General features: G+C 66.8%; 50 protein-coding genes (2 of these 50 only partly in view). 23 read left to right on the forward strand and 27 right to left on the reverse strand.

Annotation, left to right across the window (positions count from 1 at the left end; translation table 11 throughout):
- The 3 genes from AC5P6S_RS09720 to AC5P6S_RS09730 form a co-directional block, all read left to right on the forward strand.
- Positions 1–113: the final stretch of an HvfB family MNIO-type RiPP peptide maturase gene (locus AC5P6S_RS09720; protein WP_111174195.1), read on the forward strand. The gene continues 733 nt to the left of window position 1, outside the view; only the last 113 of its 846 coding nucleotides appear in the window; the start codon falls outside the window, past its left edge; its stop codon occupies positions 111–113.
- Positions 106–840: an HvfC family RiPP maturation protein gene (locus AC5P6S_RS09725; RefSeq protein WP_088431566.1), complete on the forward strand. Its 735-nt coding sequence runs from the start codon at positions 106–108 to the stop codon at positions 838–840. The genes AC5P6S_RS09720 and AC5P6S_RS09725 overlap by 8 nt, the downstream gene beginning before the upstream one ends.
- 83 nt (positions 841–923) lie before the next feature.
- Positions 924–1,562, forward strand: coding sequence for a ferric reductase-like transmembrane domain-containing protein (locus AC5P6S_RS09730; RefSeq protein ID WP_049403232.1), 639 nt, complete (start codon positions 924–926; stop codon positions 1,560–1,562).
- A gap of 56 nt (positions 1,563–1,618) precedes the next feature.
- On the opposite strand, the gene AC5P6S_RS09735 is transcribed toward AC5P6S_RS09730, so the two are convergent.
- The 5 genes from AC5P6S_RS09735 to AC5P6S_RS09755 form a co-directional block, all read right to left on the reverse strand.
- Complete coding sequence (locus AC5P6S_RS09735; protein ID WP_188246375.1) at positions 1,619–2,755, reverse strand: metallophosphoesterase; 1,137 nt, start codon at positions 2,753–2,755, stop codon at positions 1,619–1,621.
- A gap of 134 nt (positions 2,756–2,889) precedes the next feature.
- Positions 2,890–4,428 carry a TerC family protein gene (locus tag AC5P6S_RS09740; protein ID WP_005408495.1) on the reverse strand — a complete coding sequence of 513 codons (1,539 nt, stop codon included), beginning with the start codon at positions 4,426–4,428 and terminating at the stop codon, positions 2,890–2,892.
- A gap of 43 nt (positions 4,429–4,471) precedes the next feature.
- Positions 4,472–4,696, reverse strand: a complete 225-nt coding sequence (locus tag AC5P6S_RS09745) for a helix-turn-helix domain-containing protein (protein ID WP_005408494.1) — start codon at positions 4,694–4,696, stop codon at positions 4,472–4,474.
- Positions 4,696–5,163 (reverse strand): DUF2975 domain-containing protein, encoded by a 468-nt coding sequence (locus AC5P6S_RS09750; protein WP_005412578.1) that lies wholly within the window; start codon positions 5,161–5,163, stop codon positions 4,696–4,698. Before AC5P6S_RS09750 ends, AC5P6S_RS09745 begins: the two co-directional genes overlap by 1 nt.
- 184 nt (positions 5,164–5,347) lie before the next feature.
- Entirely contained in the window at positions 5,348–5,929 is a 582-nt protein-coding gene (locus AC5P6S_RS09755) for an NMCC_0638 family (lipo)protein (RefSeq protein ID WP_005412577.1), read from the reverse strand.
- Positions 5,930–6,058: 129 nt separating this feature from the next.
- Here AC5P6S_RS09755 and AC5P6S_RS09760 point away from each other — a divergent pair, with 129 nt between their 5' ends.
- Both AC5P6S_RS09760 and AC5P6S_RS09765 read left to right on the forward strand, forming a co-directional pair.
- Positions 6,059–6,370, forward strand: a complete 312-nt coding sequence (locus AC5P6S_RS09760) for a metalloregulator ArsR/SmtB family transcription factor (protein ID WP_004147836.1) — start codon at positions 6,059–6,061, stop codon at positions 6,368–6,370.
- Between the two features lie 24 nt (positions 6,371–6,394).
- The gene (locus tag AC5P6S_RS09765; RefSeq protein WP_154267742.1) at positions 6,395–7,789 is read left to right on the forward strand and encodes a DUF2867 domain-containing protein; all 1,395 of its coding nucleotides are present in this window, start codon (positions 6,395–6,397) and stop codon (positions 7,787–7,789) included.
- 38 nt (positions 7,790–7,827) lie between these two features.
- On the opposite strand, the gene AC5P6S_RS09770 is transcribed toward AC5P6S_RS09765, so the two are convergent.
- Complete coding sequence (locus tag AC5P6S_RS09770) at positions 7,828–8,259, reverse strand: pyridoxamine 5'-phosphate oxidase family protein (RefSeq protein ID WP_005412573.1); 432 nt, start codon at positions 8,257–8,259, stop codon at positions 7,828–7,830.
- 284 nt (positions 8,260–8,543) lie between these two features.
- Here AC5P6S_RS09770 and AC5P6S_RS09775 point away from each other — a divergent pair, with 284 nt between their 5' ends.
- Positions 8,544–8,978: a hypothetical protein gene (locus AC5P6S_RS09775; RefSeq protein WP_495204583.1), complete on the forward strand. Its 435-nt coding sequence runs from the start codon at positions 8,544–8,546 to the stop codon at positions 8,976–8,978.
- A 35-nt stretch (positions 8,979–9,013) separates the two neighbouring features.
- On the forward strand, positions 9,014–9,520 hold the full coding sequence (locus AC5P6S_RS09780; protein WP_049450220.1) for a PaaI family thioesterase: 507 nt from the start codon (positions 9,014–9,016) through the stop codon (positions 9,518–9,520).
- Between the two features lie 9 nt (positions 9,521–9,529).
- On the opposite strand, the gene AC5P6S_RS09785 is transcribed toward AC5P6S_RS09780, so the two are convergent.
- The 4 genes from AC5P6S_RS09785 to AC5P6S_RS09800 form a co-directional block, all read right to left on the reverse strand.
- Positions 9,530–11,272: a GGDEF domain-containing protein gene (locus AC5P6S_RS09785; protein ID WP_495204584.1), complete on the reverse strand. Its 1,743-nt coding sequence runs from the start codon at positions 11,270–11,272 to the stop codon at positions 9,530–9,532.
- Between the two features lie 162 nt (positions 11,273–11,434).
- The gene (locus AC5P6S_RS09790; RefSeq protein ID WP_049448666.1) at positions 11,435–12,460 is read right to left on the reverse strand and encodes an AI-2E family transporter; all 1,026 of its coding nucleotides are present in this window, start codon (positions 12,458–12,460) and stop codon (positions 11,435–11,437) included.
- A gap of 107 nt (positions 12,461–12,567) precedes the next feature.
- On the reverse strand, positions 12,568–13,620 hold the full coding sequence (locus tag AC5P6S_RS09795; protein ID WP_005408484.1) for a sensor domain-containing diguanylate cyclase: 1,053 nt from the start codon (positions 13,618–13,620) through the stop codon (positions 12,568–12,570).
- Positions 13,621–13,766: 146 nt separating this feature from the next.
- Positions 13,767–14,774 (reverse strand): LacI family DNA-binding transcriptional regulator, encoded by a 1,008-nt coding sequence (locus tag AC5P6S_RS09800; RefSeq protein ID WP_024956977.1) that lies wholly within the window; start codon positions 14,772–14,774, stop codon positions 13,767–13,769.
- A gap of 95 nt (positions 14,775–14,869) precedes the next feature.
- Between AC5P6S_RS09800 and AC5P6S_RS09805 the strand changes: the two genes are divergently transcribed.
- Genes AC5P6S_RS09805 through AC5P6S_RS09825 form a run of 5 tightly spaced genes read left to right on the forward strand, consistent with a single transcriptional unit; the run spans position 14,870 to position 19,502 of the window.
- The gene (locus AC5P6S_RS09805) at positions 14,870–15,922 is read left to right on the forward strand and encodes a sugar phosphate isomerase/epimerase family protein (RefSeq protein ID WP_087802943.1); all 1,053 of its coding nucleotides are present in this window, start codon (positions 14,870–14,872) and stop codon (positions 15,920–15,922) included.
- A 27-nt stretch (positions 15,923–15,949) separates the two neighbouring features.
- On the forward strand, positions 15,950–17,167 hold the full coding sequence (locus AC5P6S_RS09810; RefSeq protein ID WP_087802945.1) for a nucleoside permease: 1,218 nt from the start codon (positions 15,950–15,952) through the stop codon (positions 17,165–17,167).
- A gap of 12 nt (positions 17,168–17,179) precedes the next feature.
- The gene (locus AC5P6S_RS09815; RefSeq protein WP_087802947.1) at positions 17,180–18,304 is read left to right on the forward strand and encodes a Gfo/Idh/MocA family protein; all 1,125 of its coding nucleotides are present in this window, start codon (positions 17,180–17,182) and stop codon (positions 18,302–18,304) included.
- Between the two features lie 19 nt (positions 18,305–18,323).
- Entirely contained in the window at positions 18,324–19,187 is an 864-nt protein-coding gene (locus AC5P6S_RS09820; RefSeq protein WP_012479398.1) for a sugar phosphate isomerase/epimerase family protein, read from the forward strand.
- Positions 19,188–19,205: 18 nt separating this feature from the next.
- The gene (locus AC5P6S_RS09825) at positions 19,206–19,502 is read left to right on the forward strand and encodes a c-type cytochrome (protein ID WP_005412561.1); all 297 of its coding nucleotides are present in this window, start codon (positions 19,206–19,208) and stop codon (positions 19,500–19,502) included.
- A gap of 30 nt (positions 19,503–19,532) precedes the next feature.
- On the opposite strand, the gene AC5P6S_RS09830 is transcribed toward AC5P6S_RS09825, so the two are convergent.
- The 5 genes from AC5P6S_RS09830 to AC5P6S_RS09850 all read right to left on the reverse strand — a co-directional run bounded on the left by AC5P6S_RS09830 (position 19,533) and on the right by AC5P6S_RS09850 (position 24,259).
- A complete protein-coding gene (locus tag AC5P6S_RS09830; protein WP_099524225.1) occupies positions 19,533–20,291 on the reverse strand; it encodes a 3-keto-disaccharide hydrolase in 759 nt (252 codons plus the stop codon).
- The gene (locus AC5P6S_RS09835; RefSeq protein WP_005412559.1) at positions 20,291–20,866 is read right to left on the reverse strand and encodes a gluconate 2-dehydrogenase subunit 3 family protein; all 576 of its coding nucleotides are present in this window, start codon (positions 20,864–20,866) and stop codon (positions 20,291–20,293) included. Before AC5P6S_RS09835 ends, AC5P6S_RS09830 begins: the two co-directional genes overlap by 1 nt.
- Positions 20,866–22,551, reverse strand: coding sequence for a GMC oxidoreductase (locus AC5P6S_RS09840; RefSeq protein WP_087802951.1), 1,686 nt, complete (start codon positions 22,549–22,551; stop codon positions 20,866–20,868). Before AC5P6S_RS09840 ends, AC5P6S_RS09835 begins: the two co-directional genes overlap by 1 nt.
- A gap of 27 nt (positions 22,552–22,578) precedes the next feature.
- A complete protein-coding gene (locus tag AC5P6S_RS09845) occupies positions 22,579–23,484 on the reverse strand; it encodes a hydroxypyruvate isomerase family protein (protein ID WP_414498312.1) in 906 nt (301 codons plus the stop codon).
- A 202-nt stretch (positions 23,485–23,686) separates the two neighbouring features.
- The gene (locus AC5P6S_RS09850) at positions 23,687–24,259 is read right to left on the reverse strand and encodes a single-stranded DNA-binding protein (protein ID WP_012479392.1); all 573 of its coding nucleotides are present in this window, start codon (positions 24,257–24,259) and stop codon (positions 23,687–23,689) included.
- A 292-nt stretch (positions 24,260–24,551) separates the two neighbouring features.
- On the opposite strand from AC5P6S_RS09850, the gene AC5P6S_RS09855 reads away from it, so the two are divergent.
- From AC5P6S_RS09855 to AC5P6S_RS09870, 4 genes are all read left to right on the forward strand, one after another.
- Positions 24,552–25,583 carry a LacI family DNA-binding transcriptional regulator gene (locus tag AC5P6S_RS09855; protein ID WP_049397657.1) on the forward strand — a complete coding sequence of 344 codons (1,032 nt, stop codon included), beginning with the start codon at positions 24,552–24,554 and terminating at the stop codon, positions 25,581–25,583.
- Positions 25,584–25,714: 131 nt separating this feature from the next.
- Positions 25,715–26,617, forward strand: a complete 903-nt coding sequence (locus tag AC5P6S_RS09860) for an ABC transporter ATP-binding protein (RefSeq protein ID WP_049397658.1) — start codon at positions 25,715–25,717, stop codon at positions 26,615–26,617.
- Positions 26,618–26,629: 12 nt separating this feature from the next.
- On the forward strand, positions 26,630–30,214 hold the full coding sequence (locus AC5P6S_RS09865) for an ABC transporter permease/M1 family aminopeptidase (RefSeq protein WP_495204585.1): 3,585 nt from the start codon (positions 26,630–26,632) through the stop codon (positions 30,212–30,214).
- 146 nt (positions 30,215–30,360) lie between these two features.
- Positions 30,361–30,762: a hypothetical protein gene (locus tag AC5P6S_RS09870; RefSeq protein ID WP_227860021.1), complete on the forward strand. Its 402-nt coding sequence runs from the start codon at positions 30,361–30,363 to the stop codon at positions 30,760–30,762.
- Here AC5P6S_RS09870 and AC5P6S_RS09875 read toward each other — a convergent pair.
- The 6 genes from AC5P6S_RS09875 to AC5P6S_RS09900 all read right to left on the reverse strand — a co-directional run bounded on the left by AC5P6S_RS09875 (position 30,752) and on the right by AC5P6S_RS09900 (position 37,571).
- A complete protein-coding gene (locus tag AC5P6S_RS09875; protein ID WP_005412552.1) occupies positions 30,752–31,060 on the reverse strand; it encodes a hypothetical protein in 309 nt (102 codons plus the stop codon). The two genes, AC5P6S_RS09870 and AC5P6S_RS09875, sit on opposite strands and share 11 nt — an antisense overlap.
- Positions 31,057–31,521, reverse strand: a complete 465-nt coding sequence (locus tag AC5P6S_RS09880) for a GNAT family N-acetyltransferase (protein WP_088431546.1) — start codon at positions 31,519–31,521, stop codon at positions 31,057–31,059. The genes AC5P6S_RS09875 and AC5P6S_RS09880 overlap by 4 nt, the downstream gene beginning before the upstream one ends.
- A 150-nt stretch (positions 31,522–31,671) precedes the next feature.
- Entirely contained in the window at positions 31,672–32,058 is a 387-nt protein-coding gene (locus AC5P6S_RS09885) for an SseB family protein (protein WP_043034169.1), read from the reverse strand.
- 121 nt (positions 32,059–32,179) lie between these two features.
- On the reverse strand, positions 32,180–33,895 hold the full coding sequence (locus AC5P6S_RS09890) for an alpha-amylase family glycosyl hydrolase (protein ID WP_044569633.1): 1,716 nt from the start codon (positions 33,893–33,895) through the stop codon (positions 32,180–32,182).
- Positions 33,895–35,382, reverse strand: a complete 1,488-nt coding sequence (locus tag AC5P6S_RS09895; RefSeq protein ID WP_012479383.1) for an MFS transporter — start codon at positions 35,380–35,382, stop codon at positions 33,895–33,897. Before AC5P6S_RS09895 ends, AC5P6S_RS09890 begins: the two co-directional genes overlap by 1 nt.
- Positions 35,379–37,571 (reverse strand): glucosidase family protein, encoded by a 2,193-nt coding sequence (locus AC5P6S_RS09900; protein ID WP_495204586.1) that lies wholly within the window; start codon positions 37,569–37,571, stop codon positions 35,379–35,381. The genes AC5P6S_RS09895 and AC5P6S_RS09900 overlap by 4 nt, the downstream gene beginning before the upstream one ends.
- Before the next feature lie 237 nt (positions 37,572–37,808).
- On the opposite strand from AC5P6S_RS09900, the gene AC5P6S_RS09905 reads away from it, so the two are divergent.
- On the forward strand, positions 37,809–39,860 hold the full coding sequence (locus AC5P6S_RS09905; RefSeq protein WP_099524223.1) for a glycoside hydrolase family 97 protein: 2,052 nt from the start codon (positions 37,809–37,811) through the stop codon (positions 39,858–39,860).
- 216 nt (positions 39,861–40,076) lie between these two features.
- Positions 40,077–42,830: a TonB-dependent receptor gene (locus AC5P6S_RS09910; protein WP_495204587.1), complete on the forward strand. Its 2,754-nt coding sequence runs from the start codon at positions 40,077–40,079 to the stop codon at positions 42,828–42,830.
- A gap of 205 nt (positions 42,831–43,035) precedes the next feature.
- Here the strand turns inward: AC5P6S_RS09910 and AC5P6S_RS09915 are convergent, their stop codons facing one another.
- Positions 43,036–44,649: an alpha-glucosidase family protein gene (locus AC5P6S_RS09915; RefSeq protein ID WP_495204588.1), complete on the reverse strand. Its 1,614-nt coding sequence runs from the start codon at positions 44,647–44,649 to the stop codon at positions 43,036–43,038.
- A gap of 215 nt (positions 44,650–44,864) precedes the next feature.
- On the opposite strand from AC5P6S_RS09915, the gene AC5P6S_RS09920 reads away from it, so the two are divergent.
- Positions 44,865–45,863, forward strand: coding sequence for a polyprenyl synthetase family protein (locus AC5P6S_RS09920; RefSeq protein WP_100443170.1), 999 nt, complete (start codon positions 44,865–44,867; stop codon positions 45,861–45,863).
- 188 nt (positions 45,864–46,051) lie between these two features.
- Here AC5P6S_RS09920 and AC5P6S_RS09925 read toward each other — a convergent pair whose 3' ends face one another.
- The gene (locus tag AC5P6S_RS09925) at positions 46,052–46,843 is read right to left on the reverse strand and encodes a dienelactone hydrolase family protein (protein WP_100437970.1); all 792 of its coding nucleotides are present in this window, start codon (positions 46,841–46,843) and stop codon (positions 46,052–46,054) included.
- Positions 46,844–46,975: 132 nt separating this feature from the next.
- Here AC5P6S_RS09925 and AC5P6S_RS09930 point away from each other — a divergent pair, with 132 nt between their 5' ends.
- Positions 46,976–47,569 (forward strand): SMI1/KNR4 family protein, encoded by a 594-nt coding sequence (locus tag AC5P6S_RS09930; protein WP_464049617.1) that lies wholly within the window; start codon positions 46,976–46,978, stop codon positions 47,567–47,569.
- Positions 47,570–47,624: 55 nt separating this feature from the next.
- On the opposite strand, the gene murD is transcribed toward AC5P6S_RS09930, so the two are convergent.
- The 3 genes from murD to AC5P6S_RS09945 all read right to left on the reverse strand — a co-directional run bounded on the left by murD (position 47,625) and on the right by AC5P6S_RS09945 (position 53,038).
- Positions 47,625–49,034: a UDP-N-acetylmuramoyl-L-alanine--D-glutamate ligase gene (gene murD, locus AC5P6S_RS09935; RefSeq protein WP_495204589.1), complete on the reverse strand. Its 1,410-nt coding sequence runs from the start codon at positions 49,032–49,034 to the stop codon at positions 47,625–47,627.
- Positions 49,015–50,367: a UDP-N-acetyl-alpha-D-muramoyl-L-alanyl-L-glutamate epimerase gene (murL, locus tag AC5P6S_RS09940; protein WP_043034178.1), complete on the reverse strand. Its 1,353-nt coding sequence runs from the start codon at positions 50,365–50,367 to the stop codon at positions 49,015–49,017. The genes murD and murL overlap by 20 nt, the downstream gene beginning before the upstream one ends.
- A 76-nt stretch (positions 50,368–50,443) precedes the next feature.
- Complete coding sequence (locus tag AC5P6S_RS09945) at positions 50,444–53,038, reverse strand: bifunctional aspartate kinase/diaminopimelate decarboxylase (RefSeq protein ID WP_024956952.1); 2,595 nt, start codon at positions 53,036–53,038, stop codon at positions 50,444–50,446.
- 75 nt (positions 53,039–53,113) lie between these two features.
- Here AC5P6S_RS09945 and AC5P6S_RS09950 point away from each other — a divergent pair, with 75 nt between their 5' ends.
- Positions 53,114–53,986: a PhzF family phenazine biosynthesis protein gene (locus tag AC5P6S_RS09950; protein ID WP_060380765.1), complete on the forward strand. Its 873-nt coding sequence runs from the start codon at positions 53,114–53,116 to the stop codon at positions 53,984–53,986.
- 140 nt (positions 53,987–54,126) lie between these two features.
- A complete protein-coding gene (locus AC5P6S_RS09955) occupies positions 54,127–55,005 on the forward strand; it encodes a PhzF family phenazine biosynthesis protein (protein WP_099480374.1) in 879 nt (292 codons plus the stop codon).
- 158 nt (positions 55,006–55,163) lie between these two features.
- On the opposite strand, the gene AC5P6S_RS09960 is transcribed toward AC5P6S_RS09955, so the two are convergent.
- Complete coding sequence (locus AC5P6S_RS09960) at positions 55,164–55,595, reverse strand: OsmC family protein (RefSeq protein WP_005408443.1); 432 nt, start codon at positions 55,593–55,595, stop codon at positions 55,164–55,166.
- Positions 55,596–55,967: 372 nt separating this feature from the next.
- On the opposite strand from AC5P6S_RS09960, the gene AC5P6S_RS09965 reads away from it, so the two are divergent.
- Positions 55,968–56,322, forward strand: the 5' portion of a protein-coding gene (locus tag AC5P6S_RS09965; RefSeq protein ID WP_005408442.1) for an HU family DNA-binding protein. The gene runs 44 nt beyond the window's last position; only the first 355 of its 399 coding nucleotides appear in the window; the start codon lies at positions 55,968–55,970; the stop codon falls past the right edge of the window.

Here is a 56,322-nt window from a genome sequence, read left to right on the forward strand (position 1 = left end):
CGCTGCTCGAACGCGACTTCAACTTCCCCCCGCTTGCCGAATTGCTGGCCGAGGTCGGGCAGATCCGCCAGGCGCAGGCCGAGGCACGTTGGCCCGAGGTGACCCATGGCTGAGTCGCTGGCTACCCTGCAACGGCGCTGGGCCGATCATGTGCGCGACCCTGCAAAGACCGCACCCGATGACATCGAGGCGCGGCGGATGGCGGTCTACCGCCGCCTGTGCATCGACAGCTTGGACAGCCTGCTGGCGGGCAGCCTGCCGCGACTGCAGCAACAGTTGGGCACGTCGCGCTGGCGCGACATCGTGGAGCACTACTATGCCAGCCACATCTGTCACACCCCGTTGTTCCCACGGATCGCCGGCGAGTTCGCGGCCTGGCTGGCGGTGCAGGACACGCTGGCGCTGCCGGGCTGGGCAGCGGAACTGGCGCACTACGAGAGCACGCAGCAGTCGCTGCACATTGAAGCGCGTGACGGCGGGCGGCCGCTGCAGCGCGCTCCCGTAGGCAATGATGTGCTGGCGGTTTCGCCATTGGTGCGGGTGCTTGGCTACCAGTGGCCAGTACATGAGGACGGGGCGCTGGAGCCGGTGTTGAGCACGGCTCCCACGCTGCTGGTGATCCAGCGCCTCGCCGATTTCAGCCTGCAGACCGAGGAACTGTCACCGCTGGCCTACGCGCTGCTGTCGGTGTTCGGTGACGACAGCGCGTCGGTGGATGAAGCACTGCAGCTGCTGTCCGAAACACATGGCGTGGCAGCGGACGCATTGCGCATGGCCTGCGTGCCTGTTCTGGGCGAGCTGTGCGCGGCGGGCGTGCTGGTTGCATTGCCCGCTTTCTGAGGTTGCCGGCCAGCGGCCGGCACTACCCGTTCCTTGGCCGGCCAGCGGCCGGCACTACCGTCCCCCTACTTCGAGATCTCATCATGGCTCCTTCCAACACGTCCTTCCTGCATGGCTGGCGCCTGTTCGTGGCCGTAGCGGTGGTCCTGATCGCCTTCGCGCTGGCGGCCTTCGCCCTGTATCCCGATGCAGCCGAAGGCAGCCGAGCCGCGATCCGGGTCACTGCGCGCACATCGTTCCTGCTGTTCCTGGCAGCGTTCACGGCATCGTCGTTCGCCAGCCTTCTGCCAGGCCCGTTCACCCGCTTCCTGCTGCGCGAACGGCGCATCATCGGCCTGTCCTTCGCGTTCTCGCACCTGTTGCATGCAGTCGCGATCACCAGTTTCGGCATCCTCAACCCGGCGTTCTGGCCAGCACGATCCGCGCTGGCCAACCTCCCGGGCACGGTGGGCTACATTGCCATCCTGGCGATGGCCATCACCTCGCACCGGGGGCTCGCCCGGCGCATGGGACCCACCGCCTGGCGTCGCCTGCACGTCACCGGTATGTGGATCATTGCGGCGGTGTTTACCTACTCGTACTTCAAGCGCGTTCCGGGCAACTTCTGGTATGCGGTGCCGTCGGCGCTGCTGTTCACCGCCTTCGTGGTGCGCTGGATCGCCAAGCGGGCGCAGGCGCTGCGCCGAAGTGCGCATGTGCGGCCGCCGCTGCGGGCGGCCTGAGGGGCTGGCGCCAGATGCCTTTACCTGCGGGAATGGGATCTGACCCCCACTTCAGGTCAAGGCGCGCGGCGCAGCGTGATCAGGGTGATCTCCGACGGCACGCCGATGCGCGCCGGGAAACCTGCCCAGAGGCCCGCACCGTTGCTCACGTACAGTGTCATCCCGTCCACGTCGTAGCGGCCGGAGACATAGCCGCCGTTGGCTCGTTTCACCAGCTGGTCCATACCAAAGATCTGCCCGCCGTGGGTATGCCCGGACAATTGCAGCTTCACACCGCGCGCGGCAGCTTCACGCGCATTGCGCGGGCGGTGATCGAGCAGGATCACCGGTGCAGAGGGATCGGCGCCGGCCAGCGCGGTTTCCAGATCCGGCAGCGGCAGGCCATAGCGTGCCGCCACCGGATCGGTGACGCCGGCGATGGTCAGCGCCGCGTCATCACGGCGTACCTGCAGATGGCTGTTCTCCAGCACCTGCATGTGCAGCGCGCGGAACGCCTGCATCCACGCCTGGTACTGCGCGTAGTACTCGTGGTTGCCGGTGATGGCGACGACGCCGTCCGGCGCCCGCAGGTCCGCGAGCGGGCGCGCGTCGTCACGGCGGGCCTCGACACTGCCGTCGATCAGATCGCCAGTGATCACGATCAGGTCCGGTGTCAGTGCGTTGCTCTTGTCCACAACCTTGCGCACCCAGTCGCCAGTCAGCAAGCGGCTGGCGTGGATGTCGGTCAGCTGCAGCACGCGATAGCCGTCGAACGCAGCAGGCAGATCCTTGATCGCCACGTCGATCTGCCGAGGCTGGGGCACGGCCATGCCCTGGCTGATGCCATAGCCACTCACAAGCAGCGCCAGCAGGCCGGCCAACGGCCGCAGCTTCGAGGCGCGCAGGGCCGATACGATGCGCGGCCAACGCAGCAGGCGCGAAAGCAGCAGGCCGGCATCCAGTACCAGCATCATCAAGGCCAGCAGCAGTACCGCCGTGGAGCCGGTGGCCAGAACGGCGATGGCCAGCTTCGGGATCTCCGGCGAGGCCATCGTGCCCCAGAAGGTGGCGACGATGCGCAGCTGCACGGCCACGCCCACCAGCAGCAACGACAGCACGACCTTCATCCAGATGGGCATGCGCAGTGGCCAGAACAGGCGCCAGGCCACATACAGGCCCATCAACAAACCGATCGTACTCAGCACTGCAACCATCCATGACAGAAAGCGGGCCCGCCATGGTGACGGCTGCGGGTCGTGTTGTGTAGAGCCGGGCCCATGCTCGGCTGCCCAGGAAGCCGTCGAGCATGGCTCGACGCTACAGAACCCCGATCGCGCATGGCTCGACGCTACGGATGCCCCAGGCGCTCCACCCGCAGGCGGGCGATGCGACGCTTCTCCATCGCCAGTACGGTGATGCGAACATCCGCAATCTCCACCGCGTCACCGATGTCCGGCAGGCGCCCCAGACGCTCCAGCACCAGGCCGGAGATGGTCATGTAGTCGGCACTGCGCGGCAGCGATACGCCGGCCAGCCGCTGCAGGTCGTCCAGGGTCAGCGCACCGTCGGCCTCCCATTGGTCCTCGCCCTGCGCGACCACGCCATAGCGCTCGTCCTGGGTATCGACCAGGTCACCGGCAATGGCCGCCAGCAGGTCGTTGGCGGTCACCAGGCCTTCCACGCTGCCGTACTCGTCCACCGCCACCGCCAACGGCACCGGGTGCTGGCGGATCAGTTCCAGCGCCTGCAGCGCGCTGGCACTGGACAGCACGTACTGCGGCTCGCGCAGGTTGCCTTCCAGCTGCAGCGGCCTGCCCTGCAGCAGGTCGGCCAGCAGGTCGCGGCTCTGCACCACGCCACGCAGGCTGTCCAGGTCGCCATCACCCACCAGCAAGCGGGTGTGCGGCGACGCCACCAGGCGTGCCACCACATCCTCCTGCCCACGGGCCAGGTCGATCCACTGCACGTCGGCACGCACCGTCATCACGCTCGACACCGGGCGATCGGCCAGCCCCAGCACGCTGCGGATCATCTCGTGCTCCGCCGGCTGCAGGCGCTCTTCGGCATCGACGTGTTCGTCCGCGTTTTCGTCGTCGTGGCCATTGGCCGGGCGCGCGCCCAGCATGCGCAGCACGGCGTCGGCGGTGCGCTGGCGGAACGGCTGGCGGCGCTCGTTGCGCTCACGGTTGAAACGCACCCACTGGTTGAACGCCTCGACCAGGATCGAGAAGGCAATCGCCGCGTACAGGTAACCCTTCGGAATCTTGTAGCCCAGGCCCTCGGCCACCAGGCTGAAACCGATCATCAGCAGGAAGCCCAGGCACAGCACCACCACCGTGGGATGCTTGTTGACGAAGCGCGTCAGCGGCTTGCTGGCCAACAGCATCAGCGCCATCGCGATGGTCACGGCGGCATACATCACGCCCAGGTTGTCGACCATGCCCACCGCGGTGATCACCGAGTCCAGCGAGAACACCGCGTCGAGCACCACGATCTGTGCCACCACCATTGCGAAGCTGGCGTAGACCTTCTTGCCATCCTCGTGGTGTTCGCGGCCTTCCAGCCGTTCGTGCAGCTCCATGGTGCCCTTGAACAGCAGGAACAGGCCACCGCCCAACAGGATCAGGTCACGCCCGGAGAAGCTGTGGTCGAACAGCGTCAGCAGCGGCTCGGTCAGTTTCATGATCCACGCCAACGCCGCCAGCAGCACCAGCCGCATCAGCAAGGCCAGCGCCAGGCCGATTACCCGCGCGCGGTCACGCTGGTGCGGCGGTAGCTTGTCGGCAAGGATCGCGATGAACACCAGGTTGTCGATGCCGAGAACGATCTCCAGCACGACCAGGGTTGCAAGGCCCATCCAGATCGAGGGGTCAGCCAACCATTCCATTTCAGGTCCGTTTCGTCAGTAGGTAAGGGAAAAGAGCGACCGCTCAGTCAGCGTCCTGTGCCTGCGCCGGGTCGTGCCCGAGCAGGTCGCCGGGCGTGCACTGCAGCTCGCGGCAGATCGCATCAAGGGTGGAAAAGCGGATGGCGCGCGCCTTGCCGGTCTTCAGGATCGACAGATTGGCCAGGGTGATGTCGATGCGCCCGGCCAGCTCGGACAGGGTCATGCCGCGTTCCTGCAGCATGCGGTCCAGGGTGATGACGATCGCCATCAGATGACACCGTCGAGGTCGTCGCGCATCGCTGCGCCCACGGCGAAGACGCGCGCCAGCACGAACAGCATCAGCACGGCCACCAGGCCAGTGATCGACATGCCACCGCCGACCTCCATCCAGGTGAAATCCGGGCCCATCCAGGCCGAATAGGCACCGATCAGGATCGACAGCAGTTCCATTGCCAGCATCAGCCAGGCCATGCGCTGCAGGCGCCGTGCATTGGCGTGGGTGAACGGCCGCTCGCGCGCCGCCGACTTCAGCAGCCTCAGCAGATGGCGCAGGAACAGCAGGCACAGCACCAGCAGCGCGATGATCGCGCCCAGGCCCAGGCAGAAGTGCAGGAACAGATCATTGCCGTGCGCGGCAGCGGCCTCGGCGTCATGCACGCTGTCGAGCAGCCAGCGGCGGTCGTGGGCGACCAGCGGCACCGCCAGCAGTGCGGCCAGGATGCCCAGCCAGCACATCGCCCGGACGGCCTGTACGGCGGCCTGGGCCAGGGCAAACAGGCCTCGCGCGGGTCTGGCGCGGGCGGGACGAGCGGTCAAGCGGCCTCCGGTGTTGGGGTGGACGCGCCGCCCCAGGATGGATTTATCGATAAACGATATATCACACGCCCCGTGAAAGGCTGAACCGCAGACGTGGCTCCTGTCAGGGCCCGGGCGCGCCCCGCTCCAGCATCGCCTCACCCGGCGTCGCAGAGGCCATCGCCTGCACACCGGCATCGGCGGCCTGTCGCGTGACCAGGCGGAAGCGCACCTGCAGCTTGCCCTGCCCCGGGGTGGCCCAGCCGTACTGGATGGCCACCTGATCGGCTGAGAGCGGCCCACGTCCCGGCAGCGAGCGCACCTGCAACGGCATCGGCGCGGCCTGCACCAACCGGGCGAATCCCTTCTGCACGACCGCCGCGTCGGCCTTCTCGGCGTAGACCGTGCACGTGCCATCGTCAGCCCAGCTCACCGCATAACGGCCACTGGCCAGGGGCACCATCCAGGCCACGCCCGATTGCCCCTGCAACAGCGTGGCGGCTTCGGCGGGCTGCAGCGGCGACAGCCCGTTGGATTCCATCAGCGACTGCAACCGCGCCGGGGCCCCGATGTGCTGCATGCAGGCGGTATCGAACAACTCGCTGAAGGGATCCTGCGCCGGAGCCTTGGCCTTGGGCGTGCGCGCGGGTTGCGCCGCCGCCAGGGTGGGCAGCAGGGCCAAAGCCAGCCAGAACGCAGGACGCATCGGGATTCCACGCTACGGAAAACAGCAGGGAGGATGGCAAAGCCCGGGCGTGCCGCGCAATGGGTCATGGCTTGACAGCCGCCACCGGCGGGAGGAGTATCAGTTAACGAATTAGTTAATTAGCTCGCCATGGACCGCATCTTCGAAGCCCTTGCCTCCACCGCCCGCCGGCAGATCCTGGCCTATCTCAGTGCCGGCGAACTCAGCGCGGGCGAGCTGGCCGAGCGCTTCGACTTCAGCAAGCCGGCGTTGTCCAGCCACCTGCGCATCCTCGAGGAAGCCGGACTGATCGAACGCGAGAAACGCGGCCAGTTCGTGTACTTCAGGCAGGTACCCGACCGTTTGGCCAACACGTTGTTCTCGTGGGCGGCCGAAGTCTGCCCTGTCGGCGGCCCGCTCAAGCGTGAAGCCCGCGCCCGCCGCAAGTCCCCCGCCCGCTGATCCGCCCCGCCAAGGAGCATGACGATGCCTGGTTCGACCCACGATCGCCGTTCGTTTCCAGCAGTGCAGCTTCCGGCACAGGACGGCGGCAGTCCGACCGAAGTCACCCTGATCGCGCAGCTCGGCATCGGTGCCGGTGACGCGCTGGTGAGTGACGCCGGCCAGCGTCAGCGCCACCACCCGGCGTTCATTGATGCGTTGGATGAACCTTCGGCGCGACTGGGTGGAATGCACCTGCAGCACGGGGATGCCTCCTCGCTGTACAGCTTCACCGTCGGTGCCGGTGGCCACCCGTTTCATCGCCATGCAGGCCCGCGCATGTTCACCGCCATCGCCGGCAGCGCGGGAGCCGAGCTGCGTTTCGCCACCGCCTCCGACACGCAGCTGGCGGCAGATCCCGGTGCCTTCGCGCGCACGCTTCGGCGCATCCGCATCCCACCGGACTGCCTGTTTACCGTGCGCTTCGGCGGCGGCACCTGGCACCAGTTCGCGTCGAACCATCCTGCACATCCAGCGCTGTTCGCGTTGTCCTGCCACAGCAATGAACTGGCCGGCGCGATGAGCGAGCTGGCGCGTGCACAGGTGCAACGCAATGCCGCCGATATCCCCAGCCTGACCGAGGTGCTTCCGGAATCGCACTGGCCTTCGGGCACTTCGCTTGCGGCGGCACCGCTGTTGCAACTGTCGCTGCAGGCGGCGCCTCCCAGCCTGTGCGCACACCTCTGCGCGCGTACCCGTGCCCTGCTCGGCCCGCTGCGCCGCATCCCCATGCGGCCGCTGCGCGGGTTCGTCGAACGTGCCACACCGGCCTATCCCATCCGTTCGCGGCCCGCCGCCACCGATGGCCTGCTGCCCACAGCGCTGCCGCACAGCCACTACCAGGACCTGACCACCCTGTGCCTGGAACCCTCGCAGGTGGTCCACCGTTCCGCGTCGGCACTGCTGGCCGATGTACTGGACGGCTTCCTGCGCAATCCGCCCAGTGGCGTAGGCCATCTGATGGCGCTGCGAAACCGGCTGGTGGCGCCGTTGCGGTTGCGCACGTCGCCGCTGGGATGCCCGGTGTCGTCACTGCTGTCGACCGATCGCAGCCGGTTGTTCGCTGGTCGATTTCCGGTGCTGGATTCGCACATCGATGCGCAGGACAACGACGCCGAAGTCCTGCTCGGCGCCGACGATCGGCACCTGCGTTTCCGCAGCAGCGTGCGCGTGCAGCGGCGTAGCGATGGACATGTCGAGATCAGCCTGGGCTCTCGCGTGCAGACCTTCAATGCGTTCGGCGGCATGTACATGGCACTGATCGACGCCGGGCACCGGCACTATGTCGCGCCGGCACTGCTGCGGCGTGCGGTGGAACACGCCTTGGCACCGGAGCTGGCCAATCTTGGGGATCCGGCAGCACACCCTGCGCACTGCTGACCCTGGAACACGATGCGCCGGGCCCTGCGCGGTTCCGCTCAGATCACGATTTCGCCCTCGTCCTCGCCATCCCAGTAGTGGATGCGGCTGGCGCGCACGTGAATCAATACCAGTCCCGGTGTATCCACGCCCTGTTCGAACCATCGCTCCAGGTCCTTCACCCAGTGCTGGCTCATCGTGGCCCGGTCGCGCACCAGCGCTGCCCTGCCCTGCACGTGCACGAACAACGGTGGCTTGCCCAGCAGCGACTTGCTGCCGGAAAAACCCAACGCGACGGCGGGGTCAGCTTCAATCTCGCGCACCATGTCGGTGTCTTCGGTGGTGAAGAACCAGCTGTCACCGTCATAGTCCACGTCGCCGTTGTTGCTCATCGGACGACCGGCAATCTCTCCGCCGGCGTGGGTCTGCAGCATCGTGAAATCGATGCCGGCCATTTTCCTGGACAGTTCAGGCAGGGTGAGCTGGGTCATGTCGTCGTCCCTCGTCGGATGGAGTCCCAGCGTCTGCGCAGGGCGGTGACCGAAGCGTGGATGGGCAGTTGCGACCTCTTCACAGAAAACGCGATAGGGCGCATGGCACGTGTGTGACGCATTCCTCACCACCACACCCGCGTTAACAGCGGATGGAGGAACGGTCCTCCACGCCGCGACACGCCTCTAACAGGGCATTGCCGGAGAATCGCGCAACCTCGCGATGCATCCGGCATGGCCACCGGCATCACCGGGGCTCCCCTCCGCAACCGCATGGCCCCCACATGGACCTGTTCGCCTGGCTCGCGTTCGGCTGCTACCTGTTGGCGTTCTTCATTGTCTCGCTGTTTGCTGCGGCCTACCTGAAACGCTCGGACTTCATGCCCTACCACGGCCAGGCCGTGGGCCTGCCATGGAAGGAGGTCGAACCGCGCATGCAGTTGCTGCTGATGGCACTCATCCGCGTGGTCGGCGCCGGTTGGATCGCACTGGCCGGCGCCGGCGTGATGCTGGCCTGGCTGATCTTCTTCGGCGGACACTTCGCGCTACCGCAACTGCTGGCCTTCCAGTTGTTCTGCCTGGTCGCCACTGTACCGCCGGTACTGGTCGCTTCCGGCGTGCGGCGACGCACCGGTGCGCGTACACCGGTGCCCGCCAGCGCCGCGGTGGTGCTGCTGTCGGTCATCGGATTCGTGCTGTCCCTGTTGGCACTGTCCTGATGCGTGCTCCCTCCTCTCCCTCCATCGAGGCTCTCATGAATCCCGAATCGATCTTCTACAGCGTGGTCAACGGTGATCTGCCGCCCTCCCAGGCGGGCACCCTGCTCGGCTGGCGATTCGTCGACTACGACGACGCACTGCGCCGCATCCATGTCGAGTTCGACCCCGGGCCGATGCTGACCAACCCGATGGGCAACGTGCAGGGAGGCTTCCTGTCGGCGATGCTGGATGACTGCATGGGGCCGGCGATCTACGCCACACTGCCCGCCAACCGTATCGCGGTCACGGTGGAATCCAAGACCAGTTTCGTCAGTCCGGCACGACCCGGGCGCATCATCGGTTGGGGCGAAGTCGAGCACAGCAAGGGGAGCATCGCCTTCACGCGTGGCTGGCTGACTGACCCGGCAGGCAACGTACTGGCCACCGCCACCGCCACCTTCCGGGTGGGTGCGCTGCGCTGGCGTGGATTATCGGTACCACGTCCGATCGCGCGCCGGATGATCGCGCGGACGCTGCGGCGGGTGCATGCACGCATCGGCTGACGCATGCCCTCAACGCGTGATGCGACCGCCACCCGCCACCCGTACCCGATCACGCCCCTGCGCCTTGGCCCGGTACATGGCCCCATCGGCGGCTCGTAGCAGGGTGCGCCAGCCCAGCGCGTCGGTGCCGCCCTCGGCCACGCCGAAACTGGCGGTCACCCGCAGCACGGTGCCGCCGGCCAGCGCGATGTCCATCTGCTGCAGGGCCAATCGCAATGACTCGGCCAGCTGGCGGCCACCGGCCAGATCACCGTCGGCCAGCAGCACCAGGAATTCCTCGCCGCCATAACGGGCGATGCTGTCGCTGCGGCGCAGGTGGTGCCGCAACAACTGCGCCACCCGCACCAGCACTTCGTCGCCGGCATCATGGCCATGGCCATCGTTGATCGCCTTGAAGCGATCCACGTCCAGCAGGATCACCACGGCGCTTGCATCGCCCCCCGCGTGTCTCTGCTGCACCACCTCATCCAGCGCGCGCCGGTTCAACAATCCGGTCAGCTCGTCGGTGCCAGCGAGCTGGCGCAGCTCGCTGGTCAGTGCCGAGCGCTCGCGCGATTTCTCACGCAGTACTTCGATGGCGTCGAACAAGCGCTGCATCTCGGCCAGCGGGTGGGTGACATGCTGCTCCGGACCAGGTGCATCCGAGGCAAGCTGGATCACCTGCGCCTGCGCCTGCAGCAACGGCTGCAGGATCTGCCGGTGGGCAATGCGCAATGCCACGCCCAGCACCACCAGTGTGCCCAGCGCGGTCGCCACCAGCACGGCCAGGCGCATGGCCTCGCGATTGCGGGTGCGTTCAAAGCGGGCGATGGACACGCTCAGGTAGCCATCACGCAGCGCCTCAAGCGACTGCAGGGTCGGCACGTAGCGCGTGGTGAATTCGGCGGCGGTCCATGGCGGCGGCAGGCCTCGGCGGCCATCTTCGATCAACTGCTCGATCATCGGCAGCGATTCGCCGAAGAACTGCCGACGCGCCATGTCCCAGTGCCATGACAATTCAGGGTCACTGCGGAACACCGACTCGTGGCTGCCCGCCAACCGCCACAGCTCCAACAGGCGACCCTCGGTCTGCAGTGCAGCGCGTACCTGTTCCTCCCGCCATGCTCCTGGCACCGCCACCGGCGCCATCACATTCGAGGCCAGGCGGCCACCATGCTCGCGAAGATCGATCAGCACTTGGCCCTGCATCGCCGGAATCGCTGCTTCACGGTCGGCGCTGACCAGCACGTTGATCTGTGCCGAGGTCAGCAGGTGCAGGCGATCGACCACGGCGAACATGCCACTGATCGCACGCTCCACCTCCTCCACGCGGCGTGCGTCATGGGGTTGCGCCACGACCCGGTCGACCGCAGCCCGCGCCGATTGCAGGCGACGTTGCGCGTCGGCCAGCAGCCCATGCTCGTCGACAACTCCCGGATCAGCCTTGAACACGGTGTCCAGCTGCAGCAGGGCAGCATCGATCCGCTTGCGCGCGGCCGCCAGCTGCGCGGCCAGCCGTGCCTGCTCGGCCGCATCGGCCGGGTCGGCCCCCAGCAGGCTGTTGGCGGGGCCGCGTTCGGCCGACACCAGGTTGGCCAGGTCGAAGGTCTGCCGCAGCTGGCGCAGGCTGGCCAGGTTGTCCTCGGCGGCCGTGAAGCGCAGCGTGCCCTGCACCAGTGCGATGGCCATCAGCGGCAGCGTACAGACTACGAACAGCCCAGCCAGGATCCAGACCCAGGTCCGCAATCCGATGGGCGACGCCTTGCGGGCCATGCACATTTCCCCTGTAGTGCCGAACACTGTAACGGCCGGCTACACAGGCGCCAAGCCACTCGCGGGCCAACCGTGGCGGTGGGTATACCCTGCCGACCGCGAACGCACCGACAAGGCCGCGCGAACATTCGAACCGGGACAAATACGTCATGCCCAGCCGCGTCAGATCCAGCGCTGGTCGACCAGTTCGCGCTTCACGTAGGCATAGAACACCGGCGCGGCGACCAGGCCCGGCAGGCCGAAGGCCGCCTCCATCACCAGCATGGCCAGCAGCAGCTCCCAGGCACGCGCCTGGATCTCGCCACCGACGATGCGCGCATTGAGGAAGTACTCCAGCTTGTGGATCACGATCAGGTACAACAGCGCGGCCACAGCCACATAGAACGAGACCGACAACGCGACGATGCTGATGATGGTGTTGGAGATGATGTTGCCCACCACCGGCAGCAGGCCGGCGATGAAGGTGATCAGCACCAGCGTCTTGGAAAGGGGCAGGTGCACGCCGAACAACGGCAGCACGCCCAGCAGGAAGATGGCGGTGAAAATAGTGTTGAGCAGGGAGATCTTCACCTGCGCGAACACCACCTGGCGGAACGCGGTGGCCAGGCGGCTGGTGCGCCCGATCAGCTCCTGCGCCAGCGGCCCCATCGTCGGCAGCGGCAGTTCGTCGTACAGCGCAATCATCGCGCCCAGCACCATGCCGATCAGTACGCGTACACCCACCTGCACCACCGAGGTACCGGCCACGCCCAGCTGGCGCTGGTGCTCGGCGGCCCAGTCATTCAGCGCCGCACGCAGCGCCGGCATGTCCTCGGGGATATACGGCTGCAGCAGCGCCGGTACCTGGTGGCGCGACGAATTGAGGATATCCATCAGCCGTGCCAGCAGCGCGTCCGGCCCACCGGTCTCGTTGCGGAAGAACGACGCCACACCGATCCCGGCCAGCACCAGCGCGCTGATGATGATCGCCGACAGCACGATCACCGCGATCGCCCGCGCCCGTCCCGGCGGCAGCTTGCCTTCCACGGTGGACGCCAGCACATGGGTCAGCTGGAACACCAGCAGGCCCGACAGCAGCGTTACCACCAGGCCGAGCTTCAGCGCCAGCCACATGCCCAACAGCATCATCAGCCAGGCCGCGATCCTCGCAACGGGGGGCTTGGGCTGGGCAACGAGGGCGTCTTGCATGGGCGGCGCGTCCGGGCGGGGTGGCCCATGGTAGAGGATTGGCGTGCCGATTCCGCGTGCAGGATGAACGGGCGTTTCGGCCTCGTTCGGCGGCAGCCGTGCCGCACTCACTCGCCGTAGCTGGCTGTGTTCTTGCCCTGCCGCTTGGCGTGGTAGAGCGCGCGGTCGGCCAGTGCCAACCAGTCCTCGACACTACCGCCACGCGGCGTCGCGGCAATGCCGATACTCACGCTGAACTCCACGCCCGGCGTGGCCTGCCGTGCGGCCTCCAGCAGGTGCAGGCGCACCCGCTCGGCCACGTGCATCGCATCGACGGGCGCGCAGTCGCGCAGCAGCACCACGAACTCATCGCCCCCCAGCCGCGCGGGCGTATCACCAGGCCGGGCAAAGGTGCGCAATGTCGCCGCGATATGCCGCAGCACCTCGTCACCGGCGCGATGGCCATGCGAGTCATTGATGCGCTTGAAATCATCCACATCGAGCATCAGCAGGCAGGCAAAGCCGCCCTGGCCCTGGGCCCGGTCCAGCGCCTGCTGCGCACGCAGGATCAGGAAGCCACGGTTGGCCAGCTCGACCAGCGGGTCCATCCGGCTGAGCCGCTGCAGCTGACGGTTCTGCGATTTGACCCGGCGCGCCAGCTGCCAGCTGAGAATGCTGAGGCCGATGCCATACACGAACAGGAACGGGACACTCAGCACGATCGTGCGCTGCGAGGTGACCGGCTGGTAAGGGAAGCCGAGCAACCACCAGGTGAGTGCGAAGCCCAGCAGCAGGGCCAGCGTGGCGCGCATCGCCAGGCGCACGCCACCGGCAGCGATCTTGTCGGCCACCAGCAGCGCGGCGAACAGTGCGCTGGGCACCGCGCTCAACGCCATGAAGGCGATCCAGCCACCGCCGAAGAAGGAGTCGGCCACCATGCAACGGAACTGGACGACCGCCGGCTGGCGGGAGCGCTGGGTCAGCAGCAATGCCAGTGCCGGCCACGCCAGCGCGTTGAGCAGCAGCAGGACCCACGCCAGCCCGCCATCCTGGCGTTCAAGCATGATCGAGGCGATGGGGATCGCTCCCAGTCCATTGCCGACGAAACGCATCCACCCGATGCGACGTGCCGCGCCAATGCCTTCGACCGCGCCTTCCGCCGAATCGGTGAAGAATGGCATTGCCGCCCCCCTTGCGCGATCGCACCTGCTGCTAAGGCCCTTGCCGGGCTGCCTGCGATGAGTCTGACAGCTTTGCGTCAATTCGGGATCAAGGTTGCACGATATCGCGCGGGCCGGCTGCCACGCTCCGCGGCCCCACCCCGTGGTCACCTGCGTCGGGGCGCAGCCGTCGATCCCCGCACCATCAGGCTGAAATCCAGCGTCTGTTGAAGCGGAACATCCACCTGTTCGATGATGGCGAGCAGCAGGTTGACCGCGCGCGCGCCGATTTCCCGCATCGGCTGCCGGATGGTCGTCAGCGGCGGCGTGAGGTAGCGGGAAGACGCCAGATCATCAAAGCCGACGATGGACAGGTCTTCCGGCACGCGGATGCCCAGCTCCCGGCAGGCCGCCAGGGTGCCCAGCGCCATCTGGTCGCTGAAGCAGAAGATCGCCGTTGGTGCGGACGTGCCGTCCAGCAGCGCCATGGCAGCCGCATGGCCGGATTCCACTGAAAAATCCCCCGGCACGATGCTCAGCTGGCGCAGGCGGCCACGCACCTTGCCGGCCCCCCGTACCCCTTCCAGGCGCTGCTGGTGCAGGGGATTGTCCGGCGGCCCACCGACCACGGCGATCCGTTCATGGCCCAGTGCGTACAAGTGCTCCATGACGGCGCGTGCGGCGGCGGCATTGTCGATGTGCACACTGGGCAGGCCCAGCGCGGGATCGAACTCGCAGCCGTTGACCACCGGCGCGGCAGCCCCCCTCTGCTGGACAATCTCGCGCGCCGTCGGTGGCAGGCGATGGCCAAGCACGATCATGCCGTCGGCCTCGTTGCGCCGGAGCATCTGCGCGTAGCGTTCCTCGCGGTCGGGTTGGTCCTGCGTATCGCCCAGCAGCACCGCATAGCCGACAGCCTGCGCGGCGTCTTCCGCCCCTTGCAGGATCTGCGCGAAGAACGGGTTGGCGATATCCGGCACCGTGACCAGTATCTTGCCGCTGCGCTGGGTCTTGAGCGTGCGGGCAACCGTGTTGGGCACGTAGCCCAACGCCGCGGCGGCCTGCTCGATGCGCGTGCGCGTGGCCGGCAGTACTTTGTCCGGCCGCGAAAGTGCACGCGACACGGTGCCGGCGGAGACGCCGACGTGCTTTGCGATGTCGTAGATGGTGGCCATGGCGTTAGTTCTCCCGCCCGCTGTGCACTGCACAACAGGTCTTGCGTAAGCCCCTGCTAGGATAATGCAATCGATTGCATCGAGGGCGAATCACGTTGAAGACGCTCAAGGGTCCAGCGCTGTTCCTGGCGCAGTTCATCGGCGACACGGCTCCTTTTGATCGGCTGGACACGCTGGCCGGATGGGCCGCGGGTCTGGGCTATTCTGGCGTACAAGTCCCCACCACGGCGCCCCACCTGTTCGATCTGGCCGAGGCCGCGCGCAGCCAGGCGTACTGCGACGACCTCGCCGGCATGCTGGCAGGTCATGGCGTGCAGATCACCGAGCTGTCCACCCATCTGCAGGGGCAGCTGGTCGCGGTCCATCCGGCCTACGACAGCCTGTTCGACGGATTCGCACCCGCGGACAAACGTGGCGATCCCACGGCCCGCCAGGCCTGGGCGGTGGAGCAGCTTCTGTTGGCCGCCAAAGCCAGCCAGCGGCTGGGGCTGACCGCGCATGCCACGTTCTCCGGCGCATTGGCCTGGCCCTATTTCTATCCCTGGCCGCAGCGCCCACCGGGACTGGTGGAAGAAGCCTTCGCCGAACTCGGCCGCCGCTGGCGCCCGATCCTCGATGCCTTCGATGCCTGCGGCGTGGATCTCTGCTTCGAGATCCACCCGGGCGAGGACCTGCACGATGGCGCGACCTTCGAACGCTTCCTCGATGTGGTGGATCATCACCCCCGCGCCAAGATCCTGTACGACCCCAGCCACCTGCTGCTGCAGCAGATGGACTACCTGGGTTTCGTCGACCGCTACCACGCGCGCATCGGCATCTTCCACGTCAAGGACGCGGAGTATCGCCCCAGCGCAAGCAGCGGCGTGTATGGCGGCTACCACGACTGGATCGAGCGTCCGGGCCGCTTCCGTTCGCTCGGTGATGGCCAGATCGACTTCAAGGCGATCTTCTCGAAGTTCGCCCAGTACGACTTCCCCGGCTGGGCGGTACTGGAATGGGAATGCTGCCTGAAGCACCCCGAGGACGGCGCACGCGAGGGTGCCGCCTTCATCCGCGACCACATCATCCGCGTGACCGACCGCGCCTTCGACGACTTTGCCGACAGTGGCACGGACGCCGCATCACTGCACCGCATGCTGGGAATCTGAGCCAAGACCGCCCCGGGAGGGCAAGCCATGACGCACGCCATGTCGCGCCTGGGCGCGATGATGTTTCTGCAGTTCTTCATCTGGGGGGCGTGGTTCGTCACCCTCGGAACCTACCTGGTGCAGGGCCCGCTGCAGGCCAGCGCCAGCCAGGTGGCCACCGCCTTCCTCAGCCAGTCCATCGGCGCGATCGTTGCGCCGTTCCTGGTCGGCCTGATCGCCGACCGCTACTTCGCGGCGCAGCGCATCCTTGCGGTGCTGCACCTGGCGGGCGCGGTGCTGATGTGGCTGGCGTCCACGGCATCCAGCTTCAGCATGTTCTCCGCCTGCGTGATGGGCTACATGCTGCTGTTCATGCCGACATTGGCACTGGCCAACAGCGTGGCGATGCGGCACATGCAGTCGCCCGAGAAACAGTTCCCGCTGGTACGCGTGGCCGGCAGCATCGGCTGGATCGTCGCCGGTGTGCTGATCGGCTGGCTGGGCTGGGAACAGGCCCATCGGCTTGAACTCACCTTCCGCATGGCCGCGCTGGCATCGCTGGTGCTGGGCCTGTATGCATTCACCCTGCCGCACACGCCGCCACTGGCACAGCAGCGCGATGCCGGGCTGGGGCAGATCCTGGGGCTGGATTCGTTGCGTCTGCTGAAATCGCGTGCCTATCTGGTGTTTTTCCTGGCGTCCATCGCCATCTGCATCCCGCTGTCGTTCTACTACAACTTCACCAATCCGTATCTCAACGACCTGGGCGTGCGGGGTGCAGCAGGCCTGCAGTCGCTGGGCCAGGTCTCCGAAGTGCTGCTGATGCTGGCCATGCCGTTCCTGTTCGTGCGGCTGGGAGTGAAGACCATGCTGGCGGTCGGCATGGCCGCCTGGGTGGTGCGCTACGCCATGTTCGCCTTCGGCGATGCGGGCAGCGGCTTCTCGCTGCTGGTGATCGGCATCGTGCTGCACGGCATCTGCTACGACTTCTTCTTCGTCACCGGCCAGATCTACACCGATGCGCATGCCGGCCCCGCCGCGCGCAGCAGCGCGCAGGGCTTCATCACCCTGGCTACCTACGGCGTGGGAATGCTGATCGGCACCTTCCTGTCCGGCGCGGTGGTGGAGCACTTCACCACCGAGGCCGGCCCCGACTGGCAGCAGATCTGGCTGTTCCCGGCCGGCGTTGCACTGGTGGTGTTGATCGCCTTCCTGCTGCTGTTCCGCGACCGGCCGACGGTCACGGCCGCGCCCTCCACACCCTGAGGATCCCCGTCGATGCCCAAGCTTGGAATCGCCATCGTCGGCGCCGGCATGATCGGTGCAGTGCATCGTCGTGCGGCACTGCTGGCCGGTGCCGACGTGCGCGGCGTAGCCGCCTCGTCACCGCAGCGCGCGCATGAGGCCGCGCAGTCCTGGAATGTCCCACGCGCCTACCGCGATATCGAGGAGGTGATCGCCGATCCGCAGGTACAGGTCGTGCACGTGTGCACGCCCAACCATCTGCACCGCGCCATGGCGCAGGCTGCGCTGGAAGCCGGCAAGCACGTGATCTGCGAGAAACCGCTGGCGACGACGCTGGATGATGCACAGGCGTTGGCGGCGCTGGCCGCATCGACCGGATTGGTTGCCACGGTGCCCTTCGTCTACCGCTACCACCCAGTGGTGCGCGAGGCACGCGCACGCATCGCCCAGGGCGATCTGGGGCCGTTACACCTGATCCACGGCAGCTACCTGCAGGACTGGCTGCTGGATCCGGCCAGCAACAACTGGCGCGTGGACCCCGCGCTGGGAGGCACGTCGCGCGTGTTCGCCGACATCGGTTCGCACTGGTGCGACCTGGTCGAATGGGTCAGTGGCGAGGGCTTCGCCGAAGTGAACGCGGCGTTCTCCACGGTGATCGCCGAGCGTGGCGCCGTCAGCGGGCAGAGCTTCAGCACGCCAACGGCCGCCAGCGCGATGCAGGCTGTCACCAGCGAGGACGTGGCCGCAGCGATGTTCAGGACCGGCGCCGGCACGCTGGCGTCATTGACGGTCAGCCAGGTCTCGGCCGGACGCCACAACCGCCTCTGGTTCGAGATCGATGGCGCCAAGGCCAGCGTGGCCTTCAACCAGGAGGATGCCGAACGACTCTGGGTCGGCCTGCCCGATCAGCGCGAGGAAACCTTCATGCGCGGCCCCGGTGCCGGCAGCGCCGAACAACGCCGCCTTTCCGTGCTGCCGGCCGGGCATGCACAGGGCTACGCCCAGTGTTTCGAGGCGTTTGTGGCCGACACCTATCGCGCCATTGAAGGCGAGCGGCCGCAGGGCCTGCCCACCTTTGAAGACGGCCTGCGCTCGGCACGGATCGTCGATCGCGTCATTGCATCAGCCAGGTCACGTGCCTGGACCACCATCGGTTGAATTCCGGGAGGATCTGTTGATGAAAGCTCTTTTCCGTAGAAGTGCAAGTCTCATCCTGCTGCTCGCTGCCCTGCCCGCCTTCGCGAGCGAAGCCGCCACCACGCAGAAGCCGATCGCGGTGCAGATGTACACCCTGCGCAATGCAGGCTCGCTCGATCAGCAGTTGAAGATCGTCCACGACGCGGGCGTCCGTGCGGTGGAAACGGTCGGTACGCAGAACACCAGCGCCACCGAACTCAAGCAACTGCTGGACCGGTATTCGATCAAGGCGGTTTCGTCGCACGTGCCACTGGCCGAGCTGCGCGACAACCTGGATGGCGTGGTGGCCCTCAACCGCTCGATCGGCAACAGCACGCTGGTGGTGCCTTACCTGGACCAGAAGGACCGCCCAACCGATGCCGCGGGCTGGACCGCATTGGGCAAGGAGCTGGGCCGCATCGCCAAGCGGGTGCGCGACAAGGGCATGCGCCTGGCCTATCACAACCACGACTTCGAACTGGTCGACTTCGACGGCCAGACCGGGCTGGAGCTGCTGTTCGCAGCGGCCGGGCCCGACCTGCAGACCGAGCTGGACCTGGCCTGGGTTGCACGCGCAGGCCTGGACCCGGCGGTGATGCTGGGAAAATTCCGTGGACGCGTGTTTGCGGTGCACGCCAAGGACAATGCGCCGAAGGGCCAGGCCCAGGATGAAGGCGGATTCGCCGCGGTGGGCCAGGGCGTGCTGGACTGGAACGCGATCCTGCCCGCCGCTGCGGCGGCCAAGGTGCAGTGGTACATCGTCGAACACGACCAGCCACGCGACCCGGCAAAGGTCATCCAGACCGGCGCGGACTACCTGCGTGAACACCTGCCCGCCAACGTGCCCACCCGTGCACGGCGCTGACGCATCAAGGAGCCCCACATGAAGATGATCCTGGCAGTGGCCCTGGCCCTGGGCGGCATGAGCACTTCAACGGCAGCCCGGGCCAAGGACGATCCTGCCGCCGGCGCGAAACTCTATGCCCAGCACTGCACTGCCTGCCACGGTGCTGAACGCGCCGGCGTACCGCCGACCTTCCCGGCGCTTACCGACGTCGGCAAGCGGCTTCAGCCCGCCCAGGTCAAGGACAAGATCAGGAAGGGCGGAGGATTGATGCCGCCCTTTGCCCAGCTGTCGCAGCAGGAGATCGACGACCTCGCCAGCTATCTGGCGAAGTAGGCGGCCGGCGACCACGCCGGCCGCGTGCCGCTACAGTTCGCGCACCCAGATGTTGCGGTAGCTGACCCTGGAGTCATGCTCCTGCAGATAGAGCGGCGCGCACGCATGGGGTGCGTACGAAGGCGCACCGATGTACTCGGTCCTGCCTGCCAGCACGGTGTCGTCCTGCACGAGTACGCCGTTGTGCAGCACGGTGATGCGCGCGGGCGACGTCAGGCCGCCGCCCTGCGAGAAGCGCGGTGCCTTCCAGATGATGTCGTAGACCTGCCACTGGCCCGGTGCGCGCGAGGCGTTCACCCGTGGCATGGCCTGCTTGTAGATCGAACCCGCCTGGCCGTTGGCATACGTCGGGTTGTTGTAACTGTCGAGCACCTGCAGCTCGTACAGTTCCTGCAGGAAGATGCCGCTGTTGCCCCGGTTCTGGCCGTCGAAGCCCTTCGTCTCGGTGGGGGTACGCCATTCGACATGCAGCTGGACATCGCAGAAGCGTTGCCGGGTGCGGATGCCCTTGCTGCCCGGAACGACGGTCATGGCGCCATCGGCAACCGTCCAGGGCACGGGCCCGCCCTGCTCTGCCTCCCACGCCGAGACATCCTTGCCATCGAACAGCACGATGGCATCGGAGGGGGCCTTGCCGGGCGGCGTGGCCACGACAGCGGGCACGGGCGTCCACACTTCGGTCTTCTTCGGGTCACGCGCAGCGTCGGCGCCGTCCTGAGCGAATGCGGATGTAGCGGCCAGCAGGCCGGCCGTGATCAACCCAGGGCGGATCATCAGGGTGGCGTCCATCAGCTGGTCCCCCACGCGGGCGTACCGGGGACATAGGCCAGGTCACCGTCGTAGCGGCCCGGCACGGCGACGTACTGCAGCACACCGGTCGCCCCGACCTTTGAAGTGAAGAAGCCGAAGATGGCCAGCTGCTTGATCATCGTGAAGTAATGCGGCATGGCCTCGCCTTCCTCGGGAGTGCCGGTCTCGGTCACGTCGGCATTGCGTGCCTTGGCTTCGGCGTCCAGCGTTCGCAGCAACCCGGTGCGGGCTTCCGGCGTGAGCGATACGAAACGGCCACCGGCGCGCGTGTCGATGTCGGCCAGGCCGGCGCGGAACGTCGCCTGCTGCCGGGCGGTGTAGCAGTCGCTGACGAACGTCGCCATGAACGCACCGGCACCCGCGTCCTTGGCCCCGGGCGTCCTTGTCCGCGGCAGGATGGTTTCGGCGATCTCGTCCAGCATGCCGATGTCGGCATCGGAGAACGCGGGCATCGCCCCGGCAGCCGGCACCTTGCCATGCACCAGCGCAGGCAGGCCAACCATGGCCGCACCGGTAGCGGCAACGATCATCTTCAACAGTTCGCGGCGATCCATCAGAGGTTCCCCGCTTTCAGTTCGCGTACCGCATGGTCGGCCGCGCGCGCGGTCAGCGCCATATAGGTCAGCGAGGGATTCACGCAGGCGCTGGAGGTCATGCAGGCACCGTCGGTCACATAGACATTGGGTGCATCCCAGACCTGGTTGTGCTGGTTCAATACCGAACTCTTCCGATCACGTCCCATGCGTGCGGTCCCCATCTCGTGGATGCCCTTGCCCGGGGCATAGTCGTTGTCGTGCATCTTCACCTCCTTGACCCCGGCCGCCTCCAGCATCTCGGCGGCATCGGCGGCCATGTCCTTGCGCATCGCCAGTTCATTGGCGCGCATGGACACGTCCATCGCCAGCACCGGCAGTCCCCATTTGTCCTTGCGGTCGTGGTCCAGGCGGATCGTGTTGTCGTGGTGCGGCAGCATTTCACCGAACCCGGTCATGCCGATGCGCCAGTCACCCGGCACGGTCAGTGCCTCCTTCAGATCGGCGCCGATGTTGAGCTCGGCAATCTCGCGCGACCATCCGGTGCGGCTGGCACCGCCCTGGTAGCCGAACCCGCGCAGGTAGCCGCGCTTGTCGGCCGCGACGTTGCGGAACCGAGGAATGTAGAAGCCGCAGGGACGACGGCCGAAGTAGTACTTGTCTTCGTAACCCTCGACCCGGCCCGAGGCGCCGGCCCCGAAATGATGGTCCATCACGTTGTGCCCCAACTCGCCGGACGAAGAGCCCAGCCCGCCGTCCCAGACGTCGGTGGCCGAATTCATCAGCAGCCACGTCGAGTTGAACGACGACGCGTTGAGGAAAATGACCTTGGCCGTGTACTGGTAGGTCTGCCCGGTCTCGGCGTCGATCACCTCCACGCCACGCGCACGCTTGCGGTCCTTGTCGTAGAGCACTTCCTTGACGATCGAGAACGGCCGCAAGGTCAGGTTCCCAGTCTTCATCGCCGCCGGCAGCGTCGCCGCCTGGGTCGAGAAGTAGGCACCGAAGGGACAGCCCAGGATGCACTTGTTGCGGTACTGGCAGTTGACGCGCCCCTGCTCGGGCATCGGTTGGGTGATGTTGGCAGTGCGCGAGTGGATCATATGGCGCGTTCCGCCGAAGGCCTTCTTGATGCGCGCGGCCACATCCTTCTCGACGATGTTCAAGGGAATCGGCGGCAGGAACTCGCCGTCCGGCAGCACGTCCAGTCCTTCGCGCGTGCCGGCGATGCCGGCGAACTTCTCTACATGGTCGTACCACGGCGCGATATCGGCGTAGCGGATCGGCCAGTCGGTGGCGATGCCGTCCTTGAGGTTGGCCTCGAAATCCAGATCGGAGAAGCGATAGCTCTGCCGCCCCCACATCAAGGAACGGCCACCGACGTGGTAGCCACGGAACCAGTCGAAGCGCTTGGTCTCGATGTAGGGCGATTCCTGTTCGTTGGCCCACATCCCTTCCAGGTTCTCGGCCAGGCCGTAGTCGCGCATCAGCACCGGGAACTCGGCCTTCATTGCCTGCGTTGGCCGGTTGCGGTGCGGGAAATCCCACGCCTCCTTCATCGCGTTGACGTAGTCCTTGACGTGCTCGATGTTGCGCCCGCGTTCCAGCATCAGGACCTTCAGGCCCTTCTCGGTCAGCTCCTTCGCCGACCAACCGCCACTGATTCCCGAGCCAACAACAATGGCGTCGTAGTGATTATCTGCCATGGGTTTCTCACCTGGGTGGATATCGTTTCAGACGTCGCAGAGGCGGATCGCCTCGCGCAATGAGGCAACGGGATCGGGCGCTGCAGGCGTGAACTCCTGCGCCAGATACCCCTTGAAACCGGTGTCGCGGATCGCGCGACAGATGGCTGGATAGTGGAGCTCCTGCTGGTCTCCGATCTCGTTCCGGCCGGGCACGCCTGCGGTGTGGTAGTGCTTGAAGCAGGCGTGATGCTTGCCGATGGTGGCGATGATGTCGCCCTCCATGATCTGCATGTGGTAGATGTCGTAGAGCAGGCCGAAATTGTCCGAGCCGAGCCGCTGGCACAGCTCCACACCCCACGCGGAGTGGTCGCACAGGTAGTCGCGATGATCGACCTTGGAGTTGAGCAGCTCCATCACCAGCACCACGCCGCGCTTCTCGGCATACCCGAGGATGCGCTTGAGCCCGGCCTCGGCATTGGCCATGCCGTCCTGCGGGTCCATACCGTTGCGGTTGCCGGAAAAGCAGATGAGGTTTCGATAGCCGGCATCGGCGACCAGATCGATGTGCCGCGTGTAGCGTTCCACCAGCTGGTCGTGGAACTCACGGCCGGCAAAGCCCTTGGTCAGGCCCAGTTCTGCGCCGTTGCACATCGAGCTGTACACGCCATGCGCCTGCAGCGTGGGCCAGTCCTCCGGGCCGACCAGGTCGATCGCGGCAAAGCCGATGTCCTTCACCGTCGTGCAGAGCTGGGCAACGGACAGCTGCGGGAAGGTCCAGCGTGCGACGGAATGCTTCAGTTTGCCCTTGAGTGGCGCCGTGGCGGCGAATGCGGGCAATGCGCCCGCGGTTGTCGCGGCCCCCAGGCCAATGCTGCCGGCAACTGCGATGCGCAGCGCATCGCGCCGCGTGAGGCCCGTCGCCGGGGCCGGTCTGATCGAATGGATGGACATCCACCTTCCGGCCTCCCAACCGGTATCAAACGCAACGATTCACAGCAATGCAATCGATTGCACCATAGGGGAGGAAATTGTCTGTTTGCAAGTCGCGGTGCACGAAAAACTGATGGTGCGAGGCACAACGCAGATGGCATCGCGCAAAAAGAAAAGCCCCGCATGAGCGGGGCTTTCTTTTCTGCTGCAAAGGAGCGTTCGATCAGAACGGAATATCGTCGTCAGCGAAGTCATCCATCGGCGGCGCCTGCTGCGGCTGCGGACGCTGGTTGCCACCCTGGTTGCCGTAACCGCCGCCCTGGTTGCCGCCCTGGTTACCATAGCCGCCGCCCTGGCCACCACGCTGGCCACCACCGCCACCATACTCCTGGCGCGGAGTCTGCTGGCGCTGCGGACGATCGCCGCCGTAGTTGCCACCACCGCCGCCGCCACCGCCTTCACCGCGGCCGCCCAGCATCTGCATTTCATCGGCAATGATGTCGGTGGAGTACTTCTCCACGCCGTCCTGGCCGGTGTACTTGTCGTAGCGCAGGCTGCCTTCGACGTAGACCGAGCTGCCCTTGCGCAGGTACTCGCCGGCGATCTCGCCGAGCTTGCCGAAGAACACCACGCGGTGCCATTCGGTGCGCTCCTGCTGGTTGCCATCCTTGTCCTTGCGGACGCTGGTGGTGGCCAGGCTGATGCGGGTGATCGCCATGCCGCCCTGGGTGTACTTCACGTCCGGGTCGTTGCCGAGATTGCCGACCAGGATGACTTTGTTGATGCCGCGCGCCATAGGTACCTTCGTCCGTTGTCCAGGGGCAGACCGCCAGTGATAGCACAGCCCCGGGCGGGGGTGCAGTAGGCGAGGCCGCCCCTGTTGAAATTTGGGGGAATGCGAGAACGATGCATCTTAGCATTGCCGCCGCCATCCGCCCGGTCAGAAGACCCCGGCCGCGCAGGAGGATTGAACTGATTTCCTTGTCCGGCAATGACTTACCCTCGCTTCGGTGGACATCCGGAGGGGCATTGGCGTCTGCCCATGGCATCATGCCCAAGCTCCTCCCCCTGCCCCCTCCCGCGTTCCCATGACGATCAAAGGCAAAGCCACCTCCCTGGACATCGCCCACCTGGCCGGGGTCTCCCAGCCGACCGTGTCGCGGGCCCTGCGAGGCAGCCCGATGGTCAATGCCGAGACCCGCGAGCGCATCCTGCGCATCGCCCGCGAACTGAACTACAAGGTCGACAAGAACGCCTCCAGCCTGCGCCTGCGCAACGCCGGCACGCTGGCCCTGCTGTTCTTCGAGGACCCGACCAACGACGACTCGCTTATCAACCCGTTCTTCCACTCGATGCTGGGCTCGATCACCCGTGCCTGCGCCCTGCATGGGCAGGACCTGCTGGTCTCGTTCCAGCAGCTGTCCACCGACTGGCAGGCCGATTACGAGGACAGCAACAAGGCCGACGGCATCATCCTGCTCGGCTACGGCGACTACCACGAATCGCGCGACCGCCTGCAGCGGCTGGTCGAACAGGGCACGCACTTCGTGCGCTGGGGCGCCGCCCTGCCCGGCCAACCCGGCGTCTCGATCGGCAGCGACAACTTCCAGGGTGGGCACGACATCACCACCCACCTGCTGCAGCAGGGCTGCCGCCGCATCGCCTTCCTCGGCCATGCCTCCAGCCATTACCCCGAATTCCAGGAGCGCTACCGCGGCCATGTCGCGGCCCTGCAGGACCACGGCCTGGCCGCCGAACCGGCGCTGCAGCACGATGCGATCACCACCGAGGCTTCCGGCCAGGAGGCCTGCCAGGTGCTGCTGGCACGCGGTGAACCGATCGATGCGATCTGCGCCGCCAGCGATCTGATCGCCATCGGCGCGATGCGCGCCCTGCGCGAGACCGGCCTGCGGGTGCCACAGGACGTGGCGGTGACCGGCTTCGACGACATCCCGCTGGCGGCCTCGGTATCCCCGGCGCTGACCACCGTGCAGCAGGACACCAAGCAGGCCGGCCAGCTGCTGGTGGAGCGCCTGCTGGCACTGATCGGTCGCCAGCCGGTGGAGAGCCAGAGCATCCCGGTGAAGCTGGTGGTGCGGGAATCGTCGCTGCGCCGGTAAGCGCCGCCAGGCCTCCCGCCCCGCCCCAACGTGCGACGGCGGAATTCTCCCCCCATGACCAACGGCGGATGCGCACGGAGGCTGATGCGCGGATAACGCGCAGACATCGCCCATGGAAAGGTGTACGTCACATGCTGAAGATCGATTCGCTGTCGAAGACGTACGCTAATGGCGTGCACGCCCTCAACAACGTCAGCCTGGACATCCCGCGCGGCATGTTCGGCCTGCTCGGCCCCAACGGCGCCGGCAAGTCGTCGCTGATGCGCACGCTGTCCACCCTGCAGGAGGCCGACAGCGGAACGGCGACGCTCAGCATTCCAGGCGAGGCGCCGATCGACGTGCTGCGCGACAAGGACGCGGTGCGCCGCCGGCTGGGCTACCTGCCGCAGGATTTCGGCGTGTATCCGAAAGTCAGCGCGCTGGACCTGCTGGAGCATTTCGCGGTGCTCAAGGGCCTGACCCAGCGCGCGCAGCGCCGCGAGGTGGTCGATGGGCTGCTGCAGCAGGTGAATCTGTGGGATGCCCGCAAGCGCAAGCTGGGCACCTACTCCGGCGGCATGCGCCAGCGCTTCGGCATTGCCCAGGCGCTGCTGGGTGACCCGCGGCTGGTGATCGTCGATGAACCCACCGCCGGCCTCGACCCGGAAGAGCGCAACCGCTTCCTCAACCTGCTGGCGGCCATCGGCGAGAACGTGGCGGTGATCCTGTCCACCCACATCGTCGAGGACGTGACCGATCTGTGTCCGACGATGGCGATCATGAACAAGGGCCAGGTGCTGCTGACCGGCCGTCCTGCCGAAGCGATCGACGCCCTGCAGCACCAGGTCTGGCGCAAGCAGGTTGATCCTTCGGAACTGGCCGACCACGAGGCACGCTACGTGGTGCTGTCCACCCGCCTGGTCGGTGGTCGCCCGGTGATCCACGTGCACAGCACCAACGACCCCGGCGACGGCTTCGCAGCCGTGGCTCCCGACCTCGAGGACGTGTACTTCCAGCGCCTGCGCCTGCAGGCCCGTGCCCGCGCGGCAGCCTGAGCGGAGCACGCCATGATCTTCAATTTCTTCCGCTTCGAACTGCGCGAGCAGCTGCGTTCCCCGCTGCTGTGGCTGCTGGCCGGGCTGTTCGCCCTGCTTGCCTTTGCCGCAGCGTCCAGCGACGCCGTGCAGATCGGTGGCGGCACCGGCAACGTGCACAGCAACGCGCCCACCGTGATCGCGCAGATGCTGGGCATCTTCACCCTGCTCGGCATGCTGGTCACCGCGCTGTTCGTCAGCAACGCGCTGTTGCGTGACTTCGAACTCGGCACTGCCGAACTGATCTTCGCCAGCCCGGTGAAGCGCCGCGATTACCTGGCCGGGCGCATCGCTGCCGCCCTGGCGGCCGGGCTGCTGGTCTACATCCTGATCGCGTTCGGCCTGTGGCTGGCGCCGTTCATGCCCTGGGTCGATCCCGAACGCATGGGCCCGATCAGCTGGCAGGGCTATGCCTGGACGTTCGCGGTCATCGTCATTCCGAACCTGTTGTTCACCACCGCGCTGCTGTCGCTGCTGGCAGCGCTGACCCGCTCGATCCTGTGGGTCTACATCGGCCTGGTGGCCTACCTGGTCCTGTACGGCGCCAGCGCGGCGCTGCTGCGCGACATCGACAATACGTGGATCGCGGTGCTGAGCGAACCGCTGGGCATGCGCGCACTCGGCCGTACCATCCGCTACTGGTCCACTGCCGAACGCAACGACGGGATTCCCGAGCTGGCCGGTTACCTGCTGGCCAACCGCGCCCTGTGGTTGGGCGTGGCTGCCGCGCTGTTCGCCGCCACCTTCGCGCTGTTCCGCACCGAACGCAGCGGCAGTGGCCGTCCGCGCTGGGGCCGCAGGCAGGCGCAACCGGCTGCCGATGCCAGCGTGGTCCGCCCCACCCGCGCGACACTGCCGCGCGTGATACCGGCGTTCACTGCCAGCACGGCGTGGCAGCAGTTCCTGCGCCAGGTCCGCTTCGATACACGCGGCGTCCTGCGCAGCGTGCCGTTCATCGTGCTGCTGGTGCTGGGCCTGGCCAACTTCCTGCCCAGCGCGCTGTTCCGGCAGACCCTGTACGGCACCTCGATCTGGCCGGTCACCTCGCAGATGATCATGGGCCTGCAGGGGGCCTTCAGCTGGCTGCTGGTGATCATCGTGCTGTTCTTCGCCGGTGAGCTGGTCTGGAAGGAACGCAGTGCGCGCATCAATGAAGTGACCGATGCCATGCCGGTGCCGAACTGGGTGCCGCTGCTGGCCAAGTTCACCGCACTGCTGGCGGTGATCATCTGCTTCCAGGCCGCCGGCGCGCTGGCCGCGATGGGCGTTCAGCTGGCCAAGGGCTACACGCATCTGGAGCCGCTGCTGTACCTGCGGAGCCTGGCGCTGGATTCGGTGGTCTACATCCTGATGGGGGGCCTGGCGCTGGTGCTGCAGGTGCTCACCAACAACAAGTTCGTCGGTTATGCGCTGCTGATCGTGGTGATGATCGGCCAGGGCGTGCTGGGCATGCTCGACTACACGCAGAACCTGTACAACTTCGGCAGCTGGCCCAACGCGCCCTATTCGGACATGAACGGCTACGGCCACTTCCTGACCGGGCAACTGGCGTTCCAGGGCTACTGGGCCCTGTTCCTGCTGACCTTGATGTGCCTGGCGTCAGCCTTCTGGGTACGAGGTGTCAGCCAGGGCCTGCGTCAGCGCCTGGCCCTGGCCGGCCGCCGCCTGCGCGGCCCGACCGGTGCCTTCGCCGCAGTGGCCGCCCTGGCCTTTGTCGCCGTGGGTGGCTGGCTGTACTGGAGCACCAACATCCGCAACGAGTTCGTCTCGCCCGACCAGCAGCTGGACCTGCAGGCCCGCTACGAGCGCGAGCTGTCGAAGTACCGCAACCTGCCGCAGCCCCGCATCGTGGCGGTGGACAACCGCGTGGACCTGTCCCCCGAATCGCAGTCGATGGTGATCGATGCGAACTGGACGGTGCGCAATACCCACGCCACGCCGATCCAGGACGTGCACGTCTCGATGGGCGATGACAAGCAGCTGGTCGCGGTCGACCTGGGTGGGCAGACACTATCGATGCATGACGCCGATCTCGGCTACCGCATCTACCGCCTGCAGAAACCGCTGCAACCGGGTGAAACCCGCAGCGTGCATTTCCGGGTGGTGCAGAAGCCCAACGGCATCACCGCGGGCCAAGCACCAAGCAACATCGTCGACAACGGCACCTTCTTCAACAGCCGCGTACTGCCGTCGTTCGGCTACAACGAAGGCGCCGAGATCAGCGACCGCAACGAGCGGCGCAAGCGCGACCTGGGTGAGCCGCGGCGCATGCCCAAGCTGGAAGACGAAGCCGCGCGTGCCAACACGTACATAGCCAACGATGCCGACTGGCTCGACTTCCGCACCACGATCTGCACGGCACCAGACCAGGTGGCGCTGGCCCCGGGCTATCTGCAGCATGAGAGCACGGTCAATGGCCGGCGCTGCTTCAGCTATGCCATGGATCGACCGATGCTGAACTTCTACGCCTATCTGTCGGCGCGCTGGGAGGTGCGCAAGGCAAAGTACAAGGACATACCGATCGAGGTCTACTTCGATCCGGCGCACGGCTACAACGTGGACCGGATGATCGAAGCGGTGCAGAAATCGCTGGCCTACTACGAGGCGAACTTCACCCCGTACCAGCATCGCCAGGTGCGCATCATCGAGTTCCCGGGCTATGCGCGCTTCGCGCAGTCGTTCGCCAACACCATCCCCTACTCCGAGGCCATCGGTTTCATCGCCGACCTGCGTGACCCGGACAAGGTGGACTACGTGTTCTACGTGACCGCGCACGAGATCGCACACCAGTGGTGGGCGCACCAGGTGATCGGTGCCAACGTGCAGGGCGCGACGGTGCTGTCCGAATCGTTGTCGCAGTACTCTGCGCTGATGGTGATGGAGCAGGAGTACGGCCGCCAGCACATGCGCCAGTTCCTCAAGCGCGAACTGGACGGCTACCTGTCCGGCCGCGGCGGCGAGGCCATCGAGGAACAGCCGCTGGAACGTGTGGAGAACCAGCAGTACATCCACTACCAGAAGGGTTCGCTGGTGTTCTACCGGCTGCGCGAGGAGATCGGCGAGCAGGCGCTTAGCCGCGCATTGAAGCGCTTCCTGCAGGACAAGGGGTACCAGCAACCGCCGTACACCACCTCACGCGAGCTGCTGGACTACATCCGCGCCGACACCCCGGCCGACCGCCAGCAGCTGGTCACCGACCTGTTCGAGAAGATCAGCTTCTACGACAACCGCGTGATGGCCGCCAGCGCCCGCAAGCGCGATGACGGCCGCTACGACGTGACCCTGGACCTGCACGCCGCCAAGCAGTACGCCGACGGCAAGGGCAAGGAGAGCGACGGAAAGATGGATGACTGGGTCGAGGTCGGCGTGTTCGCCAATGGGCCGTCGGGCAAGGAGCGCGACCAGAAGGTGCTGTACCTGCAGCGCCACCACATCACCAGCGCCGATCCGAAGATCACGGTAACGGTGGACGAAAAGCCGGATGAAGCGGGCTTCGACCCGTACAACAAGCTGATCGACCGGGTGAGCGATGACAACCGGCGCAAGGTAACGATGTGAGGTATGCGGTGGTGCCAGTCAAATGGCTGGCATCACTGCTGCAGACAGAAACGACATGCCACGCCCAATTGCGTCATTTAAATTCCTGATTGGCCAGAGATGCAGGGACACCACCAGATTCCATTTCAAGGCAAGCGATACTCTCCGTGAACCTTCGAGAGGCCGCGATGACATCCAGCCATATCTACTTCGCCGCACACGGAATCTCCGCATCAGTGAACTGGGCAGCCGAGGTATTGGCCGACTGTGGTCTTGAGCTCGAATTGGAGCTGGATGGGAACAGTGTTCTCATTACGGGCGATGAAGACGTTCGCCTGCGGCTCTCTCTCAACGACGCGCCCCATGTCCTCCAGGAAGCCATCGAGCTAGCGCATGGCACTGGACACGTACATGCCATGAGCCAGTGCACGGCCAGATTCGAGATCTCAATCACCGACCTGGAGGCGGTTTTGGATGAGATGAACACGCTGATCGAGGTCCAGCAGACACTGCTCACCGCCGTGGACGGTGTCCTGTGGAACGAGTGGAACGAAGCACTCAGCCGGTGATTTCCGGCTGAGGCCTGGCCTTCGGCCCCAGCAACGCCAGCAGCACATAGACCACGATCGAGGCGACGGTACCGAGCGCCGCCGGCAACCCGAATGCCCACGCCGAACGGCGCTGCTGGCGCGCCCACTGGGCCAGATGCCAGGCCGCGCCCAGGTTGATCAGCCAGGCAATGACGAACACCGGCCATAGCACCATGCCCACCGCGCGCAGCAGGGGCATGGACACCAGCGCGGCAGCGATCGCCGCGATCAGGAAGATCAGGGCCGAGCGGGAATGGCGTGCCGTGGATACGCTCATGCGGCCAACCTGCGCACCATCACCAGCACGCGATAGCTGCGGTTGTCGGCTTCCTGCAGCGGCTTCCAGCCCAGCCGCGCATACAGCCCACCGTCCAGGGCCTCGGTCTGCAGGTAGAGATCGGAAACCCCCATCCGCACCGCCTGCGCCGCTGCTTGCTCCACCAGCGCGCCAGCCAGCCCACGCCCGCGATGGCTGTCGGCCACGAACACGCTGCCCAGCCAATGTTCGTACTGTGGGAACGCCTGCATTTCCCGCCGCTTGAGCTGGACTGCGCCAACCACCTGACCGTCATCGAATGCGGCGATCAGGTGCGGGAAACCTTCGGCATCCTGTGGCGGATTGAGCCGCTGCAGTTCCTGTTCCACTGTCAGGCCGGCGTGCTGGCCCCATTCCGCGTGGTACCACTGGGCCAATTGCTGCCGTTCCGGTGCGTCGGCAGGTAGTCCCCTGAATTCCATGGCAATGCCTCGATCCCGATGTCACCCAAGGGGATCATGGACGGCGCCCGAAGGGAAGCCTTCTGTAATGTCGAGCCATGCTGGACACATCAGGCCATGCGCGAAAGGCAGTCGAGTATGGCTCGGCGTTACAAATGGCGCGACGGCAACTCAGCCTTGGGCGAAGTCCTTCAGGATCTCGCCAACGCCGCTGGGCGAGATCTCAAAGCCCAGCGAAGTACCCGGGTTGATCACCACGCCGTAGCCACCCGGCACGCGGCGCAGCACGTCCAGCATCAGCCAGCGGATCTGGTGTTCGGCCTGCTGGCTGTAGACGCCCACCCGCGACGGATCGGTGAACACCGCCACATGCAGGGTGCCCTGCTTGTCGAACAGCAGCGGGTCGAAGCCGCTGCCGTCCGGGGTGACCAGGCTGCCGGTCAGCAGCACTACCTCGGAAGCGACGAAGGCTTCCATGAAGGTGCGGATCGGCACCGCCCCGTCCATCGCCGCCTTCAGCAGGGTTTCGATCGGGGTCTGCGGGGCGAGGTCGGTCATGGCGATACGGCGGGGCGTGAGGGGTGCCTATTGTGCCGGATGCGGCCAAACCCGGTAGTGCCGGCCACTGGCCGGCAGCTGCAGGTACCCGGAATCCGGGGCTGCCGGCCAGCGGCCGGCACTACCGCCCCAGACGCTGGTCCCGCGCCTTCTGGTCGGCCATCGCCTTGTCCAGCTCGGCCTGCAGCGCCGGCTGCTGCACGGCAGCGTCCAGCACATAGACCTTCACGCCGTGCGCGGGCACGTCGGCCTTCAGCGGACCGTTCACCTGCAACGAACCGCCGTCCAGCGCATCGCGCCAGCGGCCGGACTGGACGAAACGCGCCACGGTGAGGGTCCTGGCGTGGTCGCCCTTGTTCAGCAGCACCAGCGCGGTCTGCGCCACCTCGCCATGCTGCAGCACGCGCAAGAACACTGCCTCATCGCCCTGCAGGCGCTCGTTCACCTGCAGGCCGCGCTGCAGCGCCGGGGTGGCTTCGCGCAGCCTGGCGATACGCTGCAGCGGCGCGAAGATCGGGCTCTTCGGCGCCGCATCCACACGCGGCTGGCCGAAGTACGCACGATTGCCGGCATGCTCGGCACGGCCACGCATGAAGCCCGTCTCCGAACCGTAGTAGACCACCGGAATGCCGCGCGCGGTGAACAGCCAGTTGTGCGCATCGATGAAACCATCGTCGCTGGCCTGCAGGCGCGGCATGTCGTGGTTGTCGTAGAAGCTCATCAGCTCGTACGGGTTGGCGTACGGTCCGCCGCTCAGGTGCAGCGGCTCGGCCAGGGTTTCGAAGCCCTTGCCGGCGGTGCCGAAGGTCTGCTCCAGCGCGCCGCGCAATGGGAAATCGAGCACGCTCACGTTCGCGTTGGCGGGCCAGGTGTGCTCGGCGATGCGCGCGGCATCGTAGTCGAACGCTTCGCCGAACATGAACATGCCCGGATGCTCGGCGCGGATGCGCTTGACGAATTCATGCCACCACGGGTGCGGCAGCCAGCCGATGGTGTCGATGCGCAACGCGTCCACGCCCTGCGCGGTCCACTGCAGGTAGGCGCCGACCAGGTAGTCCATCACCGCCGGATTGTCCTGGTTGAAGTCCGACAGCTCGGCCAGGTTGCCGTCGAAGATCGAGCCGTCCTTGCTGTCGACCGGACCGATGTTGTTGTAGAACGCGTGCAACGGGTTGTGCTTCGGATCCAGTTTCTGCGGCGGCAGGTTCTGGTGGTCGGCGATCAGTTTTCCGTCCTTGTCGAAGATCTGCCCGAACTGCGGCTGCCGTGTCGGCATGGTCCAGGCCGGCGAACCGTGGTTGCCTACGATATCCAGCACCACCTTCAAGCCAGCACCGTGCAGGCCCTTGGTCAGCCCGGCGAAGTCCAGGCCCCTGCTCGGCAGGTGCTCGTCGAGCTTGTAGAAATTGATGCCCCAGTAGCCGTGGTAACCGGTCTTCCCACGATCAGTCAGCGTGCTGGTACAGCTGATCGGCTTGCTGCCGGTAAAGGCCTCGTCCGGGTTGTCGACGATGGGCGTGATCCACACCGCACCGAAGCCCAGGTTGCGGATGTACTGCGCATTGTCGAGCACGCCGCGAAAGTCGCCGCCGAGATAGCCGATGTTGCCGTCCACCTTGTCCGGGCATGGCACCGGGATATCGAAGGTGCGGTGCGCGCCACCCTGGTCACGATGGTCATTGGACGGGTCACCGTTGACAAAGCGGTCGGTGACCACGAAGTACACCGCATCGCTGGCGAACGGCTCGGTGGTGCCGACGTAGTCCGGGCGCGGCGCGGCCGCGGCCTGGCCGGCGAACAGGGCAAGGGAAACAGCAACAGCCAGGACACCACGCATCACACCACCTCCGGACGGGACGGAACCCGCAGCACGCACAGGCCGGCCAGGAACAGGCTGCAGCCGCCCAGCACCAGCACATGCATCGGCTGGCCACCCAGCCATGCGCGCAGGGCAAAGCCAAGCGCGCTGGCCGCCACCAGCTGCGGGATCACGATGAAGAAATTGAAGATGCCCATGTACACACCCATCTTCGACGCCGGCACGCTGTCGGACAGCAGTGCATACGGCAACGACAGGATCGAGGCCCAGGCAAAGCCCACACCCACCATCGACAGCAGCAGCCAGTGCGGGTCGCGGATGAACATCAGCGAGACCAGGCCGGCGCCGCCCAGCCACAGGTTGACCAGGTGGCTCCAGCGCAGGCCGATCGCACGCACCATCGGCGGAATCAGCACCGCCGCCAGCGCAGCGAAGCCGTTGTAGGCGCCAAACAGCACGCCCACCCAGTTGGCACCTTCGTTGTAGGCGGCCGACTGTGGATCGGTCGAACCGAAGTGGGTACCGGCCACCGCAGCGGTGGTGTAGATCCACATGGCGAACAGCGCGAACCACGAGAAGAACTGCACCCACGCCAGGCGGCGCATGGTGACCGGCATCGCGCGCAGGTCGCCGACGATGGCGGCCAGCATATGCGTGGCCGGCAGCGCGCGCGCCGCCGCCAGCAGCAGGCCGTAGCCGGCGCACAGGCCGGCCAGCACGTACAGCATCCTGTCGCCTTGCCGCCAGGTGATCAGCAGCGCCAGCAACACACCCAACCCAAGCCACAGGGTCACCCGCGTCCATGAAGCCGGGCCGTTGATCGCGGCCGCCGCGTGATGTTCCGGTGGCTCGGCATCATCGAACCCGGCCAGCTCCGCTGGTGAATATTCGCGGGTGCTGACCACCGTCCAAGTGATCGCCGCGAGCAGCACCACCGCGCCGAAGTAGAACGCATAGCGCACAGTGTCGGGCACTTCCCCGGCGGCCGCGGTGTTGGCAACGCCGAAGTGGGCCAGGATGAATGGCAGGAAGCTGGCGACGATGGCGCCCACGCCGATGAAGAAGCTCTGCATCGCGTAGCCGGCCGGACGCTGGCGTGGCGCCAGCTGGTCGCCGACAAAGGCACGGAACGGCTCCATCGATACGTTGATCGAAGCATCCAGCACCCACAGCGTGCCGGCCGCGATCCACAGCGTCGGCGAGTTCGGCATCACCAGCAGCGCCAGCGTGGTCAACACCGCACCGATCATGAAGTACGGACGACGACGACCCCAGCGGGTCCAGGTGCGGTCGGACAGGTAACCGATCACCGGTTGCACCAGCAGGCCGGTCAGCGGCGCGGCAATCCACAGCCCGGGTACCGCGTCGATGTCCGCACCCAGCGTCTCGAAGATGCGGCTGGCGTTGGCGTTCTGCAGGGCGAACCCGAACTGGATGCCGAGGAAGCCGAAACACATGTTCCAGATCTGCCAGAACGACAGCTGCGGTTTGGCGGGACGATTCATCGTGCACCCTCTTCCATCGCCACCGGCGCCACCGTCAGCGCCTGCACCTGGGCCTGGTTGAGCACGCCCTCGCGGCCGCCCTTGCCACCGGTGTAGTGCGCGAAATGTTCAAGCGCGCTCATGTTGAAGCCCTCTTCAAGCGCAACCGTGCATTGCCCCTTTGGCACCGTGAATGTTGCCGAGGTCGAGTCCTGCACGGCCACGCTGTGCGGCAGCGTGACCGTATGCCGCTGCAACGGCTGGCCCGGGCACTGCAGCACCAGCTGCTTGACCGCAGCCGTGACGCCGGTGTTGATCGGCCCGTTCGGGTTTCGATATTGCAGGCGCAGGCGAACCTGCCCGGCCTTGGCCGAGGTGAACTGCCAGCGCTGCGCACCCTTCAGCACCTGCTGCGGACCGACGCAGACCATTGGGCTGTGCAGCGATTCCAACGCGCCTTCGCGTCGGGTCAGGCTGAGGCAATGCTGCAGCCCATCGTCGCTGATCTGCACCTGGCCATTGCTGGCGACGACGGCCCTGCCGTCCTTCCACAGAACCTGCCCGGCTTGCACCGGAACGTTCCAACCCGTGCCCCTGCGCAGGGCCTGCGGTGCCGCGGGTGTTGCGGGCGCACGCGCGTTGGCATCCGCAGTCGTGGCAGCGAAGCCTGTTGCTGCCGGGGCAGTCACCAGCTGCACCGTGGTGGTCGTGCCGCGCGTGGTGGTCCTGCCCGCCACCAGCAAGCCATCGCCCACGCTCTGCGGACGCTCCAGCACATAGCGCTTGCCAGTGACTTCCAGGCTGATGCTGCGCTGCGTGCCGAACAGTTCCGGCACCAGCGCGGCCGGCAGCTTGGGCTGCACGCGGCCATCGTCCTGCACGCCGAACACGCCTTCGACCACCATCGACAGATACCCGGCCACCGACCACAGCTGGCGTTCGGAGTTGACCACCGGGCCGCTCAGCGCGCCTTCCTCGACATGCACGGCCTGGCTGACCAGCTCGTAGTTCTCCATGTTGGAACCGGCCAGCGCGGCGCCCCGCATCAGCGAACGGATCTCGGCGGCGATGCGCGGCGCATCGTCCAGCTGCCGCGCCGCACGCAGCGAGTAGGCGCTGACAAACGGCCAGATCGCGCGGTTGTGGTAGATCGGCTGCTGCGCTTCCTGCGGCCAGACCACGGGGCTGCCGGCTGGCCCCATCGGGTAAGCAGCCAGTGCACGGCGCGCGCGCTCGGGCGGCAGCACCCCGGCGAGGATGCCCAACGACAGGCCCAGCAGATCGACCTTGGCGTACGGCACCGGGTGCGCGGCTTCGCCGATGTAGCTCATGTACTGGCCGATATCCTCGCGCCAGAAGCGCGCATCGATCTGCTGCGCCAACGCATCGGCCCACGCCTTGTAGTCGGCCGCGCGGGCGTCGCCGTGCTGGCCGGCCAGGCGTTCGGCCAGGCGCAATGCCTGGTAGTGCAGCACGTTGGTGGACAGTGCGTAGGAATCACCGATGAAGCGCACGTCCTCGCGGGTCCAGTCCGGATAGGTCTGCTCGCGCCAGTCCAGGAAGGAGGTCTCGCCACGGTACAGGCCCACCTGCGCGTCGAACACCATCGCGCGGTCCTGCGCCAGCGTGCCCTTCAGCGCCTGCCAGACCTGGTCGGCGAACGCGCGATCCTCCAGCAGATGACGGGCCGCCAGGAACCACACCACGCGATCGCTGCTGATCGGCCAGCTGCCACCGGAACCGGTGTCCTGCGCCACGAACAGGCCGGGCGTGTGCCCGTCGCGCGCCGCCGACAGCTTGAACTGCAGCGACTGCCGGGTGCGCTCCGGGTCCAGCCGCGCCAGCGCCAGATCGGCGGCGAAGCTGACATCGCGGGTCCACACATAGGGCCAGCGCGCGCCGGTCTGGAAGCACTCGCACGGCACCGGTCGGCCTTCGTCGAACGCGGGATCGCGAATCGCGTCCACGCGGTTCTGGTCCATCTCCTGCTGGGCCAGCGCGAACAACGCGTCGAACATCACGCTGCCGGTCTGGCTGCGCATCGGTGCGGCTGCGATCTGCACTGCGCCCTTCGGCGCATGCATCACGAAGCTGCCGTTGGCAGCGGCTTCGGCGCGCGCATGGCGGCCGTCGAATTGCAGGTCGGCCGCCTGCGCGGTCGATCCCAGCGCTGCCCCCAGGGCAGCGGTCAGGCAAATGATCTTCAGCATCGAAGCGGCGGACCGGCTTGCGCCCGTCGGCCTCCCTCCCTCTCTGCACGCGTTGTAGGTCCGCACCGTCGTTGCCGGCGGGCGGGCGCGGCCCCTCCCTCAAGGTGCCTTGGCCCCATGGTAGACGCGGGGCTGTCGGCTGCGTCCAGCTGCATACGTATTCATGGCGCCACGCGGTAGCACGCCTGCCGCACTGGCTTATGGTCCGGGTCTGCCAACGGCGCCTTGGGAGGGGAACTGCCGATGTCACCCACTGCTGTACGCGCGGCAATCGCGCACCTGCTCGGTCTGGCCCTGCTGGCCTGGGCCACGCTGGCACAGGCCACGCCACAGGTGGCCAGCGTCGAGTCACCGGGCAAGATACTCAAGGTCAGTCTCGTGCTGGACGGCGGCACCGCCCGCTATCGCGTCGAGCGTTTCGACGAGCCCGTGGTGGAGGATTCGAAGCTCGGCTTTACCCTGCGCGACGGTCGCCTGGACCGCGATTTCGCCCTGCTTGGCCAGCAGCGGCGCAGCGTCGATGACCGCTGGGAGCAGCCGTGGGGCGAGCGCCGGCTCACCCGCAACCACTTCAACGAGCTGACCGTACAGCTGGCCGAAACCACCGGCAGCAAGCGGCGGCTGGACGTGGTGTTCCGCGTCTACGACGATGGCGTTGGCTTCCGCTATGTGTTCCCCGAGCAGCCGAACCTGCACGAAGCGATCATCGATGACGAGCTGACCGAGTTCGCCATCGCGCAGGATTCCACCGCCTGGTGGATTCCCGCCGGCGAACCGATCCACTACGAATACCTGTACCAGCGCACGCCGCTGCGCGAGGTGCCGCTGGTGCATACGCCGATGACCCTGCGCGGCCGCGATGGCCTGCATGTGGCCATTCACGAGGCCGCGCTGGTGGACTACGCCGGCATGTGGCTGCGGCGAACCGAGGGACAACGCCTGCGCGCGCAGCTGTCACCCTCGGCCGAAGGCTGGAAGGTGCGCCGTGCCCTGCCCTTCGCCACGCCCTGGCGCACGCTGCAGATTGCCGACCGCGCCGGCGGCCTGGTCGAATCGGACCTGATCCTCAACCTCAACGAGCCCAATGCGCTGGGCGACGTGAGCTGGGTGAAGCCGGCCAAGTACGTGGGCGTGTGGTGGTCGATGCACCTGGACAACGAGAGCTGGGCCACCGGGCCGAAGCACGCGGCCACCACCGCCAAGACGAAGAAGGTGATCGATTTTGCCGCCGCGCATGGCTTCCGCGGCGTGCTGGTGGAGGGCTGGAACCCGGGCTGGGACGGCATGTGGGTGGGCAACGGCTACGACTTCGATTTCACCCGGGCCACGCCCGATTTCGACATTGAAGCGCTGTCGGCATATGGCCTGAAAAAGGGTGTGCACCTGATCGGCCACCATGAAACCGGCTGCGCCATCGAGCACTACGAGGATCAGCTGGGCGCCGCGCTGGACCTGTACGCACGGCTGGGCGTGGACCAGTTCAAGACCGGCTACGTCTGCGACGATGGCCAGGTCGACCGCCGCAATCCCACGGGGGGCCCGCTGTGGCGCGAGTGGCACGACGGGCAGTTCATGGCCCGCCATCACCTGAAGGTGGTGCAGGAGGCTGCGCGCCGGCACCTGTCGGTGAACCCGCATGAGCCGATCAAGGACACCGGCCTGCGCCGCACCTACCCCAACTGGATCTCGCGCGAAGGCGCGCGCGGCATGGAGTACAACGCCTGGGGCCAGCCGCCGAACCCGCCGGAGCACGAGGCCAACCTGGTGTTCACCCGCATGCTGGCCGGGCCGATGGATTACACCCCCGGCATCCTCAGCCTGAAGGGCCGCCACGGCCAGGCCATCCCCAGCACGTTGGCCCGCCAGCTGGCGCTGTACGTGGTGCTGTACAGCCCGATCCAGATGGCCGCGGACCTGCCCGAACACTACCTGCAGCACCGCGAGGCGTTCCGTTTCATCGAGGACGTGGCGGTGGACTGGGAGCAGAGCCGCGTGCTCGATGGCGAGGTGGGCGACTACGTGACGATCGTGCGCCGCGACCGCAACAGCCGCGACTGGTTCCTCGGCAGCATCACGGATGAACACGGACGCGTGCTGCCGGTATCGCTGGGCTTCCTGGAGCCGGGCGTGCGCTATCGCGCCGAGATCTACCGTGATGGTGAAGGCGCTGATTTCCGCAGCAACCCGTTCGCGTTCGCACGCGAAACCCGCGAGGTGACCAGTGCCGATGCACTGACGCTGGTGCTGGCACCGGGCGGTGGGCAGGCCATTCGCTTCACGCCGCTGTGAATGCCCCGGTAGTGCCGGCCGCTGGCCGGCACCACCGCAAGCAGGATCTGAAAGCGATTACACCCCTGCAAACGCCATTGAATACGTATGCAGGGTGATTCCCGCGAAGAATGCGCTGCCTACCATAGCGGCGACGACAGCGGCCACCGCGTCGCACGTTCACGGCACCGCCGGAACGCTCACAAATCGATCTGCAACATTGCCTGGGAGGGGAAAATGTTGAACCACAAGCGCAGTGCGCTGAGTCTCGCGCTGGCCGTTGTGCTGGCGCCGACGCTGGCGTCGGCACAGTCCACGCAGAGCACCACCACGCCGGCCGCCACCGCCGCCACCAACCTGGATACGGTGCAGGTCACCGGCATCCGCCGCGGCATCGAGAACGCGATCGCGGTCAAGCAGGACGCCACCTCGGTGGTCGAGGCGATTTCCGCCGAAGACATCGGCAAGCTGCCCGACGTCAGCATCGCCGAATCCATCTCGCGCCTGCCCGGCCTGGCCGCCCAGCGCGTGGCCGGCCGTGCGCAGGTGATCAGCGTGCGCGGCCTGTCGCCGGACTTCGCCACCACCCTGCTCAATGGCCGTGAAGTGGTCAGCACCGGCGACAACCGCGGTGTCGAGTTCGACCAGTACCCGTCCGAGCTGGTCAACGGCGTGACCGTCTACAAGACCCCGGACGCGGCGCTGGTCGGCCAGGGCCTGTCGGGCACCATCGACATGCAGACTGCACGCCCGCTCAGCTTTGGCGAGCGCGTGATCGCGGTCAGCGGCCGCTACCAGAAGAGTTCGCTGGGCCGCGCCGCCAACGTCGATCCGTACGGCAACCGCTTCAGCGCCAGCTACATCGACCAGTTCCTGGACAAGACCCTGGGCATTGCCATCGGCTACGCGCACAGCGACATGCCGATCCAGGAGAACCAAGTCGGCCTGTACGAACCGTGGACCACCGAACACACCGACAAGGGCGAGCGCCCGGGCGTGGGCGCCGGCACCTACTTCTCCGATGGCATCAAGGCGCTGCGCCGCACCGGCAACAACAAGCGCGACGGCGTGATGGCCACGATCCAGTTCCGTCCGAACAACAGCTGGACCAGCACCTTCGATGCGTTCCACACCGAAGCCGAGCAGATCGACACCGCCAACCAGTTCGAGCTGAACCTCAGCAACTACAACGGCAACTACACCCCGGGCCTGCTGGTCAGCAACCCGCAGATCAACGCCAACGGCTCGTTCACCGGCGGCACCGCCAGCGGCGTGTATCCGCTGGTGCGCGGCATGTACAACAAGCGCAAGGACAAGATCGATGCGTTCGGCTGGAACAACGAGTTCAACTTCGGCGGCGTCAAGCTGGTCGCCGACCTGAACTACTCCAAGGCCACGCGCGCTGAGCTGAACCTGGAAAACAACCTGCAGCTGACCCCGATGCCGCAGCTGGACACGGTCGGCGTGTCGATCCGCCAGAACGGCTTCTCGCAGATCAACCCGGGCCTGAACTACTCCAATCCCGACACGCTGTTCCTGACCAACACCATCTACGGTTCCGGCTACGGCAAGGTGCCGCAGGTGGAAGACCGCCTGAAGGGCGGCAAGCTGGCCGCGACGATTGCGCTGCCCGAGGCCATTGCCTCGTGGGCGCCAGACCTCGACATCGGCGTGAACCATGCCGACCGCCGCAAGGTGAAGACCCAGTCCGAAGGCAACATCCTGCTCGGTGCACAGGGTGATGCCAACATCGCCTCGGACCTGCAGTACCGCCCGGTCGACCTGAGCTTCGCCGGCCTCGGCACCATCCCGGCCTGGAACGTGCCGGCCGCAGTCGGTCGCTACATGACCTTCAACCCGGTCGACAACCTGGACTACCTGATTCCCAAGTCGTGGACGGTGCAGGAAAAGATCACCACCGCGTGGGCGCGCCTGAACATCAACACCGACATCGGCGTGGTCGGCGTGCGCGGCAACATCGGCGTGCAGATGCAGCACACCGACCAGAGCTCGGATTCGCGCTACTGGGACAGCTCGCAGCCGGCTGGCAGCAACATCCAGCCCTACTCCGCAGGCCGCAAGTACAACGACTGGCTGCCGAGCTTGAACCTGGCCTTCATGTTCCCGCACCAGCAGACGCTGCGCTTTGCCGCCGCCAAGCAGGTTGCGCGGCCGCGCGTGGACCAGATGCGTGCCGGCCTGGAGTTCGGCGTGGATACCGGCACCGGCCGCCCCGGTGGCAGTGGCGGCAACCCTTTGCTGGACCCGTGGCGCGCCACCGCACTGGACCTGTCCTATGAGAAGTACTTCGGCGAGAAGGCCTACGTGGCCGCCGCGATCTTCTACAAGGACCTGAAAAGCTACGTCTACACCCAGTCGGTGGACAACTACGACTTCACCGAACTGCTTCGCAACTACGTTCCTCAGCAAGGTGCGGCGCCGGTTCAGTACACCGGCACCTTCTCCGCGCCGCAGAACGGCAAGGGCGGCACGCTGAAGGGCCTGGAGCTGACCGGGTCGTTCCCGCTGGAGATGCTGACCGACAGCCTGCGCGGGTTCGGCGTGCAGGCCAGCGCGACCTTCAACAAGAGCGACATCACCATCCTGGACCCGGAAAGCGCGTCCAGCGTGGGCAGCGACCCGATCAGCCTGCCGGGCCTGTCCAAGCGCGTGTACAACTTCACCGCCTACTATGAGCGCAGTGGCTTTGAAGCACGCGTCAGCCAGCGCCGACGTTCGGACTTCATCGGCGAGATCGGCAACTTCAACGGCAACCGCAGCCTGCGCTACGTGGTCGGCGAGAACGTGACCGACGCGCAGATCAGCTACACCTTCAGCGACAGCAGCACCCTGCGCGGTCTCACCCTGCTGCTGCAGGGCAGCAACCTGACCAACGAGCCGTACCGCACCTACGCCGGCAGCAAGGACCGCCCGCTGGAGTACATCGAATGGGGCCGCACCTACATGCTGGGCGTGAACTACAAGTTCTGAGGTCGCGCCGGGCCCTGCCCGGCGCCCCGGACTCGGTAGTGCCGGCCGCTGGCCGGCAACAGAAAACAGGGAGCAGGACCGGAAACCCGCTGCGCAGGCAGCGGGTTTTCTTTTGTGTGGATGCCCTTCACCGCAATCTCACCCACAAAAAAGGGACGGGGCGCTTCGGCCCCGTCCCCGCAAGTACCGCCACCGGAGAAAACGGTCAGCTGCGTCGGGCGCAATACACCGCGCGCGGCGGCAGCTGGAGTTCATTGCCCTGCACCGTGCCCGCATCCGGGCCCGGCACCGCCACCTGCTGCCAGTTGCCCGGCGGCAGCGGATGGCTCACCGCTTCGGCCGACAGGTTGAAGGCCAGCAGGAGGGTTTCATCTGCAAGCATACGCTCGAACAGCAGCACTGGCTCGGCGCTTTCGATGAACCGGATGCTGCCATGCAGGAGCGCCGGCTGGCTACGCCGCCAGGCCAGGAAGGCGCGGAACGCCGCCAGGACCGAGTGCGGGTCGCGCTCCTGCACGGCCACCGCCGCCGCCCGGTGCTCGGCCGGGATCGGCAGCCAGGGCGTGCCGGAGGTAAAGCCAGCCAGCGGAGCGTCGGTCCACGGCAGCGGGGTGCGGCAACCGTCGCGGCCCTTGAAATTCGGCCAGAAGGTGATGCCATACGGGTCCTGCAGCGCCTCGAACGGCACCGCGGCCTCGGCCAGGCCCAGCTCCTCGCCCTGGTACAGGCACACCGAGCCGCGCAGCGAGCACAGCATCGCCACCAGCATCCGCGCCAGGCGCGGATCGGCCGGATAGCCGCCCCAGCGGCTGACCGCGCGTTCCACATCGTGATTCGAAACCGCCCAGCACGGCCAGCCTTCGGTCATCGCCGCTTCCAGCCGCGAGACCGTGTCGCGGATGTAGGCCGCGCTGTAGTCGTCCACCAGCAGCTCGAAGCTGTAGCCCATGTGCAGGCGGCCGTCCTGGGTGTACTCGGCGGTGGTGGCCAGCGAGTCTTCCGACGAGATCTCGCCCAGGCTCACCGCGCCCGGATACTCATCCAGCAGCGCGCGCAGCTGCTCCAGGAATGGCAGGTTCTCCGGTTGGGTGTTGTTGTAGAAGTGGTACTGGTAGGCGTACGGGTTGTCCGGACTGAAGCCGCGGCCCACGCGCTTGTCCGCCGGCTTGGGCGGGTTATCGCGCAGCTGCGCGTCGTGGAAGCAGAAGTTGATCGCATCCAGGCGGAAGCCGTCCACGCCGCGGTCCAGCCAGAACCGCACATTGTCCAGGGTGGCCTGCTGCACGTCCGGGTTGTGGAAGTTCAGGTCCGGCTGGTCGACCAGGAAGTTGTGCAGGTAGTACTGCTCACGGCGCGGTTCCCACTGCCAGGCGCCGCCGCCGAACAGCGACAGCCAGTTGTTGGGCGGGGTGCCGTCCTCGCGCGGGTCGGCCCAGACGTACCAGTCGGCCTTCGGATTACTGCGGTCCTGGCGGCTCTCGCGGAACCAGGCGTGCTCGATCGAGGTATGGCTCAACACCTGGTCGATCATCACCTTCAGGCCCAGGTCGTGCGCCTTGGCCAGCAGGCGGTCGAAGTCGTCCAGGCTGCCGAACAGCGGGTCGACGTCGCGATAGTCGGCGATGTCGTAGCCGAAGTCGGCCATCGGCGACTTGAAGAACGGCGAGATCCAGATCGCGTCCACGCCCAGCGCGGCAATATGGTCCAGGCGCTGGATGATGCCCGGCAGGTCGCCCACGCCATCGCCGTTGGCATCGAGGTAGCTGCGCGGGTAGATCTGGTAGATGACGGCTCCGCGCCACCATGGATAGTGCGACATCGACAGCCCCCCTCCGGGCAATGCGGGACCCGCCAGAAGCGGGCCGAAATCCTGTTCCGGCAAGCTTAGCGGCGGCCTCGCGGGCATGGCGCAACCTGCATACGTATTCACGCAGGCGGCAGCGTTTGCGGGGCCGGGAACGCCGGCCAGCCCCGTTTGCGCCCGAATTCACGGCCAGCGCCTATAATCGGTGGTGAGCCTGAAAGCCTGATCGCATGACCATCACCGAAGACACCCGTCCCGCCCTGGGCCTGCCCCAGATCCAGTCGCTTGCCGCGGCCGACATGGCCGCCGTCGACGCCCTGATCCGGCGCCGGCTGTCCTCGGACGTCGTGCTGATCAACCAGATCGCCGACCACATCATTTCCGCCGGCGGCAAGCGCCTGCGCCCGATGCTGGTGATGCTGGCGGGTCACGCGGTCGGCCAGGCCGGTCCGGAGCACCACCAGCTGGCGGCGATCATCGAGTTCATCCATACCTCCACCCTGCTGCACGATGACGTGGTGGACGAATCCAGCCTGCGCCGTGGCCGCAGCACCGCCAACGCGCTGTGGGGCAACGCGCCCAGCGTGCTGGTCGGCGACTTCCTGTACTCGCGCAGCTTCCAGCTGATGGTCGAGCTGGAGCGCATGCCGGTGATGCAGATCCTGGCCGATGCCACCAACCGCATCGCCGAGGGTGAAGTGCTGCAGCTGCTGCACGTGCACAACCCGGATACCGACGAAGCCGCCTACCTGCGCGTGATCGAGCGCAAGACCGCGGTGCTGTTCGCCGCCGGCACCCGCTTGGGTGCGCTGGCCAGCGGCGTGGACGAAGCCACCCAGCAGGCCTTGTTCGACTACGGCATGCACCTGGGCTACGCGTTCCAGATAGCCGACGACGTGCTGGACTACTCGGCCAATGCCGAGGAACTGGGCAAGAATCTGGGCGACGACCTCGCCGAGGGCAAGGCCACGCTGCCGCTGATCCACGCGATGGCCCACTCCGACGACGCCACCCGCGAGCGCCTGCGCACCATCGTGCAGGACGGCGACGCTTCGGCGATGCCGGAAGTGCTGGCCGCGATCCGTGCTACCGGCGGCCTGGAGTACAGCCGCGCGCGTGCCGAGGAATATGCCGAAGCCGCCGAGCGTGCGCTCGATGGTCTGGCTGACAACGACGCCGTGGCCGCCCTGCGTGGTCTGGCCCGTTACGCGGTGCAGCGCTCGCATTGACGGGTTGAGGTGTGCCGACCAACGGTCGGCACCCACCCACCGGCATTCCGGTGGGTGCCGACCGTTGGTCGGCACGGAAACGCTCGCATTGACCGCATCCGGTAGCGCCGGCCGCTGGCCGGCATTCCCGATGACATCCGCAGCATCATGAGGTTGCCGGCCAGCGGCCGGCACTACCGCTGCGCGGATCAACGTTTCTCGAAGCGCTCCTCGAAGAACTCATCCAGCGCCTTCCACGCGCGCTTGGCCGCCCGCTCGTTGTACTGGCACCCCGGCGGGCTGTTGGCATCGCGCTCGGCGAAGCAGTGCACCGCCCCGCTGTAGTTGGTGAACTCCCAGTCGACCTTGGCCGCGTTCATTTCCCTCTGGAAACCGGCGATATCCTCGGCGGTCACGCTCCTGTCGTCGGCACCGTTGAGCACCAGCACCGACGGGTGACTGCCACCGGCCTGCGCCGGCAGCGGTGAACCCAGCCCGCCGTGCAGGCTGACCACACCGGCCAACGGCGCACCTGCACGGGCCAGCTCCAGCACCGTGGTCCCGCCAAAGCAGAAGCCCACCGCACCGATCCGGCTGGCATCGAGCGGCACCTTGCCGGCCTGCGCCTTGAGCACGTTCACCGCTTCCAGCGCACGTGCCCGCAGCAACGGCCGGTCGTTGCGCAGCTTGGTCGCCACCGGCCCGGCCTCGGCATCGGTCTTCGGCCGCACGCCCTTGCCGTACACATCGGCCACCAGCACCACGTAGTCATCGCCCGCCAGCTGCTTGGCCTTCTCGATGGCCGACTCGTTCACACCCTTCCAGTTCGGCACCATCACCAGGCCCGGGCGCTTGTCGTTGTCGCCGTCGTCATAGACCAGCACGCCACTGAAGGTCGTGCCCTGGTGTTTCCACTCCACCGGCTGCGTCTTCATCGCCGCCCACGCCGGCATCGCCGCCAGCCCCAGCATCACCGCCACACCGCATCGCCAACGATTCATGCGCCTGCTCCGCAAGAAAAAGGGGACGGAGGGGATTAAGCCGTATTCGCCCCTCCCGCGTCGCATTCTGCATTGGCGACGTGACGCAGGTGTGGTTGGATACGACTTAATCCCCTCCGTCCCCTTTTTCGCATGAACCTTGTTGACCGCTTTCTGTCTGGCCTGATCCCACGCCTGCCTGCCGACGATGCCCCGCAATGGGCTCACGTCCAGGGCGCCAGCGCACAAGACCTGCAGCGCCTGCGCATGCAATGGCCGCAGGTGCCTGACAGCCTGGTGGAACTGTTGTCCCGCGTCGATGGCACCCATTTCCGCGAGTACCCCGGCGGCGGGGTCTGCGTGCTGATGCTCGGCTCGGACGTGGAAGACGGGGGCTACCCGTACTACCTGCGTTCGGTCGCGCAGATCTTCGAGGACCAGCAGCAATGGGACGACAGCATCCGTTCGATCTACGAAGAGTGGCTGGATGACGAGCCGGAGATTCTGGGTGAAGGCATCGACGCGGATCTGCCGATGAACCGCCGCCTGTGCTTCTCGCACTGCATGAACAACGGCGGCACGTCGATGCTTTACCTGGATTTCAACCCCGCACCGGGCGGCACGGTCGGCCAGGTGGTGCGCTACCTGCACGACCCGGACAGCTATGCGGTGATCGCCCCCAGCTTCGATGCGTATCTGCAGCAATTGATCGACGGCGGCTACGCATTCATCGACGAGGATCAGTAGATCCACGCCATGCGTGGATGAATTTCTCCGGAGGGTTGCCGGCCAGCGGCCGGCACTACCCGATGCCCAGGCCCGGAATCGCGCTGATGCTGTCCGGGTCGAATCCGGCCAGCTCGGCGAAATGACGGCCACGCGCCACGTAATCGCGGTACGCACCAAAGCTCGGTGCGCCCGGCGACAGCAGCACCACCCCACCCTGCTCACCCAGCGCGGCGCGTGCCAACGCCATCGCTTCGGGCAGGTCACCGGCCGCATGCAGACCGAAGCGACCGGTATCGGCCAGCGGCTGCAGCATGGCGTGGATGCGCGGGCCGTTGCTGCCCATGGTCACGATCTCCACCGGCGGCACGTCGTGCGCCATGTGCTGCATGAAATCGGTCCAGTCCAGGCCACGGTCGTGCCCGCCCACCAGCAGCGCAATGCGCTGGCCGGCGAAGCACTCCAGCGCAGCCAGGCTGGCATGCGGCGTGGTGCTGATCGAATCGTTGACGTAGGTCAGGCCATCGGCCACGCCGATGCGCTGCAGGCGGTTGGGCAGCGGACGGAAGTCCTGCACCGCCGGCGCCAGCGCCACGGCATCCAGCCCCAGCGCTTCCAGCGCGGCCAGCACCGCGCACAGGTTGCCGCGGTTGTGGCGGCCCGGCAGCGGCGTGTTGCGGGTATCGAACACCGGCTGTTCGCCGCGATGCACGATGTCACCGCGCATGTGCCAGCCCTGCGGCTGGTTGAACCAGACCACCTCGCTGTCGGGCAGCGACAGCGCGGCCAGGTGCGGATCGGCGGCATTGAGCACGGCGATGCGCGGTGCGGCTTCAGTCACCAGCCGCAGCTTGTCTTCGATGTAACGCTGTTCGCTGCCGTGCCAGTCCAGATGCTCCGGGAACAGGTTCAGCACCACCGCCACCTGCGGGCGGGCGCCACTGCGTGCCACTTCGCCGGTCTGGTAGCTGGACAGTTCCACCGCCCAGTACTCGGGCGCGGGCTGCGGATCCAGCACTTCCAGCAGCGGCAGGCCGATGTTGCCCACCAGGCCGGTGCGATGGCCGGCGGCACGCAGCAGGTGCGCAACCAGCGCGGTGGTGGTGCTCTTGCCCTTGGTACCGGTCACGCACACGGTGTCGTGCACGATGCCATCGTCGGCCGCGTGTTCGGCGAACCACAGCGCGGTGCCACCAATGAAGCGGGTGCCCTGCCCTTCCGCCGCCAGCGCGATTGGCTGGTAAGGGCTGATGCCGGGAGACTTGATCACCACGTCAAACGCGGCCAGCGCTTCAGCAGAAGGCTCGCCACGCACGTCCAGCACGCCCTGCGTTTCCGCACGCGCGGCCTCGACTTCAGCCGCCGGGCAGAACAGGCTCAGCGGCAGCGTGGGCAGGCGCTCACGCAGCACCGCAAACGCGGCGCGGCCCTCACGGCCCCAGCCCCACAGCGCAACGCGCTTTCCTTCAAGCTTCGAAATCTTCACGCACCCGTTCCCACAGCGCAGCCGGAACGCGGTGCTCGCCCTGCAGCTGCAGCAGCGGTGCCAGTTCCAGTTCGGCGGCATCCAGCTGCGGCTGGATCTCGTTGCAGAAGCGCTTCACCAGCACGTCTTCCTTCCACTCCGGGCGTTGCGCCAGGGTCGCCATCGCCGCACGCGATTCGCGGCCTTCGCCCACGCACTCGAACGGCTTGTGGTCCTGGAATTCCAGCAGCGCATCGAAGCCACCGGCCTGCTCGGCATCGTCCAGCAGGTTGCGGCCGAAGATACGCACCAGGCGCGTCTTGGGCATGAACGGGGCCAGCGCCAGGAACACGAAGTGGCACTTCGGGCAGACGCCGCACCAGCGGTTCACCGGGCGCTCGCCGAGGATGTGGAAGTTGCGGTTGCAGCTGGAGAAATGCGCGTCGTAGAAGTCACTCTTGGCGAACTGGCGGGCCACCGCCAGCTCGGACATCGGGCGCAGCAGCGAGTAGTACTGCAGGTCCGCCGCCACGTACTTCTGCACATGGCTGCCGAACGCCTGCTCGCAGGCCCAGCCCTTGGACCACTGATGATTCACTTCGCCGGTGCCCGGAATCTGGCTGCCGTAGCTGGCCGAGCGCTCGTTGGAGAACACCACCTGGTCCACGCCGTGCAGCAACGCGGCCAGCACCATGATCGCCGAGTTCACCACCGTCACCGGGATATGGCCGTTCCATGCGCCCTGGCGATTCAACTCGAACAGTTCAGGTGCCAGCGTGCGGCCCAGGTTCAATGTCGGCAGGCCGGTGCGCTCGGCGCACGCACGGATCAGCTGCGAGCCACCGATCCAGGTCACGGTTTCGTCCACGCCGGCACGGCGCAGCGCTTCGATGCTGACCAGCGAATCCTTGCCGCCGCCGATGGCCACCAGCGCGTGCGGCTGCAGGCCCAGCGACGGCGCCTGCACGGCCTCGCCCTGCACCGGCAACCGGAAGCGGCCGCGCAGGTTCAGGCCATTGCGGTAGGCGAATTCGCCCAGGCCGTTGAGGTAAATGGTCTCCACCAGTGCGGCGGTATCGGCATCGATGCTGTAGCTGTCGATGCTGACCGTCTCCGGCACGCCCGCCTTGTAGTAGCTGACACCGGCGATCAGGTGCAGCAGCTGCAGCGCACGCTGCACGGCGGCGGCACGCGCCTCGTCCAGCACGAACGGGGCGCCCGGCACGGTGATGGTCTCCACCATCTCCGGGCCGTCATCAAAGGCATAGACCAGCCTGGCCACGCCGGTCTCCGCGGCGAATTCGCAGCGGACGAAGCGGAAGCGGGAAACCTGGTGTTTGTCGAAAGCAGTCATGGTGTATCCGGTCAGGCACGGGCCCGCGCGATGGCGCGCGGCGTGTCGGTGGGCGGGTGCAGGGCGCGCGCGGCGATCATTCGATCACGTCTTCGCGCGGCAGCATCCGCTGGTTGTAGGTGTTGGCCATCGAATAGCCGTAGGCGCCGGCATCGGCGATCAGCATCACGTCGTCCGGCGCGGTCGACACCGGCAGCTTGCGGCGCTTGCCGAACACGTCGCTGGACTCGCAGATCGGGCCGACCACATCGAACGCCGCCTCGGCATACCCACCCTGGCGGCTGAGGTTCTCGATGTCGTGCCAGGCGTCGTACAGGGCCGGGCGCATCAATGCATTCATGCCGGCATCCAGGCCGACACGGCGCACGCCGTCCTTTTCCACCACCTGGGTGGCGTGGGTCAGCAGCACGCCGGATTCGGCCACCAGGTAGCGGCCCGGCTCGATCGCCAGGCGGAACGCCGGATGCAGCGCCTTGACCTCAGCCAGGCCCTCGGCCCAGGCATCCAGATCGAACGGCTCGTCCTCGGCGGAATACGGAATCGGCAGGCCGCCGCCGATGTCGATGGTCTGCACGCTGCCGATGCGGCGGGCGAAACCGGCCAGCTCATCGCACATCAGGCGCCAGTGCTGCGCGGTCTCCACGCCGCTGCCCAGGTGCGCGTGCAGGCCGACCACGCGGCTGCCCAGATCAGTGGCTGCGCGCACGAACTCATCGACACGGGCGATCGGCAGGCCGAACTTGGACTCCTTGCCACCGGTACGGACCTTGGCGTGGTGGCCCTCGCCACGGCCCAGGTCAACGCGCAGCCACAGCTCGCGGTTGCGGAACAGGTCCGGCCAGCGCTGCAGTGCCTCGACGTTGTCGACCGTCACGGTCACGCCCAGCGCGAATGCGGCTTCGTACTCGCTGCGCGGGCAGAAGCTGGGAGTGAACAGCACGCGCTTGGGCGACAGTTCCGGCAGGTGCTGGAACACGTGCTTCAGTTCGCCATGCGACACGCACTCCAGGCCGAAGCCTTCGGCTTCCAGCAGCTGCAGGATGGCCGGGTGGCTGTTGGCCTTGATCGCGTAGTAGCGCTGGTCGATCGGCTTGATCGCGGCCAGCGCGCGGGCGCGGGCGCGCACGGTCGGCAGGTGGTAGACGTAGCGCGGCGTACCGGCATCGGCCAGCTGCAGCAGGTGCGCACGCTGGCCGCGCCACCACGGCGTGCCACGCGGGCGCACGGTGCCGGCGATCTCGCGCCAGCGCGGGCCGAACACTTCGGTCTCTTCCACCGGCATCGCGCCGCTGTCGATCAGCTCGGCGTGCAGCACCGGCAGCAGGCCATCGGCATCGGCCTCGTCGATGACGAAGGTCAGGTTCAGGTCGTTGGACGACTGCGAGATCATGTGCACGCGCTCGCGGCCGAAGGTCGCCCACACGTCCGACAGCTTGTGCAGCAGCGAACGCATGCCACGGCCCACCAGAGTGATCGCCGCACACGGCACGATCACCTTCACCTTGCAGATCTGCGACAGGTCGGCCGACAGCGCGGCCAGCACATCGGTATTGACCAGGTTCTCGGACGGATCCAGCGACACGGTGACGTTGGTTTCGGCCGAACCGATCAGGTCCACCGACAGGCCGTGCTTCTTGAACAGATTGAACACATCGGCCAGGAAGCCGACCTGCTGCCACATGCCGATGCCTTCCATCGACACCAGCACGATGCCGTTGCGGCGGCTGATCGCCTTCACCCCTGGTACCGGCGCGGCGCTGCCATCGATGCTGGTGCCGGGCAGTTCCGGGCGCTCGGTATCGAGGATGGCCATCGGTACGCCGGCATCGCGGCACGGCTTGATCGAGCGCGGGTGCAGCACCTTGGCGCCGGTGGTGGCGATTTCCTGCGCCTCGTAATAGTCCAGGCGGGTCAGCAGGCGCGCGTCCGGCACATCCTTCGGATTGGCACTGAACATGCCCGGCACATCGGTCCAGATCTCCACGCGGCTGGCACCGAGCAGCGCACCGAAGTACGCCGCCGAGGTATCCGAGCCACCGCGGCCGAGGATGGCGGTACCGCCATCGGCGTGCCGCGAGATGAAGCCCTGGGTGATCAGCAGGCGGGTCGGCTGCGCACGGAAGCGCTGCATCCATTCCGCGTCGGCACGCCACTGGCAGTTCACCGACAGGCGCTGCGACCAGTCGCTCTGGTTCGGCTGCGGCGGCATCGCGTCCAGCCACTGGCGGGCATCCATCCAGCCCATGTCCAGGCCCGAAGCGTGCAGGTAGGCCGCACCCAGGGTGGAGGACAGCAGCTCGCCCTGGCCCAGCACTTCGGCCTGCCAGTCGAGCGGACGGGTGGCTGCACGCGCATCGTCGAGCAGGCCCTGCAGCGCGGCGAGGCGATCGGCCAGCACCTCGCGGCCCAGGCCGAGTTCAACCAGGAAGGCCTCGTGGCGTTCGACCAGCGCCGCCACGCGGTCCCGGCTGTCGGGCGCGCCATCGGCGATCGCGGTCAGTTCGTTGGTGACCCCGGACAGCGCCGACACCACCACCAGCACGCGCGAGCCGGTCTCTTCCGCGCGTTTTTTCGCCAGCTTCCCGATCGTGTCCCAGCGGTGACGACGCGACACCGAGGTGCCGCCGAACTTCAGTACGATCCAACGATCGACAAGGGGGGAAGCTGACATGGATTGGCTATGTAGAATGTGGGGAAGCCGCCCTCGGGGGCGGAACCTTTGATTCTAAGCGCAATATCCCCGTAGATGGCCGTCCTCCGTTACCTGCAGCTCGATGTCTTCGCCCCCCGCCCCGGCACCGGCAACCCGCTGGGCGTCATCCTGGACGCCGACGGGCTCTCCAGCAGCCAGATGCAGGCCCTGGCCGCCTGGCTGAACCTGTCCGAGACGGTGTTCTTCCTGCGCCCCAGCACGCCGGGCGCCGACTACCACATCCGCATCTTCACCCCGACCCGCGAGCTGGCCTTCGCCGGCCACCCCAGCGTCGGCGCCGCCTGGGCGGCGGTGACCTGCGGCCAGGCGCAACCGCACGACGGTGCCCTGCTGCAGCAATGTGCGGCGGGGTTGCTGCCGGTACGGGTGAGCGGCCCGGCCGAGGCACTGCAGATCCAGCTGGCCAGCCCACCGGCGCGGCAACTGGACACCGCGGCCGACGGAGCGCCCGAAGCGCTGCTGGCGCTGGCCGACAGCGGGCACGTGCCCGAACTGTGGGACAACGGCGCACGCTGGTGGCTGTTGCCGCTGCGCGACGCCGCCGCCGTACGCAACCTTGTGCCGGACATGGCCACGCTGGCCGACTGGAGCCTCGCCACCGACGCGACCGGTGTGGCCGTGTTCGCCGACGAGGCCGGCGACGACCACACCCGGGTGGTGCGCGCTTTCTGCCCCGCTGATGCAGCCGCCGTGCCCGAAGATCCGGTGACCGGCAGCGCCAATGCCTTGATCGGCGCCTGGCTGCGCCAGCGCGATGCCCTGCCCGGCCGCGAGGGCCGCTACGTCGCCAGCCAGGGCCGCGAAGTCGGTCGCGATGGTCGCGTACAGGTCGAGGTTGATGCGCAGGGCACGGTGTGGATCGGCGGCCAGGTGCAGTGCGTGATCGACGGCAGCATCCGCTGGTAGCCCACGGGAAAAAGGGGAAAAAGGGGACGGAGGGAATTAAGTCGCTTATGGCACATGAGGCAAAAGCGACTTAATTCCCTCCGTCCCCTTTTTGGTGCCCCGCGCTACGCTATGCGGCCTGTTTACTGGAGTGCCGCCTGATGTCCACCCGCCGTTTCCTGCAGCTGGACGTGTTCTCCCCGCGCGCCGGCGCTGGCAATCCGCTGGCCGTGGTACTCGATGCCGAGGGCCTGGACGACGCCAGCATGCAGGCCATCGCGCGCTGGACGCGCCTGCCCGAAACCACCTTCGTGTTCCCGCCACAGGTGCCGGGCGCCAGCTATCGATTGCGCATGTTCAGCCCGCAGAAGGAAGTACCGTTCGCGGGCCACCCCAGCGTCGGCACCGCGCATGCGGTGCTGCAGGCGGGCCTGGCCGCAGCGGTCGACGGCGTGCTGGTGCAGGACGGCATTGCCGGCGCGCTGCCGCTGCGCGTCAGCGGTGAGGGTACGCAGCAGCGCATCGCCATCCGCACCCCGCGCGCGCAGCTGGCCGAGACTGCCGAGGCCACCGATCCTCGCCTGCAGGCCGCGCTGAAGGGCTGGCCGCTGGGCACACTGCCGCCGGCACGCATGCAGGGTGGCCGCAGCTGGTGGGTGGTGCAGGTGGCCGACGAGGCCGCATTGCGCGCGCTGCAGCCAGACTGGGATGCAGTGGCCGCACTGGCTGAATCCACCGACAGCATGGGCGTGTTCGCCTATGCCTTCAGCGATGGCAGCGAGGGTTTCGACCTGGCCGTACGTGCCTTCGTCGGCAATGGACGCCGCTTCGAGGACGCCGCCTCGGGTGCGGCCAATGCGGTGCTGGCCGCGTGGCTGGACCTGCGTGACGCGCTGCCGCGTGGACGGACGCCGTTTGAAGTCAGCCAGGGCCGCGAAGTCGGCCATGACGCGCGCCTGACCCTGCTGGTCGACCAGGACGGCGAGGTCTGGTCTGGCGGGCAGGTGCAGACGGTGATCAGCGGCACCATCGATTGGTAAACACCATCGAGGTGGAGCCGAAGGCAGCGGCAGGAGCCGCTGCCAACGTCGGACGCGACGGCCCGGAGGGTGGCGGCCAGGAAGGCCGCCATAACGCTGGCCGGCTGTCACCTGGACCTCGACATCATGCGGTTGTCGGCCAGCGGCCGGCACTACCCTCAGCCCAGCTCGGCTTCCAGGCTGATCGGCACCGCGCTCAGCGCCTTGGACACCGGGCAGTTCTGCTTGGCGTCATCGGCAATCGCGCGGAACTGCGTCGCATCGATACCCGGCACCACTGCCTTCACCTTCAGCCGGATCTGCGACAGCTGCGGGCCGCCCTCCAATGACAGATCGACCTTGGCTTCGGTATCCAGCGAGGTCGGGGTAAAGCCGGCTTCGCCGAGCTTGGCCGACAGCGCCATGGTGAAGCAACCGGCGTGCGCAGCAGCGATGAGCTCTTCCGGGTTGGTGCCCTTTTCGTCGCCGAAACGGCTGTTGAAGCCGTAGCGTGTCTTGTCCAGCAGCCCGCTCTGCGGCGTGCTCAGCTGCCCCTTGCCCGACTTCAGATCGCCTTCCCAGTGCGCGGTGGCGTGTCGCGAGATTCCCATGTGCTGCTCCTGCGTGACGGTGATGAACGGTCACCCTCGCACGGGAGGCGTTAGCCCTGCGTCGCTCCGCCGCACGCCGCAGGTCGCCTTCCGAACCCGGCGCGTGGACACTTTCTCACCAGCCGGAAACGCATTTTTCTCTTGTTTTCAGTGGTTTCGCGCATTCCGCCGATGGGCGGGCGTGGGCCGTCGCGCGCGTTGCCACACCCCCGTCCCCCACGGCGCGCCATGTACTGAATCGGCCTGGATATGAAAAAACATGCACTTTCCGCGCTTCGGGCTATTGGCGGCGCCCAAGAGTTGCCCTACATTGCGCTTGCCGACGGGGTTCGGCGCCGACCAAACAACCAACCGTTCACGGAACAGGAAACCATGGCAAAGACCGCTAAGAAGGCTGCCCCGAAGAAGGCAGTGAAGAAAGTCGCGACGAAGGCAGCCGCCAAGCCGGCCGCTCCGAAGCCGATCAAGGAAGTGCTGACCAAGTCCGGCCTGGTTGCACACATCGCTGAAGCCTCCGGCGTCGTCGCCAAGGACGTCCGCGCTGTGCTGGCCTCGCTGGAAAGCGCCGTTGCCTCCTCGGTGCACAAGAAGGGCGCTGGCTCCTTCACCCTGCCGGGCCTGCTGAAGATCACCACCGTCAATGTGCCGGCCAAGCCGAAGCGCAAGGGCATCAACCCGTTCACCAAGGAAGAGCAGTGGTTCGCTGCCAAGCCGGCCACCACCAAGC

It is taken from the genome of Stenotrophomonas sp. YJH_SMC_119 (assembly GCF_059368315.1).

Coding starts and splice junctions, on each gene's coding strand:
- AC5P6S_RS09725 (WP_088431566.1), top strand. CDS start 106: ATGGCTGAGTCGCTGGCTACCCTGCAACGGCGCTGGGCCGATCATGTG.
- AC5P6S_RS09730 (WP_049403232.1), top strand. CDS start 924: ATGGCTCCTTCCAACACGTCCTTCCTGCATGGCTGGCGCCTGTTCGTG.
- AC5P6S_RS09735 (WP_188246375.1), bottom strand. CDS start 2,755: ATGGTTGCAGTGCTGAGTACGATCGGTTTGTTGATGGGCCTGTATGTG.
- AC5P6S_RS09740 (WP_005408495.1), bottom strand. CDS start 4,428: ATGGAATGGTTGGCTGACCCCTCGATCTGGATGGGCCTTGCAACCCTG.
- AC5P6S_RS09745 (WP_005408494.1), bottom strand. CDS start 4,696: ATGGCGATCGTCATCACCCTGGACCGCATGCTGCAGGAACGCGGCATG.
- AC5P6S_RS09750 (WP_005412578.1), bottom strand. CDS start 5,163: ATGTGCTGGCTGGGCATCCTGGCCGCACTGCTGGCGGTGCCGCTGGTC.
- AC5P6S_RS09755 (WP_005412577.1), bottom strand. CDS start 5,929: ATGCGTCCTGCGTTCTGGCTGGCTTTGGCCCTGCTGCCCACCCTGGCG.
- AC5P6S_RS09760 (WP_004147836.1), top strand. CDS start 6,059: ATGGACCGCATCTTCGAAGCCCTTGCCTCCACCGCCCGCCGGCAGATC.
- AC5P6S_RS09765 (WP_154267742.1), top strand. CDS start 6,395: ATGCCTGGTTCGACCCACGATCGCCGTTCGTTTCCAGCAGTGCAGCTT.
- AC5P6S_RS09770 (WP_005412573.1), bottom strand. CDS start 8,259: ATGACCCAGCTCACCCTGCCTGAACTGTCCAGGAAAATGGCCGGCATC.
- AC5P6S_RS09775 (WP_495204583.1), top strand. CDS start 8,544: ATGGACCTGTTCGCCTGGCTCGCGTTCGGCTGCTACCTGTTGGCGTTC.
- AC5P6S_RS09780 (WP_049450220.1), top strand. CDS start 9,014: ATGAATCCCGAATCGATCTTCTACAGCGTGGTCAACGGTGATCTGCCG.
- AC5P6S_RS09785 (WP_495204584.1), bottom strand. CDS start 11,272: ATGGCCCGCAAGGCGTCGCCCATCGGATTGCGGACCTGGGTCTGGATC.
- AC5P6S_RS09790 (WP_049448666.1), bottom strand. CDS start 12,460: ATGCAAGACGCCCTCGTTGCCCAGCCCAAGCCCCCCGTTGCGAGGATC.
- AC5P6S_RS09795 (WP_005408484.1), bottom strand. CDS start 13,620: ATGCCATTCTTCACCGATTCGGCGGAAGGCGCGGTCGAAGGCATTGGC.
- AC5P6S_RS09800 (WP_024956977.1), bottom strand. CDS start 14,774: ATGGCCACCATCTACGACATCGCAAAGCACGTCGGCGTCTCCGCCGGC.
- AC5P6S_RS09810 (WP_087802945.1), top strand. CDS start 15,950: ATGACGCACGCCATGTCGCGCCTGGGCGCGATGATGTTTCTGCAGTTC.
- AC5P6S_RS09815 (WP_087802947.1), top strand. CDS start 17,180: ATGCCCAAGCTTGGAATCGCCATCGTCGGCGCCGGCATGATCGGTGCA.
- AC5P6S_RS09820 (WP_012479398.1), top strand. CDS start 18,324: ATGAAAGCTCTTTTCCGTAGAAGTGCAAGTCTCATCCTGCTGCTCGCT.
- AC5P6S_RS09825 (WP_005412561.1), top strand. CDS start 19,206: ATGAAGATGATCCTGGCAGTGGCCCTGGCCCTGGGCGGCATGAGCACT.
- AC5P6S_RS09830 (WP_099524225.1), bottom strand. CDS start 20,291: ATGGACGCCACCCTGATGATCCGCCCTGGGTTGATCACGGCCGGCCTG.
- AC5P6S_RS09835 (WP_005412559.1), bottom strand. CDS start 20,866: ATGGATCGCCGCGAACTGTTGAAGATGATCGTTGCCGCTACCGGTGCG.
- AC5P6S_RS09840 (WP_087802951.1), bottom strand. CDS start 22,551: ATGGCAGATAATCACTACGACGCCATTGTTGTTGGCTCGGGAATCAGT.
- AC5P6S_RS09845 (WP_414498312.1), bottom strand. CDS start 23,484: ATGTCCATCCATTCGATCAGACCGGCCCCGGCGACGGGCCTCACGCGG.
- AC5P6S_RS09850 (WP_012479392.1), bottom strand. CDS start 24,259: ATGGCGCGCGGCATCAACAAAGTCATCCTGGTCGGCAATCTCGGCAAC.
- AC5P6S_RS09855 (WP_049397657.1), top strand. CDS start 24,552: ATGACGATCAAAGGCAAAGCCACCTCCCTGGACATCGCCCACCTGGCC.
- AC5P6S_RS09860 (WP_049397658.1), top strand. CDS start 25,715: ATGCTGAAGATCGATTCGCTGTCGAAGACGTACGCTAATGGCGTGCAC.
- AC5P6S_RS09865 (WP_495204585.1), top strand. CDS start 26,630: ATGATCTTCAATTTCTTCCGCTTCGAACTGCGCGAGCAGCTGCGTTCC.
- AC5P6S_RS09875 (WP_005412552.1), bottom strand. CDS start 31,060: ATGAGCGTATCCACGGCACGCCATTCCCGCTCGGCCCTGATCTTCCTG.
- AC5P6S_RS09880 (WP_088431546.1), bottom strand. CDS start 31,521: ATGGAATTCAGGGGACTACCTGCCGACGCACCGGAACGGCAGCAATTG.
- AC5P6S_RS09885 (WP_043034169.1), bottom strand. CDS start 32,058: ATGACCGACCTCGCCCCGCAGACCCCGATCGAAACCCTGCTGAAGGCG.
- AC5P6S_RS09890 (WP_044569633.1), bottom strand. CDS start 33,895: ATGCGTGGTGTCCTGGCTGTTGCTGTTTCCCTTGCCCTGTTCGCCGGC.
- AC5P6S_RS09895 (WP_012479383.1), bottom strand. CDS start 35,382: ATGAATCGTCCCGCCAAACCGCAGCTGTCGTTCTGGCAGATCTGGAAC.
- AC5P6S_RS09900 (WP_495204586.1), bottom strand. CDS start 37,571: ATGCTGAAGATCATTTGCCTGACCGCTGCCCTGGGGGCAGCGCTGGGA.
- AC5P6S_RS09910 (WP_495204587.1), top strand. CDS start 40,077: ATGTTGAACCACAAGCGCAGTGCGCTGAGTCTCGCGCTGGCCGTTGTG.
- AC5P6S_RS09915 (WP_495204588.1), bottom strand. CDS start 44,649: ATGTCGCACTATCCATGGTGGCGCGGAGCCGTCATCTACCAGATCTAC.
- AC5P6S_RS09920 (WP_100443170.1), top strand. CDS start 44,865: ATGACCATCACCGAAGACACCCGTCCCGCCCTGGGCCTGCCCCAGATC.
- AC5P6S_RS09925 (WP_100437970.1), bottom strand. CDS start 46,843: ATGAATCGTTGGCGATGCGGTGTGGCGGTGATGCTGGGGCTGGCGGCG.
- AC5P6S_RS09930 (WP_464049617.1), top strand. CDS start 46,976: ATGAACCTTGTTGACCGCTTTCTGTCTGGCCTGATCCCACGCCTGCCT.
- murL (WP_043034178.1), bottom strand. CDS start 50,367: ATGACTGCTTTCGACAAACACCAGGTTTCCCGCTTCCGCTTCGTCCGC.
- AC5P6S_RS09945 (WP_024956952.1), bottom strand. CDS start 53,038: ATGTCAGCTTCCCCCCTTGTCGATCGTTGGATCGTACTGAAGTTCGGC.
- AC5P6S_RS09950 (WP_060380765.1), top strand. CDS start 53,114: ATGGCCGTCCTCCGTTACCTGCAGCTCGATGTCTTCGCCCCCCGCCCC.
- AC5P6S_RS09955 (WP_099480374.1), top strand. CDS start 54,127: ATGTCCACCCGCCGTTTCCTGCAGCTGGACGTGTTCTCCCCGCGCGCC.
- AC5P6S_RS09960 (WP_005408443.1), bottom strand. CDS start 55,595: ATGGGAATCTCGCGACACGCCACCGCGCACTGGGAAGGCGATCTGAAG.